General features: G+C 59.6%; 42 protein-coding genes and 6 pseudogenes. 29 read left to right on the plus strand and 19 right to left on the minus strand.

The genetic code is table 11. The features are described from left to right. Positions 1-53: 53 nt before the first annotated feature. Positions 54-590 (minus strand): annotated as a pseudogene (locus AWB75_RS30900) (diguanylate cyclase). Between the two features lie 214 nt (positions 591-804). Here AWB75_RS30900 and AWB75_RS30905 point away from each other — a divergent pair. After that, the gene (locus AWB75_RS30905) at positions 805-1,389 is read left to right on the plus strand and encodes a hypothetical protein (protein ID WP_143746543.1); all 585 of its coding nucleotides are present in this window, start codon (positions 805-807) and stop codon (positions 1,387-1,389) included. 100 nt (positions 1,390-1,489) lie between these two features. On the opposite strand, the gene AWB75_RS38255 is transcribed toward AWB75_RS30905, so the two are convergent. Both AWB75_RS38255 and AWB75_RS30915 read right to left on the minus strand, forming a co-directional pair. Then, on the minus strand, positions 1,490-1,873 hold the full coding sequence (locus tag AWB75_RS38255; RefSeq protein WP_200823058.1) for a hypothetical protein: 384 nt from the start codon (positions 1,871-1,873) through the stop codon (positions 1,490-1,492). A 353-nt stretch (positions 1,874-2,226) separates the two neighbouring features. Next, entirely contained in the window at positions 2,227-3,084 is an 858-nt protein-coding gene (locus AWB75_RS30915) for a sugar phosphate isomerase/epimerase family protein (RefSeq protein ID WP_061127820.1), read from the minus strand. Between the two features lie 308 nt (positions 3,085-3,392). Between AWB75_RS30915 and AWB75_RS30920 the strand changes: the two genes are divergently transcribed. The 6 genes from AWB75_RS30920 (at position 3,393) to AWB75_RS30945 (ending at position 10,554) form a co-directional block, all read left to right on the plus strand. Beyond that, positions 3,393-4,358, plus strand: a complete 966-nt coding sequence (locus tag AWB75_RS30920; RefSeq protein WP_061127821.1) for a sugar ABC transporter substrate-binding protein — start codon at positions 3,393-3,395, stop codon at positions 4,356-4,358. A gap of 104 nt (positions 4,359-4,462) precedes the next feature. Further along, on the plus strand, positions 4,463-5,584 hold the full coding sequence (locus tag AWB75_RS30925; protein ID WP_061127822.1) for a Gfo/Idh/MocA family protein: 1,122 nt from the start codon (positions 4,463-4,465) through the stop codon (positions 5,582-5,584). 471 nt (positions 5,585-6,055) lie between these two features. Next, positions 6,056-7,639: a sugar ABC transporter ATP-binding protein gene (locus AWB75_RS30930; protein WP_061127823.1), complete on the plus strand. Its 1,584-nt coding sequence runs from the start codon at positions 6,056-6,058 to the stop codon at positions 7,637-7,639. Then, complete coding sequence (locus tag AWB75_RS30935) at positions 7,632-8,642, plus strand: ABC transporter permease (RefSeq protein ID WP_061127824.1); 1,011 nt, start codon at positions 7,632-7,634, stop codon at positions 8,640-8,642. Before AWB75_RS30930 ends, AWB75_RS30935 begins: the two co-directional genes overlap by 8 nt. Positions 8,643-8,656: 14 nt before the next feature. Next, complete coding sequence (locus AWB75_RS30940) at positions 8,657-9,634, plus strand: ABC transporter permease (RefSeq protein WP_061127852.1); 978 nt, start codon at positions 8,657-8,659, stop codon at positions 9,632-9,634. A gap of 89 nt (positions 9,635-9,723) precedes the next feature. Then, positions 9,724-10,554 (plus strand): BKACE family enzyme, encoded by an 831-nt coding sequence (locus AWB75_RS30945; RefSeq protein ID WP_061127825.1) that lies wholly within the window; start codon positions 9,724-9,726, stop codon positions 10,552-10,554. 154 nt (positions 10,555-10,708) lie between these two features. Here the strand turns inward: AWB75_RS30945 and AWB75_RS30950 are convergent, their stop codons facing one another. After that, the gene (locus tag AWB75_RS30950) at positions 10,709-11,632 is read right to left on the minus strand and encodes a LysR family transcriptional regulator (RefSeq protein WP_061127826.1); all 924 of its coding nucleotides are present in this window, start codon (positions 11,630-11,632) and stop codon (positions 10,709-10,711) included. Positions 11,633-11,924: 292 nt separating this feature from the next. On the opposite strand from AWB75_RS30950, the gene AWB75_RS30955 reads away from it, so the two are divergent. From AWB75_RS30955 to AWB75_RS31000, 10 genes are all read left to right on the plus strand, one after another. Continuing rightward, positions 11,925-12,806: an intradiol ring-cleavage dioxygenase gene (locus AWB75_RS30955; RefSeq protein ID WP_061127827.1), complete on the plus strand. Its 882-nt coding sequence runs from the start codon at positions 11,925-11,927 to the stop codon at positions 12,804-12,806. Continuing rightward, positions 12,803-13,153, plus strand: a complete 351-nt coding sequence (locus tag AWB75_RS30960; RefSeq protein WP_087087050.1) for a Dabb family protein — start codon at positions 12,803-12,805, stop codon at positions 13,151-13,153. The genes AWB75_RS30955 and AWB75_RS30960 overlap by 4 nt, the downstream gene beginning before the upstream one ends. Further along, positions 13,140-14,216, plus strand: a complete 1,077-nt coding sequence (locus tag AWB75_RS30965) for a maleylacetate reductase (RefSeq protein ID WP_061127853.1) — start codon at positions 13,140-13,142, stop codon at positions 14,214-14,216. The genes AWB75_RS30960 and AWB75_RS30965 overlap by 14 nt, the downstream gene beginning before the upstream one ends. 54 nt (positions 14,217-14,270) lie before the next feature. Next, on the plus strand, positions 14,271-14,555 hold the full coding sequence (locus AWB75_RS30970; RefSeq protein ID WP_061127828.1) for a YciI family protein: 285 nt from the start codon (positions 14,271-14,273) through the stop codon (positions 14,553-14,555). Between the two features lie 115 nt (positions 14,556-14,670). Next, on the plus strand, positions 14,671-15,474 hold the full coding sequence (locus tag AWB75_RS30975) for an SDR family NAD(P)-dependent oxidoreductase (protein ID WP_061127829.1): 804 nt from the start codon (positions 14,671-14,673) through the stop codon (positions 15,472-15,474). 43 nt (positions 15,475-15,517) lie between these two features. Continuing rightward, positions 15,518-15,823 (plus strand): hypothetical protein, encoded by a 306-nt coding sequence (locus AWB75_RS30980; protein ID WP_200823059.1) that lies wholly within the window; start codon positions 15,518-15,520, stop codon positions 15,821-15,823. Between the two features lie 56 nt (positions 15,824-15,879). Further along, on the plus strand, positions 15,880-16,872 hold the full coding sequence (gene iolG, locus AWB75_RS30985) for an inositol 2-dehydrogenase (RefSeq protein WP_061127830.1): 993 nt from the start codon (positions 15,880-15,882) through the stop codon (positions 16,870-16,872). An 89-nt stretch (positions 16,873-16,961) separates the two neighbouring features. Further along, positions 16,962-17,870, plus strand: coding sequence for a LysR family transcriptional regulator (locus AWB75_RS30990; protein ID WP_061127831.1), 909 nt, complete (start codon positions 16,962-16,964; stop codon positions 17,868-17,870). 93 nt (positions 17,871-17,963) lie between these two features. Then, positions 17,964-18,236 (plus strand): AbrB/MazE/SpoVT family DNA-binding domain-containing protein, encoded by a 273-nt coding sequence (locus AWB75_RS30995; RefSeq protein WP_061127832.1) that lies wholly within the window; start codon positions 17,964-17,966, stop codon positions 18,234-18,236. After that, the gene (locus tag AWB75_RS31000) at positions 18,233-18,637 is read left to right on the plus strand and encodes a type II toxin-antitoxin system VapC family toxin (RefSeq protein WP_061127833.1); all 405 of its coding nucleotides are present in this window, start codon (positions 18,233-18,235) and stop codon (positions 18,635-18,637) included. Before AWB75_RS30995 ends, AWB75_RS31000 begins: the two co-directional genes overlap by 4 nt. 102 nt (positions 18,638-18,739) lie before the next feature. Here AWB75_RS31000 and AWB75_RS31005 read toward each other — a convergent pair whose 3' ends face one another. Continuing rightward, positions 18,740-19,219, minus strand: a complete 480-nt coding sequence (locus AWB75_RS31005; RefSeq protein WP_061127834.1) for a hypothetical protein — start codon at positions 19,217-19,219, stop codon at positions 18,740-18,742. Positions 19,220-19,477: 258 nt separating this feature from the next. Here AWB75_RS31005 and AWB75_RS31010 point away from each other — a divergent pair. Beyond that, positions 19,478-19,690 (plus strand): annotated as a pseudogene (locus AWB75_RS31010) (methyl-accepting chemotaxis protein); the annotation flags it as partial. Positions 19,691-21,084: 1,394 nt separating this feature from the next. Here the strand turns inward: AWB75_RS31010 and AWB75_RS31020 are convergent. Together AWB75_RS31020 and AWB75_RS36760 are read right to left on the minus strand one after the other, a co-directional pair. Next, a pseudogene (locus AWB75_RS31020) lies at positions 21,085-21,180 on the minus strand (NAD(P)-binding domain-containing protein); the annotation flags it as partial. Between the two features lie 42 nt (positions 21,181-21,222). Continuing rightward, positions 21,223-21,366 (minus strand): annotated as a pseudogene (locus AWB75_RS36760) (2-dehydro-3-deoxyglucarate aldolase); the annotation flags it as partial. A 604-nt stretch (positions 21,367-21,970) separates the two neighbouring features. Between AWB75_RS36760 and AWB75_RS31025 the strand changes: the two are divergent. Then, positions 21,971-22,165 (plus strand): CsbD family protein, encoded by a 195-nt coding sequence (locus AWB75_RS31025; RefSeq protein ID WP_061127838.1) that lies wholly within the window; start codon positions 21,971-21,973, stop codon positions 22,163-22,165. A 157-nt stretch (positions 22,166-22,322) separates the two neighbouring features. Here the strand turns inward: AWB75_RS31025 and AWB75_RS31030 are convergent, their stop codons facing one another. Continuing rightward, a complete protein-coding gene (locus tag AWB75_RS31030; RefSeq protein WP_061127839.1) occupies positions 22,323-22,580 on the minus strand; it encodes a DUF4148 domain-containing protein in 258 nt (85 codons plus the stop codon). Positions 22,581-22,721: 141 nt separating this feature from the next. Continuing rightward, entirely contained in the window at positions 22,722-23,615 is an 894-nt protein-coding gene (locus AWB75_RS31035) for a LysR family transcriptional regulator (protein WP_235012309.1), read from the minus strand. 231 nt (positions 23,616-23,846) lie between these two features. On the opposite strand from AWB75_RS31035, the gene AWB75_RS31040 reads away from it, so the two are divergent. From AWB75_RS31040 to AWB75_RS31050, 3 genes are all read left to right on the plus strand, one after another. Continuing rightward, on the plus strand, positions 23,847-24,770 hold the full coding sequence (locus tag AWB75_RS31040; protein WP_061127840.1) for a dihydrodipicolinate synthase family protein: 924 nt from the start codon (positions 23,847-23,849) through the stop codon (positions 24,768-24,770). A gap of 238 nt (positions 24,771-25,008) precedes the next feature. Then, positions 25,009-26,451 (plus strand): MFS transporter, encoded by a 1,443-nt coding sequence (locus AWB75_RS31045; protein ID WP_061127841.1) that lies wholly within the window; start codon positions 25,009-25,011, stop codon positions 26,449-26,451. 185 nt (positions 26,452-26,636) lie between these two features. Then, positions 26,637-27,710, plus strand: coding sequence for a porin (locus AWB75_RS31050; protein ID WP_061127842.1), 1,074 nt, complete (start codon positions 26,637-26,639; stop codon positions 27,708-27,710). A 257-nt stretch (positions 27,711-27,967) separates the two neighbouring features. On the opposite strand, the gene AWB75_RS31055 is transcribed toward AWB75_RS31050, so the two are convergent. The 9 genes from AWB75_RS31055 to AWB75_RS39540 all read right to left on the minus strand — a co-directional run bounded on the left by AWB75_RS31055 (position 27,968) and on the right by AWB75_RS39540 (position 33,103). Further along, entirely contained in the window at positions 27,968-28,450 is a 483-nt protein-coding gene (locus AWB75_RS31055; protein ID WP_061127843.1) for a hypothetical protein, read from the minus strand. Between the two features lie 96 nt (positions 28,451-28,546). Continuing rightward, positions 28,547-28,957, minus strand: coding sequence for a type II toxin-antitoxin system VapC family toxin (locus AWB75_RS31060; protein WP_061127844.1), 411 nt, complete (start codon positions 28,955-28,957; stop codon positions 28,547-28,549). Next, positions 28,957-29,211 carry a type II toxin-antitoxin system Phd/YefM family antitoxin gene (locus AWB75_RS31065; protein WP_061127845.1) on the minus strand — a complete coding sequence of 85 codons (255 nt, stop codon included), beginning with the start codon at positions 29,209-29,211 and terminating at the stop codon, positions 28,957-28,959. Before AWB75_RS31065 ends, AWB75_RS31060 begins: the two co-directional genes overlap by 1 nt. Before the next feature lie 339 nt (positions 29,212-29,550). Next, positions 29,551-29,748 (minus strand): hypothetical protein, encoded by a 198-nt coding sequence (locus tag AWB75_RS31070; protein WP_087087054.1) that lies wholly within the window; start codon positions 29,746-29,748, stop codon positions 29,551-29,553. A gap of 363 nt (positions 29,749-30,111) precedes the next feature. Continuing rightward, on the minus strand, positions 30,112-30,612 hold the full coding sequence (locus AWB75_RS31075; RefSeq protein ID WP_235012310.1) for a DUF7713 domain-containing protein: 501 nt from the start codon (positions 30,610-30,612) through the stop codon (positions 30,112-30,114). Beyond that, positions 30,563-30,805, minus strand: coding sequence for a DUF7685 domain-containing protein (locus AWB75_RS39665; protein ID WP_456061789.1), 243 nt, complete (start codon positions 30,803-30,805; stop codon positions 30,563-30,565). The genes AWB75_RS31075 and AWB75_RS39665 overlap by 50 nt, the downstream gene beginning before the upstream one ends. A 334-nt stretch (positions 30,806-31,139) precedes the next feature. Then, positions 31,140-31,970, minus strand: a complete 831-nt coding sequence (locus tag AWB75_RS31080; protein WP_087087056.1) for an AI-2E family transporter — start codon at positions 31,968-31,970, stop codon at positions 31,140-31,142. Positions 31,971-32,030: 60 nt separating this feature from the next. Further along, a complete protein-coding gene (locus AWB75_RS31085) occupies positions 32,031-32,897 on the minus strand; it encodes a hypothetical protein (protein WP_200823060.1) in 867 nt (288 codons plus the stop codon). Further along, positions 32,861-33,103, minus strand: coding sequence for a hypothetical protein (locus AWB75_RS39540; RefSeq protein WP_200823061.1), 243 nt, complete (start codon positions 33,101-33,103; stop codon positions 32,861-32,863). Before AWB75_RS39540 ends, AWB75_RS31085 begins: the two co-directional genes overlap by 37 nt. 798 nt (positions 33,104-33,901) lie before the next feature. Between AWB75_RS39540 and ftsH the strand changes: the two genes are divergently transcribed. The 7 genes and pseudogenes from ftsH to AWB75_RS31120 all read left to right on the plus strand — a co-directional run bounded on the left by ftsH (position 33,902) and on the right by AWB75_RS31120 (position 42,096). Continuing rightward, positions 33,902-35,803, plus strand: coding sequence for an ATP-dependent zinc metalloprotease FtsH (gene ftsH, locus AWB75_RS31090; protein ID WP_061127847.1), 1,902 nt, complete (start codon positions 33,902-33,904; stop codon positions 35,801-35,803). Between the two features lie 209 nt (positions 35,804-36,012). Then, positions 36,013-36,312: a hypothetical protein gene (locus AWB75_RS31095; protein ID WP_061127848.1), complete on the plus strand. Its 300-nt coding sequence runs from the start codon at positions 36,013-36,015 to the stop codon at positions 36,310-36,312. A 526-nt stretch (positions 36,313-36,838) separates the two neighbouring features. After that, positions 36,839-37,018 (plus strand): hypothetical protein, encoded by a 180-nt coding sequence (locus AWB75_RS31100; RefSeq protein ID WP_087087059.1) that lies wholly within the window; start codon positions 36,839-36,841, stop codon positions 37,016-37,018. 393 nt (positions 37,019-37,411) lie between these two features. Then, positions 37,412-37,740 (plus strand): annotated as a pseudogene (locus tag AWB75_RS38895) (hypothetical protein). A 475-nt stretch (positions 37,741-38,215) separates the two neighbouring features. Next, positions 38,216-39,013: a hypothetical protein gene (locus tag AWB75_RS31110; RefSeq protein WP_235012312.1), complete on the plus strand. Its 798-nt coding sequence runs from the start codon at positions 38,216-38,218 to the stop codon at positions 39,011-39,013. 604 nt (positions 39,014-39,617) lie between these two features. Next, positions 39,618-41,152: pseudogene (locus AWB75_RS31115) on the plus strand (trypsin-like peptidase domain-containing protein). Positions 41,153-41,637: 485 nt separating this feature from the next. Next, the gene (locus AWB75_RS31120; protein WP_061127850.1) at positions 41,638-42,096 is read left to right on the plus strand and encodes a hypothetical protein; all 459 of its coding nucleotides are present in this window, start codon (positions 41,638-41,640) and stop codon (positions 42,094-42,096) included. Between the two features lie 613 nt (positions 42,097-42,709). On the opposite strand, the gene AWB75_RS31130 is transcribed toward AWB75_RS31120, so the two are convergent. Then, on the minus strand, positions 42,710-43,066 hold the full coding sequence (locus tag AWB75_RS31130) for a helix-turn-helix domain-containing protein (protein WP_061127851.1): 357 nt from the start codon (positions 43,064-43,066) through the stop codon (positions 42,710-42,712). Positions 43,067-43,148 lie beyond the last annotated feature (82 nt).

A 43,148-nucleotide genomic window follows, 5' to 3' on the forward strand; every position in this document is an offset into this window, starting at 1 on the left:
CGTGCGACGCGCCCTTCAAAAGGGCACGAAAAATGTGACTGTAACTAAACCCTTCAGCGTGTCAGGACGCGCCGGACGGCACCAAGTCGATAGATCGTGCGTCCCGCAGCGCCCGGCCGGCGCGGTTGCGGCGACACCGGACATGGCGGGCGACGACCCCGATCTGAGTCAAGCGTGTCGTCGGACTCGTCGAACTCGCCCCAGAGTCCGCCTTTCACCGGTCGGAACTGCCACCGCAGATAACCCTTGCTGGCGCCGAGCTGCATCAGCTCGAGCCGGTCCGGCGCATTGTCGAGCAGATGGCGGTCGGTGGGCCGCCATCCGCATACTCCCCGAATGCCTGACGGCAGACGAGCGCTTCGCCGGCCGGCGCACCGATTAGTTGCAGGCACGTCGCTCGTTACGTTCGCCCTCCCACGCCCCGAGTTGCCACGCCGCATCGACTAGCGCCGCGTCGACCGCCGAAAGCTATGCCAGTGCAGGATCGCCAGCACCGGCGTGTGGACCCGTGCGACGGCAGTCACCGTGACCGCCACCAGCGGCAGGCGCACGGTATCCACTTGTTCGCGCAGCGTACCGAAAAAATCCATGAAGCTTCCGTCCCATGTATGTTGCGCAGCCTCTTGAGATTCCGATTGCGGGCACTATTTTAGGATTCGCTCAGGCAATCGCGCGACCCATCTCACAAGCGCGCTGCGTGTTTCGATTTGTTGTGAGTGGTCTTCACGGACGGGCGAATTGGACCGCGTAGCCTTTGTTTGGGCTCCGTGCGGATCCCTCTCAAGGTCTCTCGAGGAGCCGGTCATGAGCGATCTTCTTTTCACGGTCCTGCTGGACGACTTCGACCGCTTCCACCGGAGGATCGCGAGCCTCTTCACGGGTTTCCCACCGGCCTGCGCGCCACGCGCATCGGCACCTTTTCAGCCGTCGATAATCGGCAGCACCGACGACGCGGTCAGATCTCGCATTTGCACCCGGACTCGATCCGGTAAAGATCGACGTCTCGATCGACGGCTCGATCGACAAAGGGTTGCTGACGATGAGCGGCGGGCGCACCGCTCAGGCGCTGACGTCCCCGATGACGCACGGATTTACGCCAACGAGCGTTTCCTCGCCGCGTTCCGGTGGGCTATCGAATGCCAGCGTGCGGATCCCGACAGGCGCACGGTCTCTTGCATAGTTTTGGGGAGCGCCACCATGCATGACACGCGGCAGCAAAACTCCAAGAGATTGACGATTGAAACGGAAGCGGTCCACGTGATCGATTCGGGCCGTCTAGGTCTAGGGAATCGGTTCGCTCATCAGCCTCGCGGCGTGACTGCGCAGGCCTTCTCAGCCTTGCAATTACCCACAGTTTGCGAGCTCGAAACCGAGTTGGATATCGACTAGGCGGCGCAAACCGCGCCAGATGACTGTATTGCCCCGGAGGCGGATCGCTGGCACGGGCGAGGTAACCACCGAGCTGTGCGAGCTTGGTAAGACTGCGCGATCAAGGCGGCGCTTGGGCCGTTCGGGGCGTGTCCTTGACGACCTGGTCGAGCAGTTCGACCTCAGCTCGTGTCAGCGCAACTTGAGCGGGTGCATCGGGAGCGTATCGATTGATCATGGTCAACCAGAATATCCGCCAGCTAAAGATACAAAACACAGAAATCAGGTTGGCCAGTCGGTCGACCGACCGCAGCCTAGACTCTTCGGCTTTGCATCCAGACTTGAGAATCTTGTGAAACATCTCGATTTTCCAGCGCATCGCGTACCAGTCGAGTTTTTCGATAGCGTCGCGACGGGAGCGCACTGGCAGATCCGTGATCAACTTCCATTTGATCGGCTTCCTATCGGTCGGTTCACCTCGTTCCGTCGCATGGATCACGGTCACTTGCAGCGCTGGATAGCGGTTTTCGCTTACCGATCGGCGGCAAGACCGTGACCTGACAATATTTAATCTCGAGAAGTGCGTGCGACGAATGGCCTTTCGTGTCTCGTGTCTCTACGCGGTGTAGCCCTTTGACCTGCACCGCAGACATTTCGTCACTCATGGTGTGCTCGCCGTCGCCGGCCAAACGGTCCTGGCAAGTTCTCACAAGAAAGTGAGTTCCTAACTCCCGTGCGGTACAGAATAATTCGTAGATGTTGCTCTCGCGATCGCCGACATGAATGCAACGATCTGGATCGTTGAAGCCGGCCGCTAACCTCTGGTTGCAGCCGTCAGGTTACTCGTCGCGCAACTGCTTACCCTTCGAACTGACGAATCGTCGCGTTGTATGCGCGCGTAGCCATTTCTTCCAACGGAAGCTTGCGTTCGACTTCAGAGAGGATTTCGACGCCCCACGGACCATCGAAGCCCGTTGCCTGAACCGCTTTGATGAAGCCCTTCACGTCGAGGACGCCTTCGCCCGGCAGGCGACGCTTGTGGCAGGTGTCCATCCACAGCGGCTCGATTGCGTAGCGGTCCGCATCGTCCAGTTCAATGCCTTTGATGAACTCGGGCTTGATCGTGGCGATTTCCTTGAAATCGACGTTGCCGCGGCTCAGGTGCCAGATGTCAAGCAGCAGACCTGCGTTGGCCTTGTTTGCGCCTTCGACAATCGCCTTGCCCGTTTCAATCGTGCGGACGTTGCTGAAAGGCATGACCTCCAGCATGACTTGCGTACCGCGCTTCTCAGCGTCTTCGGCCAGTTTGCCAAACTCTTCGACCATGAGCGGAACGTTCGCGGTGTCATCGCCGATACCCGGGCCGACCTTCACGATGCGCGCGCGCAGTTCTTCGGCCGCCTTGAGGTAGTAATACCGCATGCTGTCGGACGTGCGGCGACGCTCGCCGGTTTGATACCAATCGACCAAAAATTCAAACTCAACGTGCTTGATGCCGTTGGCTTCGAGGATTCGGCGCATCTCCGCAAAGCCGATCTTGTCGACTGTTGCGTAGATATCCGAGTGAATCAGGCCGATGCCATCCCAGCCAGCTTTGGCCGCAGCCTCAACGCGGTCTTTAAAGCTGAAAGGACTGATTTCGGTCGGACCGAACGGATAGACGTCACCCGACAACGTGAAGTAGGCGGCTACAAGTTCGACTTTGGATTTGGACATTTGAATCCTCTCGGAAAGGGGGGCGACGCACCGGCGTGGAAGTCGCGGTTTACGATGGCCCTCACTATCTCGCAAGATTTGCGGGAGATAAACAGACCGAAAATCGACTTACAGTAGATTAGCTTTCTACAATCGATCCGCGTCTCTGCCCAAGCGCCATTGTCCGGGCGTCTGGACCGAAGGCCGGCATTTTTCCTGTGGAAGGAAATAAGTTTTCGCTCCGCCGCATTTCTCTTTCGAACCTCTCGCCTTACTGTGCCTCCTCAGAACACCAAGCCCGCTCTCAAGGAGCCCTCAGGAGACACCTCATGAAATTCCGTAAATCTGTCATCTCTAGCCTTGCTCTCGCGACCATTGCCGGAGCCTTCGGTACTGGCGCAAACGCGGCCAACCCGCCACACGTTGCCCTGCTCATGCCCACGCAGAGCGTTGAATATTGGGCGCTCTACATCAAGGGCTTCCAAAAGCAGGCGGCAGCGGATGGTCTGAAGGTGGACGTGAAGGTCACCAACTACGATGCGAACGAACAGGCCACTCAGGTCGAGCAGACGCTCGCTCAGAAGCCTGACGTGATCGTTCTCGTGCCCGTGGACTCGAGCGCAATGGTCCCGTCGATTCGTAAGATCGACCAGGCCAAAATCCCGGTTGTCATCTCGAACTCGATGCCCGACCAGAAGTACTCGCGCTACTGGAAGGCCTTCACTGGCCCGAACGACATCAGCAATGGCGAAGCCGCAGCCAAGGCGATGATTCAGGGCTTCAAAGAGAAGGGTTACGGGGACAAGGGGAAGGTCATCGTCATCAACGGTCCGATGGGTACGCCTCCACAGGTGCAGCGCTATCAGGGCTTTGTTGATGGACTCAAGAAGAACGCACCCGGCATCGAGGTCGTTGGCTCCCAGCCTGCTGACTGGGATGCAGTGAAAGCGGAAGCAGCAGCGTCGGCGCTCTTCACCCAGTTCAAAGACGTCAAGGGCGTCTACACCGAGAACGACTCACAACTGCGCGGCGTGGTCACGGCCGCGCAACGACTCGGCCTCGACCCTTCGAAGCTGGTCATTGTGGGACACGGGTGCGACTCCGGCGGTGTCGAGGCCATCTCGGCAGGAAAGGCCTACGCGACGGTCGAGCAATCTCCGTTCGATGATGGCGCGTACGCAGCGAAGGCGGCACTCGAGCTTGCCTCCGGGAAGACGCCCCAGGCCGTTCAGTACCTGCCGAACCCTATCGCAACGAAGGCGACCCTCAACGTCTGCTATTCCCAAAAGAAGTAAGTCGCGCGCTGACGGTGCGCGTCTGACTCTGCGCACCTGACCGCGCGGGCGTGACGTATTCGCGACCTTTCGGGGTCGCTTCTGTATTTACAGGGAGATCAGGAATGAGACGAGAAATCGGTGTAGCCGTCATCGGCACCGGGTTCATGGGCAAAGCGCACGCGCTCGCCTACAAGGCTGTGCCGAATGCGTTCCCCGATTCTTGGAAGCCGCGACTTGTGGCGGTTGCAGACGTTAGCGAAGTAGGTGCGCGCCAAGCCGCCGAGCAGTTTGGCTTCGAACGCGCAACTACCGACTGGAGAACGCTCCTCGACGATCCCGAGGTGCAGGTCGTCTCGATTACCACGCCTTGCAGCTTGCATCGGGACATGGCGCTGGCTGCGATCGCAGCCGGCAAGCATGTGCATTGCGAGAAGCCGATCGCAGCGTCATCTTCCGACGCTTACGACATGATGAAAGCGGCAGAGGCGGCGCGGGTCGTCACTCAGGTCGGATACAACTACATCAAAAACCCCATCCTTAAGCTGGCGCGGGGCATGATTCAGTCGGGCGAGCTTGGTGACATCACCAGCTTCCGTGGCGTCCATGCAGAAGACTACATGGCCGATCCCGACATTCCCTATAGCTGGCGCACGGATCCTCAGAACGGTGCGGGTGCGCTGGCTGAAATTGGCAACCATATCGTTAGCCTGTCACGCTTCCTTCTCGGCCCGATCACGCAGATCAATGCTCAGCTCGAAACAGTCAACAAGACTCGCCCTGTCGCACAGGGTTCTTCGGAGCGTCGAGAGGTGAAAGTCGATGACATCGCGCGGCTAATGGTCACGTTCGAGCGCGGTTGTTCGGGGTCAATGGAGGCGAACTGGGCTGCCACCGGACGGAAGATGCAGCTTGAATTTGAAGTGTTCGGAACGAAGGGCTCGCTGTTCTTCTCGCAAGAGCGCTTCAACGAACTGCAGTACTTCAAGGCGAGCAATGATCCGCGGACTTCAGGGTTTGCTCGAATCGAAGCGGGACCGGCACACCCTCCCTACGAGAATTTCACGGTCGCCGGGGGACACCAGCTTGGTTTCAACGATTTGAAGACCATCGAAATGGCGGAGTTCCTTTCCGCCATCGAACACGGCACGCCCGCCTTCCCGGACTTCCGCGAGGCATGGGAAATTCAACGGATTGTTGATGCAGCAATCCAGTCGTCGGCAGAAGAGCGTCGTATCGCCCTGTAACAACGACCGGTGGTCTCCAAGGTTGCGCGCGGTTTGTCAGGTGTCACCTCCTGTGGCCCGCGCGCTTTTTTACGAGCACGCCGGCTGTTCCGATATTTCCAGTCACCGGAAATATCATTTCGCTGCAGCGCATTTTTCTTTTTCGACCGAACGAATAATCTGTGACTCAACAATAACGAAGCCGCTAAAGCGAGTTTCTGCTGGAGACGACACGCATTTCTATGCTCGCAGCGATCTTTGCGAATTCCTCTCTTGTAGATCCAACCGCAGCGGCGCTGATGCGGCAGCACCCACGATTTTGTGTGTTAGCCATGAGGAGCTATGCCGCCTCAGCGCCGTTGCAAGGCTTCGTTGTTCCAAAAGTATGCCGTCACCCAAGCGCGAGCATTCACGCGTAGTAGCTCATTGAGCGTGATAGGCATCAGCCCGTGACAGCGGACGAAGGACCGTGTCCGCCTATGGAGGAAGACAATGCTGCAAGACGCAAAACCCGACGGCGATACGCTCGCCGCTCAAAGTCTGCTGTGCGCTCGCAACTTGACCAAACATTATGGTGGCGTGAAGGCGCTCACTGGCGTCAGCCTTGAGCTGGTACCCGGTGAAATTCACGCGTTGTGTGGTGAGAACGGGGCAGGCAAAAGCACCTTTATCAAGATTCTGGGTGGCCTGGTTCAGCCGGACGACGGTGAGATCACGGTCGACGGCCATCAGCTCAAACTGGGTCAGCGCACCGACCCAAAACTCATCTCCATAGTTCACCAGGAGCTGGCTATCGTCCCGACCCTGTCGGTGCTCGATAACATCCTGCTCGGTGGCGCTGATCAGAAAGAAATCTATCGCCGCAGCCACTATCGCGATGCTGTGCGCGAGCATCTGGATTCGGTCGGGTTGTCACATGTCAAGCTCGATGCGCCCGCGTCGAGACTCAGCCTGGCCGAATGCCAGCTGATCGAAATCGCTCGTGGCATGTCGCGTCATGCAAAGGTGCTGCTGCTCGACGAGCCCACGGCCACCCTATCGGATGCGGAGATCGTTCGCGTCTTTGAGGTCGCGCGCAAATTGCGCGATCAAGGGACTGCGATGATCTTCGTGAGCCATCGACTCGACGAAGTGTTCGCGCTCACCGACCGCGTGACGGTTTTCCGAAACGGTCAGCACGTTCTGACGCAACGCACCGCTGATATGACCACCGCGGAGGTCGTCAAGGCGATGATCGGGCGCGAGCTGGTACATAACCAGGTCAAGCCGCCGGAAAGTCGCGCTCATGTCACGCCTCGTCTCGAGATCGACAATCTGAGCGTCGACGGAAAGATCAAGGACCTGTCGCTCAAAGTGGCGCCAGGAGAGATTGTCGCTGTGGTTGGCCAGTTGGGCTCCGGCGCGGAAGTTCTTGTTGAAGCGCTTGCCGGCCTTCGCGGCGATATCTCGCACGCTGTGAAGCTGGACGGTCAGGCGGTCAAACTCGATAGCATTCGCGGTTCCCTGCGTGCGGGCATTGCATACGTCGCCGAGGACCGCGCCGACAAAGGCGTCTTTCTGGACGCACCGATCGCGATCAATATCACGGCCTCGGTCATGGGAAAGTTCACCCGGGCGGGCGTCATGCGACGAGCGGCCGAGCAGGAAGAGGCGCGCCGTCTCGCGTCGATGTTCACCATCGATCCGAAGCGCCTTCCGCACGAGGTATCGACGCTTAGCGGTGGAAATCAACAAAAGGTTTCGCTCGCCAAGGCCGTCGCCCTGTCGCCGCGCCTCTTGCTGCTCAATGAGCCGACGCGCGGCGTGGATATCGGAGCGCGAAGCGAAATTTACGCGACGCTGCGCAAGATGGCGGACGAAGGCCTTGCGATCGTCTTCTACTCGACCGATCTCGAAGAAATTCTCGAGCTTGCAGATACGGTAATGACCGTTTTCCGGGGCCGAATGGTCCGTCACAAACCCCGATTCGAGATCGACGGCGACACGCTCCTGCATGACATCGTCGCTGGCGACAGTGACGCATCTCATGCGCATGTCTCGTTCCGAAACCCTTCTGTTGAGGTGGGTAATGCATAAGACCGCTTTGGAACCCGCAACGCAGGTGTCTTCAACCACGCTGCGACGTTGGGCAGCCGCGCTGTTCGGCACGACCAGTATTCATGCGGCGTCAATTCGAATCGCAACCGTTCTTCTGATCGCGATCGCGGCAGGCGTCGTTCCACACTTTACGGAGTTCGGCAACGTTCAATCTCTGATGTACTCCGTGGCTGCCGTGGGCATCGGTGCGATTGGCATGGCGCTTGTCACGCTCAGCGGCAACCTGTTCATGCTGTCGATGGGCGCAACCGCGGCAGTGTCGACCGTGATGTTCGCCGCATTGATCCATTTAGGTCTCGGCGCGACGTTGTTGCTCGTGGTGTTGAGTGGACTTCTTATGGGCGCGGTGCAGGGCGGCATCATCGCCCTAGGAAAAGCCAATCCCATCATCACGACCATCGCGACCTCATCGATCATCATCGGGACGGGCGTGATCTACACCGGAGGGCTGACGATCATCGGGCAGGGCGACGCGACGTGGCTCGGCCAAGGAAAGCTGTTTGGCTGGTTGCCGAATCAGATCATCGTGTTAGCCATTTTCGCGGCGATAGCGAGCTTTATTCTGCAGAAGTCGCGCATCGGCCGCGAGATTCGACTCATTGGTATGCGCGCTGAAGTCGCACGCATCGCGGGTCTTCGCCTGTTGCTGGCGACGCTCGTTTGTTATGGCTTTGCCGGGGCTGCCGCTGCGCTTGCGGGATCGTTGATCGCCTCTTCTTCGGCGCAGGGCAATCTGACCTACGGCATCGACCTCGATTTCAACGCGATTGCCGCAGTGCTCGTCGGAGGCATCTCGATTCGCGGCGGACGCGGGCAGATTTCGGATGCGGTGACCGGCGCCATTTTCCTGGCCGTCATCAGTAACGTTCTGCTGGTCAGCGGAGTCAGTTACGAGTATCAGCTGGTCGCCAAGGGCATCGTGGTTCTTGCGGCAGTGGTGTTCGGTGCATTGCTCGCCCGGATTGGTCCGGGTCGGAAGTAACAGGAGATATGAAAATGGAACAGCCTCAACGACTTCTTAATCTCGCCATTCGCCTCGTATTGCTGGTGGGCATGCCGGTGATATTCGGGCTCAGTGTCGACCACTACTTTTCGCAGGCGAACCTCTACGCCATCTTTCAGGCGTTCGCGTACCTCGGGATCATCGCACTTGGCCTCTCGGTGACGATGGTGGCAGGCGAGTTCGATCTGAGCGTTGCGGCGATCTCAACCGTCGCCGGGCTGATTACCGTAAAGTTTGGTGGCGATAGTGCGTTGCTGGGCATGCTGTACGCCGTGATTTTCGGCGTGGTCATCGGCGTGGCCAATGCAGCGTTGTTGCCCTGGCTGGGCGTCTCCTCCCTGGTCACGACCGTGGGTTCGATGATGCTCCTGACCGGGGTGGGCTTCTGGCTAGCGGGCGGGCGCGTCTTGAGCTGGGGCAACCTGGATGTTAGCGACTTTCTCGACCAGAATGTTGCCGCGATCTTTTCGCCGCGTAGCCTCATTACGATCTTCTGCTTCATTGCGGTATCGCTTTTCCTGCGCTACACCACGCTCGGTCGCGATCTCTACGCATCCGGTGGTCATCGAAAGGCGGCGACGCAAAGCGGCGCGCGCGTGGGCAAGGCATTGACCGTCGCCTTCATCATTTCCGGAGGTCTCTCGGCACTCGGCGGCGGCTTGCTCTCGCTGAGCCTCGCGACGGCCTCAGCGACGATGGGAAGCAACATCCTGTTGCAGGCGGCTTCGGCTGCGATCGTCGGGGGCGTGGCGTTGGGCGGAGGCATCGGCTCACCGCTCGGCGTGGCGATGGGCGTGCTGATTCTCACGGTGCTCAACAACGGGCTGGGTCTGTTGAACGCAACGTCAACGCAAATTCTGCTGGTCAATGGCCTGTTGCTTTTGATTGTTGTGTTGCTTGACGGACGTCTTGGCGCAGTCCTGGCCGCGCCGCTCGACCGCCTCGCGCGTCGGAAAACCACGGCGGCTTAACGCGTGACAGATCCGGAAGGGGCGGTGTCACGCCGTCTTCCAGCCGCCCGCGAATGTAAAACCAAACTGCGCATTACGAGGTCATCAAAGTGAATGCCCCCTGCATTATTACGGTCGCCATCACCGGTTCGGTGCCGCGCAAGAAAGATAACCCGGCAGTGCCCATCTCGATCGTCGAGCAGATCGAAAGCACCCATGAAGCGTTCGAGGCTGGCGCGACGCTGGTCCACCTGCACGTGCGTGACGAGAATGAGAATTCGAGCTCCGATCACACAGCCTTCGCTCGGCTTCAGGAAGGGATCCGCAAGCACTGCGCGGGCATGATCATCCAGTTCTCAACGGGCGGTCGCGGCCGGTCGTTCGAGCAACGCGGCTCGATGCTCGACCTGCGTCCGGACATGGCGTCGCTCGCGACGGGCTCGGTCAATTTTCCGACAACCGTTTACGAAAACCCGCCCGACTTCGTCCGCTCGCTTGCGTCGGCGATGCTCCAGCACGACGTCAAGCCCGAGATCGAGATTTTCGATCTGGCGATGCTGTACAGCACCGTTGATCTCGTGCAGCAGGGGCTGTTGAAGCCGCCGGCGCACGTGCAGTTCGTGCTAGGCGTGAAGAACGCGCTGCCCGCGCGCCGCGAAATTCTCGAGTTCGAGGTCAAGCAGCTCAAGGCATTGCTACCGGATGCGACGTGGACCGCTGCCGGCATTGGCCGACACCAGCTCGAAGTCAACCACTGGACGCTGGAAATGGGCGGCCATGCCCGCACCGGCCTCGAGGATAACGTGCGCTGGGACAAGGACACACTCGCGGCAAGCAATGCACAACTGGTACAACGCGTCGTGTCGCTGTGCGGCGAATATGGGCGCCCAGTCGCGACGGCCGCGCAGGCCCGGACGTTGTTGGGCCTGCCTCAGGTCTGAACCCACGACGCCCGGCATGGCAATCCATCGTATGACCACAACGGAGCGTCCTGGGTCACGTTGGCCGGAGGCCAACGCGTCACTAACATGTCAGTCGTTTCTGTTGGACGAGCGTTGAGCTGTTTCCCCTTCGGACGTTCGAAGCGTGGCGCAATTAGATTGCGAACGTCATCCAACGCTCCTCAAGGTTGAGGCTCTTGACGCGTTCGACGAGGAAGTCAGTGAACACGCGGATCTTGGCGGGCTGAAAGCGTCTACTTTGATACGCGAGATTGATGGTCAGACGCGGCAGCTGCCAGTCTTCGAGAACCGGAATGAGACGTCCAGACACGATGTCGTCGTGAATGATGTACAGCGGCTGAACGACGATGCCGAGTCCTGCGCGTCCGGCTGCGACGATGACTTGCCCTTCGTTCGAGTCCAGCGCACTCGCAATCGTGATGTTGCGCTCCTCCGTCCCGCGACGCAGATGGAGCAGGTAAGGGTCGACTGCGAGGTTGTAGACCAGCATCTTATGCTCCTGCAAGTCCTCGGGATTCTGCGGGCGTCCGTGCGCGGCAAGGTACGCCGGCGATGCTGCAAGCACTCGACGAGTCTCCGCAAGGCGCCGAACGGTAATGCTGGAGTCGCTTTCGTATTCCTTTGTGCGAATGGCGACGTCGATGCCGGCTTCGATGAAGTTTTGGTACTGGTTTGCCGCGACAATCTGAACCGACAGGCTGGGATACCGCCTCAGGAACTCGGGAAGCGCAGGCGCAATATGCATCCGTGCAAACGAGACGGAGCTGGTTACCCGCAGGACGCCTCTTGGGCTGACGACTTCTTCTGAGGCGATCGCATCGGCTTCCGCCATTTCGGACATGACTGCCGAGCAGCGGCGATGATATTCGCGGCCAGCGTCCGTGAGCCACATACGCCGGGTTGTCCGCTCGATCAAGCGCGCGCCAAGGCGTTCTTCCAGCGAACTCAAGGTGCGGCTGGCGGCCGCGTTTGACATATCGAGCTGCTCAGCGGCCTTCGACAAGCTACCTAGATCGGCGGTAAGCACAAACAACTGCAGTTGCGTCCAGCGGTCCATCGCGTTTCCCTCGGAACAATCGACGTCGATTCTTCCACGTCGTTGAGGCCAATATGCTGCGCGGCAGAGCAGAGATAAACACATTAAAACTCGCTTCTATGTAGAGCAGATTTCGACAATTGAAATGCAGCGGATCGACGGCGGATTAGTCGTCAAAAAGGCCCACGGCAGTGCGACGCAACGGATTCTTCCGGCACGAGGAAATGTCATTTCGCGTGGCGGCATTTTTTTAAACCGTCGGACGCTTTAACTTTCGTTCTCATACGCCCGGCGCACAACGGAGACACGCACGATGCGCAACATCAACGAAGACACCATTACCCAAGCTGTTATCGCCTCAGTTGCAGACTGCAAGGATGCGCGACTGAGAACCGTGATGACGAGCCTCGTTCAACACCTTCATGCATTCGCCCGCGATATTCAACTTACCGAGGACGAGTGGTTCAAAGCGATTAAGTTTTTGACGGAAGTTGGACACATCACGGATAACAAGCGCCAGGAGTTCATCCTGTTGTTTGACACGCTCGGCCTTTCGATGCTGGTCATGTCGCAGAACAACCGGAAACCCTCCAACTGCACGGAGGCCACAGTGTTTGGGCCGTTCTATGTCGAAGGAGCACCGACCTACAGCAACGGCGACGACATCTCAAACGGCGCGAAAGGTGCCCCATGTTATGTGAAGGGGCAAGTGCGCGGCGCAGGCGGAGAAGGCATTCAGAACGCGCTGATCGACGTTTGGCAGTCCGACGAGGAGGGCTTCTATGACGTCCAGAATCTCGATGAAGCGGGCGAAGCCGTTCATCGCGGGCGAGGCCGATTGAGGTCCGATGCGGAAGGCTTTTTTAACTTCCGCTCAATTCTCGCCGAGGCGTATCCGATTCCGCACGATGGTCCTGTTGGCCGCATGTTGGCGGCCCTCGGTCGCCATCCGTGGCGACCCGCTCATCTGCACTTCATGATCGAGGCGCCGGGATACGAAACGCTGATTACGCATGTGTTTCGCGACGGGGACCAGTATCTCGACTCGGACGTGGTGTTCGGCGTGCGATCGTCATTGATCGCCGAATGGAAACGTCACGAGCCGGGCGTCGCTCCGGATGGCCGAGAAATCGCAGTTCCGTGGTACTCGCTTGAGTACGACTTTGTGCTTAACCCTTCGGAGGTTCACGCATGATCCGACATATCGTGATGTGGCGAGTTCGTGGCGATACGCCTGCCGAACGTCTAGCGGCTTCCAACGTCGTTAAAAAGAGCTTCGAAGGCTTGCGCGGTCGCATTCCCGGAATGCGCCACCTTGAAGTTGGACTTGATCACAGCCGAATCGACTACGCCTGCGACGCAGTGCTCGTCACTGAATTTGACTCGCAGGACGCACTGGACGCCTATGCGTCTCATCCGGAGCACTTACGCGTGCGCAACGAACTGGGTGACCTGCGCACAGCAAGATTTCAAGTCGACTACCAAGCCGACGCGAACGCCAGTTCAGACCATCCAGCGGAGCACCTTCATGCAAAAGCGTGAGTTTGTCTATCAGGCACGAGCGGGCAGGGTCGTGTTTGGTCCGGGCAGTATGCAGCACCTCGAACGGGAAGTGCTTGAGCTGAATTCTGAAAGAGCCCTCATTCTGTGTAGCCCGGAGCAGAAGGAAACGGGCGAGGCCGTCGCCGCGCGTCTGGGTAAGCGCGCAGCCGCGGTTTTCGACCGCGCGATCATGCATGTACCGCTCGAACTCGCCAAGGAGGCGCGGGAGCTTGCGCGGGAACTGCGCGCCGACTGCGCGATTGCAGTCGGGGGCGGCTCGACGATCGGACTCGGCAAGGCGATCGCACTGGAATCCGACCTTCCAATTCTGGCTGTACCGACGACCTACGCGGGCAGCGAAATGACGCCCATTTACGGAATCACCGATGCGGGCTTGAAGAAGACCGGCACGGATCTGCGCGTATTGCCGAAGACCGTCATCTACGATCCCGACCTGACGATGGCGCTTCCCGTTGGGCTTTCTGTGACGAGCGGGATCAACGCCATTGCGCACGCGGCGGAAGCACTCTACTCGCGTGACGCCAATCCCATCACAAGCCTGCTGGCGGAGGACGGGATCGCGGCGCTCGCTCGCGCGCTGCCGGCGATCGTTGAAGATGCTAACAATGTGGAGGCGCGTTCCGATGCCCTTTACGGGGCGTGGGTATGTGGAACGGTGCTAGGCAGCGTCGGTATGGCGCTTCACCACAAGCTTTGTCACACGCTCGGCGGAAGTTTCAATCTCCCGCATGCACAGACGCACACGATCGTCTTGTCCCACGCGCTCGCCTATAACCGGCAGGCTGCGCCCGAGGCGATGCATCGGATCGCCCGCGCCCTCTGCTCGGAGGACGCCGCCTTGGGGATCTACGAACTGGCTAAGCGCTGCGGCGCACCCGTTGCGCTCAAAGACATCGGGATGTCGGCCGCCGACGTATCTAAAGCCGCTGATATTGCAAGCTCGAACCCCTACTGGAACCCGCGTCCGATCGAACGCGAAGCCCTTCTTGTGCTACTCCAGGATGCTTTTGAAGGCGCTGCGCCGCGCACGACAGCCAATTGAGCCGCGCATGCTTAAGCGCGACCTGACGGTCCTCATTTAAGCAAGGAGACAATCATGCATTTCACCGTCTACTGCCTTGATCATCCGAGCATGGTCGAGCGTCGCCTTGAAAACTATGACGCACACAAGGCGTATCTGCAGACTGCACCTGTCAAGACACTGATCTCTGGGCCGCTAACGATGCCGGATGGTCAGACGATGATCGGCAGCTTCTTCCTCTATGAAGCCGACAGCATTGCAGACATCGAGACATTCGTCCAGGCGGACCCATTCAACAAAGCAGGGATCTGGGACACGGTCGATATCAGACCGTTCATCAAGCGAGTCGATAACCGTTAAGTCCTTCGAAGTCCCGCGGGTTCGTGTCGTCCTCACCAGCGGGACGAACGACCCACGCTTGTCCTCAATAGAGCGACGAAAAGCGCAAACATTTCACAATACAAACGGAGACGTGATGGAAACTGGCCTGGACGGGAAGATCGTTCCTATCACCGGTGCGGCACAAGGCATTGGACGCGCGGCGGCCCTTGGCTTCGCGCGTGAAGGGGCGCGTCTTTGCCTCATCGACATTGACGCCAACGGACTCGAAGAAGCGCAGTCGGAGCTTCGCGCGCTCGGAGCGAACGTCACCATCGCCCGAGCTGATCTGTCCACCTCGGACGGCGTTGCAGGCGGCATCGATTCGGCTTTGAAGTCATACAACGGCCAAGTCGACATCCTCGTCAACAACGTTGGAGCCGGGAAAGTCCGCACATTCGAGGAACTTTCGGATGAAGAGTGGGAGTTCACGATGAATCTCAACTTCATGAGCTACGTGCGCACGTGCCGGCAACTCCTGCCGGTGCTGCGGACGCGTGAAAAGGCGGTGATCATCAACAACGCGTCTGACCTCGCCCGCCAGCCTGAGCCGGTGCCGATCGACTATTCCGCATCCAAAGCTGCGGTGCTCGCGCTCACGAAGGGCCTCGCACGGGCTGAAGCGCCGAAGATTCGTGTGAATGCGGTTGCGCCGGGTCCGGTTTGGACGCCTTTCTGGACCAAGGAAGGGGGCTTCGCGGACACGATGGGCAAGTTTCATGGCATGGGGCCGAAAGACGCCGTCGAGCACGTGCTGTCTTTACGTCAGTTGCCGTTGAATCGTCTTGGTCAACCTGACGAAGTGGCCAATGTGATCGTATTCCTCGCCTCCGATCTTGCGTCTTTCGTTACATCCGCGGTTTGGGGCGTCGACGGCGGCAGCATCCGAAGTCTTATTTGAGAGGCAGGAGGCCGGCTTGCCTTGACTGCCCAGAGGATGAGATATGCCTGCACGTGATCAGTTAAATGACGTAATGGTGTCGCAGAGCGAACGCGCCTATTTGGTGGAAGCACTTGACCTGCTGATGCGCGAGCGGTCGAACGCGCTACGCATTGCCACGGCGGTCGCAAGAGCGCGTGGCGATCGCGTTCCGGACGTGCATGACTTCGGTCTGGATGACATTTTGCGGCTTAGCCGAGAGATAGCCGGCGTGTCCTCGGCCGAGCCACCCAGCGCAGCGCGGCAGTGTCCTGACTCAAGCAATCAGCGCGAGTGTGTTGACCGTCGAAAAGCGATCAGCACGTCATAAACGAAGCTAAAGGTCGGCTTGCCATGCGATGAGCTGACTCGATCAAGGAGATAAAAATGTTGCGTATTGCTGTCCTCGGTGCCGGGCGCATCGGTAGAATTCATGCGGCCAATGTTGCCACCGACCGTCGAGTGAAACTCGTTGCTGTTGCCGACCCAAACAAAGAAGCGGTCGAGTCCCTCGCGGCCGAACTGGGATGCGATTCGTCGCTCGATTGCAAGGCGGTGGTCGACCGCGAAGATGTGGATGCGATCATTGTCGGCACCCCGACTGACACGCACGTGGATTTGACGTTGCAGGCGGTCCGGTTGGGCAAGCCGGTTTTATGCGAGAAGCCGATCGACCTCGATATCGAGCGTGCGCAAGCCGCGGTGGACGAAATCGAGCGCCTGAACGGGCGCGTGATGCTGGCCTTCAACCGACGGTTCGATCCGGATGCGATGCGACTTAAACAAGCGATCGAAGGAGGGGAGGTCGGCGAGGTTCGACAAGTCGTGATTACGAGCCGCGATCCGGGACTCGCGCCGCGCGAATATCTTCGTCACTCAGGCGGCATCTTCCGCGACATGACCATTCACGATTTCGATACCGCGCATTGGTTGCTCGGCGAGGATCCTGTGGAAGTGATGGCGATGGGTAGTCGGCTGGTCGATCCGGGTTTGGAGGAGCTCCCTGACTACGACAGCGTGATGGTGCTGCTCCGTACGGCGTCCGGCAAGCAGTGTCACATCAATGGTTCGCGGCAAGCCGTGTACGGATTCGATCAGCGTGTCGAGGTCTTTGGATCAAAAGGGATGGTGCTGAACGAGAACCATCGGCCTTCCAGCTTGCGTCGGTGGACCAGCGATCGGACCGAAGCGCGGGAACCGCTCTTAAACTTCTTCCTCGAGCGACATGCCGACTCCTACAAGGTCGAGTTGGATCGCTTCCTGACCGCGCTGGCAGCAGACGCGCCGATGCCTGCTACGCCCCGAGACGGAATTCGCGCGCTGCACATCGCGAATTGCGCTTTGGAGGCAGCGACCCAAGGCTGCGCCGTCAAGATCTGACGATCAGGCTCCGCGCCGATGACCCGAGAGTTGACGGTGACGGGAAAATCGCCCTTAATGGAGAACAAAACTCTTCATTGAGGGCGGTGATGGCACAGGTTGAGACGTTTAGTGGGATCGTGATTTTCGTCACCGCCGCAAAATCACGGAGCTTCACCGACGCGGCCGAGCAGCTTGGACTTACAAAATCTGCGGTAGGCAAGGCGGTCGCAAAGCTGGAGGAGCGGCTTGGCGCGCAGCTGTTTCATCGCACAACCAGAAGCATTTCGCTCACGGCTGACGGCGAAGCTTACTTCGCCGCGTGCGCCTCTGCGCTCGATGAAATCTCGACGGCGGAGACGGCGATTGGCCCTGGCCACCAACGGCCGGTAGGTCGGTTGCGAATCGATATGCCCGCAGCATTTGGTCGACGGATATTGGTGCCGATCTTGCTGGACATCGGCCGGAAACATCCCGATCTTCAATTCACGATGACGTTCTCGGACCATCTGATTGATCCGATCGAAGAAGGCGTCGACCTCGTCATCCGCTTCGGCGAACTCGAGAGTTCGAGTGGACTGGTCGCACGGCGTTTAACCAGCCAGCGCATGGTAATTGCAGCCTCGCCTGAGTATCTTGCACGCTGCGGCACGCCGCGCCATCTGGAGGACTTGAGACGCCACGCGTGCATCGTCGGCTATCGCCGTGGCTTGCCGCTTTCATGGCGAGTTCATATCGACGGCGAATCTAGCCGGATTTCTCCGCCTGCTACTCATCAGATCAGCGACGGCGACTCGATCGTGGCGGCGGCGATTGCGAGCATGGGACTTTGCCAGATGCCCATGTCACTGCTACGACCGCATCTTGAATCGGGAGAACTGCGCTCGGTCCTGGACGACATCTCTAGCGATCTGATTGATGTCCATGCGGTCTGGCCGAAGGTGGCTCATTTACGACCAAAAGTGCGGCATGTCGTCGACGCCTTGGTTGAATTCGCGGAACGAGGGAAACTGAACTGATCGGCAGCCCCCCGAGCGGCGAGCGCGCCGTTGCGACCTTGACCTTTTAGTCGGTGGCATATACACTTTGTATATACATAAAGAGGTGCGACTGTGCCGATTTCTACGCCATCGACGCGGCCCAAAGAGGCCAAGCTGTTCCGCAATAATCGCAGCCAAGCGGTGCGTATTCCCGTCGAGTTCGAGTTGCCGGGTGATCGTGTTTTGATTCATCGTGAGGGCGACAAGCTCATCATCGAACCGGTGAAAACGCCCGCGAACATTCTTGAATTATTGGCCGAGTGGAGACAGGAGCCACTGCTTGGGCCCGAAGATCAGTTTCCGGAAATCGGCGACATGCCTGCTCGCCCAGAGGATATATTTTGAGCGGCTATCTGCTGGACACGAACATTATCAGCGACATGATCCGAAATCCTTTCGGGCAAGTTGCAAGTCGTATCGAACAGATTGATCCAAAGACGATATGCACGAGCATCATCGTTGCGGCGGAATTGCACTATGGATGCGCTAAAAAAGGCTCCGCGAAGTTGCTTGCCAAGGTAGAGGCCGTCCTCGCAACGATTCCTGTATTGCCGCTAGACGCCCCCGCTGACGCAGAATATGGCGGCATCCGGGCCGAGTTGGAGTCGGCAGGCCAACCTATAGGCGGTAACGATCTCTTGATTGGCGCTCACGCCTATGCGTTGCGGCTCATACTCGTGACCGACAACACCAAAGAGTTCAGCCGTATCCGCGGACTCACGATTGAGAACTGGCTGGAACGATAGCTGACTGCCAGGGTCTCCGTAGCACAACCACCCGCCGCAGGAGCGAGTCAGTGCTTGACATAACGCCGTCGTAGCATCCTCTAGCGTAATTTATTAGGAATGCTAAGATCGTTCCGCCTCCTCAGTCGCCGTCGGCTCTGCCTCACTTGGCCACTCGGCTGCGAGTTTTCGTGCCTCGACGCGAAGTTCGTTGGGCAGCGGGGACGCCCTTTGGCTGCGAATGAAGCGTTCGAGCCGCTCAGTCGCCGCTGACAGGTCTTTCAGTCTGATTGCGCCTAACTGGTAGTCGTGCAGCGCCAGGATTTGTTCCAGCAGCGATGCCGTCCGCGCGTCGACGAACCAGGCTTGGTCTTCCTTTCGCTTCGACAACGCGGCGTTCATTCCGAGTTCTGCGCACGCGAACACCTGCAGTGGTAGGGAGCCAAAACCCATCTCCTGTAGGTGGTACGTAATGTACAAGGCGCGCAACAGTTCGTTGAACTGGTATGAATTTCCATTACCTTCTTTACGGCAGGCGGCCAGCGCGAGATGGAACTGCAGCGACATCTTCTCTGTGGTTGCTGCAGGCAGGGGCAACAACATCGAGCGAGTCATCGGACGACGGGAGCCGGCCGGCTTGCCCGGTGTGCGTGTTGTTCGGTTGGCGCTGCGAGGCATGAAAGAGCTGATAGAGCTGATAGAGAAGCGGAGAATTACCGGCACTGGAATTTTAACGCAGCGACGCCCGCGAGGGCTGTGTCTGCGGAGTTCTGCCGAGCGAATAGCCTGCGTTATTGGGCGAGCGGTGGGCTGGCGGCTAGCGGACGTTTTGGACAATCGTTGGGGCGTTTAGCCCCACGCGGCATCGAACAATTCAATCTGGCCGTAAGTCAGATGGACGAAGTCACGCAGCAAAACGCCGCGATTGTCGAACGGGCCTCGGCGGCGGCGCACGCACTGGAGGAACAGGCCGGTTCGCTGCGGGACCTGGTGGCGCAGTCGTTCCGAAAGTCAGCGGCTATTTCTGCGCCTTTAGGTTTCGTTTCTGTACGCGAGTACGCGGGAAGGGGCTAAAAAAAGTGCTGGATCGATGCTTCGGTTCATTCGTCCGTCGAGGATAGTTTTGCCGCGCGCCTACGATACGAATGATTTTTGATGGATGGCTTTTCGCTTCAAGATCCGATAGACCCGTACGTAATTCCGCGCCAATACCATTTCTCGCGTGCCGCGTACGCGACCGATAGAGCTCCGGATGCTTCGTGTCCCGGCGAACTGTCGAAAGTGACGTGATTTTGGCGTAGGCCTGGTGTCGTCGGGAAATCAGCCCATCGAGAAACAGCATCCGTGATTACCCGTGATCCAACGGTGCGGCTTCTGTAGAGGCGCAAAGCGGGGCGATTTTGACTGGTGAAATGACTGCGCCGAAATGGAATCGGAAAGGGCGAGCGGTCGCCGCCGCGATGAGGCATCCTCCTTGCGCTGTCTCTGTTATGCCAGCATGCTGCGGGGCAGATCCGGGCGAGCGATCGTAAATGAAGGTCCGGCAAAGGGGTATTGGGCGGCAGGTCAAAGGCAAGATCAACGCGAAGTCTTGGCGCTTTCAAGGGCAAACCTTGACGGATCGATTAGCACGGACGATGACCACATCACAGGGATGTTACCGAGACGCGTCTCAGTAACGATGATCCGCCCGAGCAGGTCCAAATTGACTACCACCGGCCGGAGGAATGATGGAACACGACAAGCACGAGCCCATTACGCTACGCATTTACCGCGCGCCCTCAGGCCGATGGGCGGGCTGTCTCCTTGTCGGCGGGGAGGATATTGGCTCTTTCGACGGATACGACAGCCCTGAGGCTCTTGAGGAAGCCGCGCGGGAAACGGGCGTGTACCCGGACCGTGTGGAGGTGGATTAGGCCGTCCAGGTCGAGCACGAGGAGGAACGATGGAACAAGAAAAAAGACCAGCCGGTGATCCTGCGCATATACCGCCTCCCGAGCGGCCTATGGGGCGGACGGCTCTCGGCGGGGGAAGATGACATTGGCGAGCTAGGGGCCTTTAAGTCCACAAAGGAGGTCGAGCAGGCCGCCGCGGATACCGGCCTGTACCCCGATCGTGTAGAGATAGAAGAGAGCTAATACACCTGCCCCGCACCGCAGCAAACACGCTCGCCTCCGGGCTCGTTTAGCGCTTGCCATAACGCCGTCGTAGCATCGTTAGGATTGCGGAATGGTTAGCGAACATGTGCAGATCGAGAGAAGGCAGACGCTGCGCGGCAAGATTCACTGATTCGCGGCGGCTCATAGGTGGATCGAATTGTCAGCCTGTGGGCGCGACGAGACCGAATTCGGCCATCAGGCGACGTTCGCCAGCGCCGTCAAAGGACGTTTGAATGGCAGTTCACCTCGAAAGGAGCCCTTCGCGCGTCTGGAGTAGGCGCTTCTCCCGCAGACCTGCTGCCGAAAGCCTTGAGTGAACGCGACGAGTTCGACGCCACCTTTTCGCAGATTAGCCGCCATCGGCGTGCCCATGATCCCTAGTCCGATAAAACCCGCCTTTTGCATTCGATTCTCCAAACGTTGTGATATCACGTTGACCATGCGTGCTTACTCCTGCACGAAATGCTTCTGTACGGCCTGTGCGGCGTTCCGAAGGAGGCCCATATCGGCGCAGACCGCCACGAGCGTGCTTCCCATCGCGAGGTAGCGCTCGGCATCCGCCTGCACCGGCGCGAGAATGCCGCTGTTGAGGTTCGCTACTTCTGCTAATGGGTGCATTAATTCGGCTAATGTGGGTCACTTCGGCGATTTATTCCGGCTCTGCGAGTCGACGGTCCAGAGCTCAGCCAAGATGTGCTGCTGCTAACAGGCCAGAAGCCTTATGTGGCAAGGGTTTCATAGCACATGGTCTTCGTCCCGCTAACATCGCCACATTAGCGGAATTAGCGCACAGGCCAACCGCATTAGCACGATCGACCCGCGGTGTTCGAAGGACGCGGTTGCGCCAGCGCAACATGTTGTGCCGCATCAAAAATATAATTTTCGCGAAAAATCAAAGACATGTGCAAAAAAGCCATTAGCAAAATAGATGGGCGTCATTAGCAGAAATAGCGAACCTCAACACCAGGAGCTATGAGGCAGGCCGTTGGAACGGCGCCCGGTTCGACGCCCGGCCGAGCCGCAGAACAGCACCCGTAATGCTCCCGTTGAAAGGGGCGGTTTTTGGGAAGGCGGTTTGAGACGTTCTCACTGGTGAAAATGCGGGTGAGGTGAGACCCGGCGGCCACAGTTATAGGCATCCTCCGTGCGCTAGTACGGATGTCCTGCATGCCGCAGGGACAACCGGAGAGCGATCATGAATGAAGATCAAGTGAAGGGCGTCGGGGAAAAGGTCAAAGGCAAGATCAATGAAGGCGTCGGGAAGATAACGAACGATCCCGCGCAGGAAGCAAAAGGCGACGCTCAGCAGATTGAAGGTGAAGTGCGCAAGGATGTGGGCGACGCCAAGGAAGACCTAAAAGACGCAGCCGATGATGCATCGAAGCCGTAACAGGAAGGCGTCAGCCCGTCGGTAGCGACCCGCGATCATGCTGTGAGACGCCCGCCCTTGCGCGGGCGTTTTATCACCCAACCACACAGCGAGTGGGTATAGCCGTCGGTCGGCGCAACGACGCAGGCTGGCTTTTGGCGCCCGTCAACGGCAAAAATTAGTGTTGCTGCGTGCCGGATTGAATCGCCGCCTGGCGCTGCGATGTCGTTTTTTCAGCTTGCAGGCGGGCTTCAGCTTTTTGCAGCCTGACCGGATACTCCACGTCGTCAGGGATAGGTTTGTAGCCGGCTCGTTCGAGGTCGGCGAGTTCAGCGCGTACTTGTGCGCGCGTGACCGGCGCGTCAGTTTGGGCGAACGAAGCAATCGGAGAAGAGGCGAGCACGGCGAGTGCAGCCGTCAAGAAAATCTGTTTCATCACATACCTACTTTTTGGCGTCGGTTCATCTGAAGTACCGCTAGAAGCTTCAAAGTATAGGCGCCGGAATCTAGGTATTTTCCCTTATTCGAACAAAAGTACATTGCCAAACGCACAATTCTGCACGCCTCATACGGCCCTTTAAATGGACCGCAGGAACGCTGCGGACACGCCCAACTGAAGGTCCGAGGAGAGGGTGCGCGAACGCGCGATCTCCTTGGTGAGCTGCATCACCGTGCGGCACGCCAGCGTCAGTTCGCCGTGGGGCGACATGGCCAGCGCAATGAAGCGCGGCACAGGCGGATCGACCACCATGGACGCCTGCAGCCGACAGTCCTTTTCAAGATTGGCAATCGCGTAAGGGCCGAGCAACGCGTAGATGCCGCCATCTGCCACGATGTGCCCCTGCAGACTCAAGGAATCAGCTTCTGCTGTGAAATTCAGGGAGACCCGGTGTTCGCCCGCAATTTGTTCGAGCCGGTCGCGCCAGCTATTGGGCCGGCAGAAAAACACCAGGGGAATCCCGTCGAGCTTGGAAAAGGCAATCGTGGGCGGCTGGATCAACGGCTCGCCTTTTGCGCCGACCAGATAGGTCGCCACCTCAACGAGATACTCGTCACCGTCTTTGGGCGTCGGACTATTTCGAAAAAGGATGGCGAGATCGACGCTGCCGTTTTCCAACCACGTTTCCAGCAACGCGCCTTGACCCTCGCGCACCTGTAACTGCACCAGGGGATAACGCTCTCGTAGGCGATGGTAAAGGGTGCTGACAAGCGGATGAGCGGTGGAGGGCAAGATCCCGAGCCTGACCACCCCGATGGGCTCGCCCGCCGTACTGCGGATGTCGTTGGACAACTGTTCCGTGCTGGCAAGCCAGGCTCTGACGCGCGGGGCAATCCGCGCCCCCAACTCGGTCAACACCACGCCGCGCCCCGTCCGTTGAAACAAACGGCCGCCGCAGTATTGCTCAAGCTCAACAATCTGGCGGCTGATGTGCGGCTGACTGGTTCCGTAAGCCACGGCCGCCTTGCTCAAGCTCCCGAGCTCCGCCGCGTCAATGAATAGCTTCCAAGCCGCGTAGTCCACCGTCACGTCCCAATAGATATGTCAAATCAGTATAGCTGAAATGTGCAGCTAGGCAGTTCCCGCATGGATCGACCATCCCTACACTGCAACGCATGCACCACTGTTCCCGCTTGATGCGAAGCGAGCAGCGGGCTCTCCTCTCGGAAAGAGGAGCCGAAAAGTTCATATTTTGGAGACGTCATGAAAGCAATCGATCTGCGCGGTTTGGTCCCGGCACCCGTTACCCCCTTTACCCGCGATGGCGCGGTGGACCACGCAGCAATTCAACGACTGGGTTCCTGGCTCGGCAGCATTGAGGGTGTTAAAGGCCTGACGGTGCTCGGCCACGCTGGCGAAGGCACGTTCATGACGCAGAAAGAACAGGCTCAAGTCATCGAAAGCTTCGTGAAGTCCGTCGACGGCAAGATCCCGGTCATCGCCGGTATCACGCTCGAAGGCACCGAAGTGGCAGTGGAAGAGGCCAAGCGCGCGGTCGAGGCCGGCGCGTCGGCCGGTCTGGTGTATCCGTCGCACGGCTGGCTGCGCTTTGGCTACCAGAAGGGCGCACCGCAAGACCGTTACCGCGCCATCCACGAAGGCAGCGGCTTGCCGCTCATCCTGTTCCAGTACCCGGACGCGACCAAGGCGACTTATAACCTCGAAACGCAGCTGGAAATCGCCGCACAACCGGGCGTCTTTGCGATGAAAAACGGCGTGCGCAATATGCGTCGCTGGGATGTTGAGATTCCCATCATTCGTCGCGAGCGTCCGGAACTGCAAATCCTGACCTGCCACGACGAGTATCTGCTGCACACGATGTTTGACGTCGACGGTGCGCTCGTCGGCTACGGCGGTCTCGCTCCCGAGCCGCTCATCGAACTGATCAAAGCAGGCAAGGCGAAAGACTACCAGGCCGCGCGCGCGATCCATGATCGCCTGCTGCCGGTGACGCGCAACGTGTACCACCGTGGCTCGCACATGGAAGGCACCGTGGCCCTCAAGCACGGTCTCGTGGCCCGCGGCATCCTTGAGCACGCCACGGTGCGCTCGCCGTTGCTGCCGCTCGCAGAAGGCGCGGACGCCGAAATTGCAGACGCGCTTCGTTCGGCGGGCCTCGTCGACTGAGTCGGGAGTGGCACACCCATCGCAGGATGACGATAGCGAAGCGATGCCCCCGCTTCGCTATCAGCGCTGAGCAGCAACGGTGACGCGCGCGACCTCGTTCCGCGCATCGCCCATAACAGGATCGGGAAACGACCAAAAAAGCGCCGGCGTCGCGACATACAAGAGAACAACGCGATCGGTGCTTCACAACAAGAAGAAAAACCAAGGGCCCATAAAATGCAGCTTATCAGGAGACAGCATGAACACCCCTTCGACCGCCTACGGCGTCGGCCTTGGACAATCTCCGAGCGAAGCACGCCCCGTGAGCGAGCAGATGCGTGCTGCGAACCTGTTGTTTCGCATCGAGAACGTACCATTCTGCAAGTGGCACACCAAGGCGCGCATCATCATGGGCAGCGCGACCCTGTTTGATGCATTCGACGCCCTCTCGCTTGCTTTCGTCCTTCCTGTATTGGTAGGCCTTTGGCATCTTTCTCCCGGCCAGATCGGCGTGCTGATCGCCGCCGGTTATTTGGGGCAAGTCGTCGGCGCGTTGGTCTTCGGTTGGCTTGCCGAGCGCCTGGGGCGGGTGCCGAGCGCCACCATAACGGTCGGTGTCATGTCGGCGATGAGTGTCGTATGTGCCTTCACCGGCAGCTTCCATATGCTGTTTTTGATGCGCTTTCTGCAAGGCATCGGCGTGGGCGGAGAGGTGCCCGTAGCGGCCACGTACATCAACGAGCTGTCTCAAGCGCATGGCCGAGGACGCTTCTTTATTCTGTACGAACTCATTTTCCCGCTGGGTCTCCTCGCGGCCGCGCAGCTCGGTGCGTTCATCGTCCCTCGCTTCGGTTGGGAATATATGTTTCTGATCGGCGGCATTCCCGGCATCGCCGTCGCGATCCTGATCGCCCGCCTTCCCGAATCGCCGCGCTGGCTTATTTCGAAGGGGCGTTTCGATAAAGCTGAACGGATCATCGAGCGGCTCGAGGCAAGCACGGCGAAGCGCAACCTCGATACGCAGACGCAGAAGGCCGAGGTCGACGAGCGGGTGGTGAGCCTTCTGAACGGCGTCCAGTCAAAGCAGAAGGGAAGCTGGAAGGAACTGTTCTCCCCGTTTTACCGAGGACGCACCGTTGTCGTATGGTTGCTCTGGGCGAGCTCATATTTCGTGGCCAATGGCATCAACAACTGGCTGCCGAGCCTCTACAAGACGGTCTACCATCTGCCTTTGCAAGAGTCGCTTCACATGGCGTCCATCTCGAACGTCCTGAGTACGTGCGGGGTGCTTGCGTGCGCGTTGCTAATCGATCGAGTGGGGCGCAGGCGCTGGGCGATGGCGTGCTTCGTCATCAGCGCAATTTTGCTTGCTGCACTCGGCATTCATGGTGCAGGCAGCGCCTGGTCCGTCATGTTCCTCGGATCGTCGGCCTACGCTGTGATGGCAACTGCAACGGTTCTGTTGTACCTGTACACGCCTGAAATCTACCCCACCCGGATGCGCGCCATTGGCACGGGTCTCGCGACTTCCTGGTTGCGAGCGGCGTCCGCCGCTGCGCCAGCAATCGTCGGTGTCGTCTTGACAGGGAAGGGAATTGCTGCGGTATTCATTATGTTTGCCGTGGTCAGTGCAGTAGGCTTCTTCGTCGCCGCGCGAATGGTGGAGACGACTAATCGCGCGCTCGAAGAGATTTCCCCGTAGCCCTCGCGTCCTTACGGCTCCTTCCTGAGATGACTCAAGGGAAGGAGCCTTCTTGCGCGTCACGCCGTTAGCTTCAGCGACATGCTTGCAATAAGCGCCCCCGCTCCAAGGCTGCCCGTCAGTACTACTGAGTGGATGGCCCACAGAAATGGTCGCTCACAAAAATATGAATGGAGACACCGTAAATGAAAAAGGCACAACGGGTCATGGCCCGCCTTCCTGCGCGAAGAGTTGTTGGTACGCTTGGAGTGATGGCGATTTTCTGCGCGGGTCTGGCAATGACTTCTGTCGACGCATGCGGAGATAGCGGCTCGCAGGTCCAACTTTATGGGCTCGTCGGCACCTATGTCGGGAGTGTCAAACGTAGCGATACGCCGCAATCTACGGTACTGATGGGCAGCGGCGGACTGACCACTTCCTTTTGGGGCATCCGCGGCAACGAAGACCTTGGCGGCGGCGTCAGCGCCATCTTCGCCCTCGAGAGCTTCTTCCAACCCCAAAACGGTGCGCAAGGTCGCAATGCGACGGATCCATTCTGGTCACGCAATGCGTACGTGGGCTTTATGGGCGACTTTGGCCAGTTGACCTTCGGACGGCAAAGAAATCCGACGTACACGGCAGAATCCCTCGTCAATCCGTTCGGATCATCGACCGTCTTTTCTCCGCTCGTCCTCCAGACGTTCGTGACCACCTATGGCGGTACCATCATCGGAGATACGGTGTGGAATAACACCGCCAAGTACACCACCCCGAACTTCAAGGGCTTCGGCGCAACGGTAATCTACGGCCTTGGCGGCGTCGCGGGTTCGCCTGGCATCGGTAACCTCGGCTTTCACTTGAGCTACCAGAATCACGGCCTCACGGCCGTGCTGTCGGGCCAGCGCGTGCGGTACACCGCAGCCGGACCGGTGGGCGCGCAGTACGCCTATCTCGCGGGCGCAGCGTACGACTTCAAGGTCGTGACGCTCTACGGAGCGTGGGCGATGACAAGTGACGTGAGCACGCCGACAGGCAGTCACACCTACGAGGCGGGTTTGTCGATCCCCTTCTCACCTGCGGACTTCCTGCTTGCGGAGTGGGCGCGTACCCAACGTTCCGGGCCGACGCCGACGACCAACAGCCTTCGCAACACAGCCTCTCTCGGCTACGACCACCTTCTGTCCAAACGGACAGACATTTACGCGATCTACTCTTACGACAAGCTGAGCGCCCATCCCACCGGCAACACGTTTGCGGTCGGCGTTCGGCATACGTTCTAGGAAGCGCTTATCCCTTCCCTCTGGTGGAATCAGAGATATTCAGCCCGCCGATGTGCGGGCTTTTCTGAAAAGCTCGGTAGGGCTAGCCCGTTGAGTGTTGACATAACGTCATTTACCGCAATTGCATAGTGATCCTAAATACGATCGACGATTGGCAACCATGGCCCGGGGCGTGCACGTGAGCAACCGCGGCGCGCGACGATGAAACGATGAAACAGGTTCTTCGAGCGGCGTTCAGTGTGGCGAGAAGGGGGGTATTACTGGAGGTGCGCCGCGCCTGCCAGCGGCGACTGCCGACCGCTGACCGCGAACCGCTCCAAGCGCTCGCGCGCATCCACGTGCATGTAGCGCAGCGCCCGTTCAAGCTGGCTGTCTGCCTGGCACAAGATGGCTTCGAACAGCGGCGCGTCGTCGGGTCCGAGCCGCCAAATGCGTTCGCGCTCGGCCCGTTTCAGGCAGCGTTCGAGCGCGTCTTCGGCGCGGGCATACACGACGGGATCGGTGTCGCCGTAGCCCCCATCCTGAACGTAATACGTTAGGTGCACGAGCCGCACGAGCTCGTTAATCGGATAAGCGCTACCGGATTTTCTCTTGCAAGCCACCCACGTCAGATGTTGAGCCAACGAGACTTCGCATGCCGCGCTCTCTTGCAGCGGCAGGAGCATCGCTTTGCTGAGGGGGCCGCGGGCTTTCCGCACAGACGTGCGGACGGATTTCCGGTTCGCGTAGCGCGTGGACATTTGAAGGAACGATCAGAGGGGTAGAGCAGGTAGCCCGATTAGTTTAGCAAAGCCCTCGTCGGTGACTGCGCGGGCCTAACTGCACGGCGCCTGCGTTCAATGAGCCTTCTTGGGCGTTTCGATGATGTCGATCACGTCGAGCGCGCGGAAGTCGTCCGGGTTGCTTGTGAGCAGCGCCAGACGATGTTGATGCGCCTGTGCAGCAATCCAGAGATCGTTATAGCGCGGACGAGGACTGCGCCCGGCGTGCTTCATCATGATGGCGAGCAAGCCAAACGATTGAGCCGTTCCGCGCGTCACTTCCAGCACCGGCATCCGTTCGACCGCGCGAAGCAACATCGTGCGTTCTGCACGCTCGCGCGGGTCATTTGGGATCTGGGCGCCAAATTCCAATTCACCAAGCGTGATCGCGGAGACATAGATCTGTTCCGACCCGGCGATGTTGCAGATCGAGTCCAGATCGATGGCGCCATGCGCGGCATCGATCCAGACGCAGGTATCGACCATTATCGCTGCCACGGATCACGCACCTCATCGTCGAAGTCGGCGTCGCGAATGTCGGCCTTGTAACGCTCAGCCGCTTCACGCGAGATCCTCGGAAGCCGCTCAAAGGCATCACGAAGCATGACCGCGCGCACCGGCGGACTAATCGTACCCAGCACGGTGTTATTGCGCGTGATCGTGACCGATTCGCCGCGAGCCAAGGCGTCGAGCACCTGATTCGTGCGCCGGGCGAGATCGGTGGCGGTGACAGTAGCCATGAATGCCTCCGGTCGAGATAGTACGCATTATACGTAATTTATGTACTTTGACCAATGCTGACCGAGTACCCCCTGCAGCGGGTCCCATGGGTCAACGCTCCACCCGCGCAGTTCACGTGGATCACGACCAGAAAGGGCACTGAGCTGAGCGGGAATCACAGCGACAAGAGGTGGCAGGCGGCACCGGAACCGTGTCACCGCAGGCGCGAAGGCGATCCGCAGGGCGACTCAGCCGCAGCGATTTCGCCCCCACGGTAATCGTCTCGAAGCGACGCGCTTGTGGTCCCGCAGGCGCGAGGAAGCGGTGGACTGGAGGCGCGGCTTCAGCCGCCGGATGTTTCAGCGTTGGCGCGTCACGGCCTGCAGTACGGCACGGCCATCACCTGTCAGGCGAGGGCGCGAGCGCCCAAGGGCGATCTGCTCGAGCTCGACCAACTGACGTTCCAGCAGCGTATCGAGCTCTTCGCGGGCAAGGTCAATTTGGTCGGGCGCGGCGCTGACCAACATTAGCGTGGCAAATTCGTGGGGACTTAGCATGTCTGTCTCTCCCTCAGTTTGCGCTGATGTTAATGTTTTTGTTATTGCGTAACGTCCGGTAATCCCGTTAGCGAAGAAAGTTCCGTTTCGAATGACTTAAGGAAGCCGCATGAGCTGTTGGCGTATGCCGCAGCGCCGAAACGTGCCTCGACTAACATTTGTCCAAAGTCGGCTGCGATTAAAACATGCGAGGCGCGAGCAGGTTAATGCTGGAAAACACCAAGCGATTCAAATAATGGTCCGTTCGTTTTAGGTTTTGATTTAAGAATGATGCGATCATTTACATAGAAACGTTCTTTTCAGGGCGGGCCGCCAGCCAGTGGAGTCTAGCTTCGGCGCGCGAACGCGCGCCCGCTCCCGGCGTCAAGCTTCGTCGCTCGGGTCAAGCATCTCGAGCCGGAACTGCCATCCTTCGAACGCCAAAAGCATCGCGCCAAGGTCGTTCCATTCGATGCGACGTCCATCGATCATCACGCACGGCTGAGGGGCGTGTTCCTCGCCGTTCCACTCGATGCGGCCTCGAACGGTCGTGTTTGCAATCAGCAAACGGCCGGCATCGGGTTCAAGGTGCTTCATGCTTAATGCCCGCTTCATCTTCTGAACCAGTCGACCCAAGAGGGCGAATGGCTCCGATTCAGCTTCGCCCAGTATCTGAAAGCGGTAGCCAGCGGTTTCATCGTCGCCCACAAGCTCGAATGCCTCCAAAGAAAGCTGATCGCCGAGCAACAAGCTGCGGAAGTGAAATTCGTGATCGTTGTCGTCCACGTCACGCAGACGAAGCGGTCTAAAGCTCGGATGCTCGAATCCGTGCAAGTCAGCGAACTGCGCCCATTTCGGTGTTGAAGCATCGGCTACAGAGGACACGCCAAGTGCCGTCCGACGCGGCACTGACGAAGTCGTGCGCAGGTCCGGTCGCACTGCAGCGATCACATCGGGATTGCGTCATGAGAGAACCGGCGAGCGGTCGACGTTGCGAGGATACCGAGATTGTTACATGTGAGTCGGTGCTGGGTGCGGCCAAGAAGTGCCGCAAATTGGTGGTTGCAAAACGCGACATTGCTAGAACACGACATTCTCATGCTGCTCTTACACACGCTGTCACGGCTTTTTTGAAATGTCACGTTTAGCAGATACTGCACGCCATGGACAATGAGGCGTTCTCCCCTTGCGCTGGGAAACAGCACTTCACCCGCACGGGGATTGACGGCATCGACCATTGTCAAAGCAAAAATTGAAAATGTCGCACCCCCAAACAAGCATCGCGAAATGGCGTCCGGAGCTTGCCCGTCGCTAAAGCAGAAACGGGCTGGCCAAACTCAACTACGGCCCGGGCGGGGTGACGCGCGTTGATAGACGTCCATTTTTTGAAAGCAACACGGCGATCGGACGCGTCATCGGAAATTGCGAGCAGATGATGCTGTGCTGACCATGATTGGAACCGCAAGGAAAGCTCCCGCGACACCCCATATCGCCGACCAAATCGCCATTCCGGCGAGTATTGCGAAGGGACTCAGGTTGAGCGAGTTACCCATCAGATACGGATCCAGCACGTTGCCGACGACGAAATGAATCAGCGTCAACGATATCAGCAGTGCAACTGTCTCGCCTGACAGTCCGAACTGCACAAGAGACATCAGGAAAGGTAGGAGAATGCCGAGCACCGACCCGATATACGGGATGTAATTGAGCAACGCGATCAATACAGCCCACAGACCGGCGAGCTCCAGTCCCATGAGCTTCATTACGCCCCAGCAAAGCAGGCCTTGGGCGAGTCCGAGGAGCGTTTTCAAAGCGAGATAAGCGCCGATTCGATCGTTGATGTCGTCAATCACGCTGCTGATTCTTGCCGCGCTTTGCCCATTGGGTGCCATGGCCGCCAATTTGCCAGCAAACAACCTCCTTTCGATCAGCAGGAAGCACGCATAAAGGGCAACCACGAATATCTTCACCATAAATCCGGAAAGCGACGTGACCATGGCGCCGATGAGCGACTGAATGTTTAGTTCTGCGACAACGCTTCGCCGAAGGGAATCCCAAGTAGGCTCCGTATCAATCCGCAGAAGCAAAGCGCCCTTATGCAACTGGGTCAGTACGGACTCCTGGTAGCGGGGGGCGAGCGTCAGAATGGCGTCCTTGTTGGCAGCCACCATATCCACGGCGAGGAAAATGGCACCGGCAAGCGGCAAGATTGAAAGCGCATAACAGACCGGTTCCGGCAGCACCGGCCCAACGACCTGTGGCCGGTTGGATAGTAGGTGATCTGAACGTTTCTGCGCAGCGACTTATCGAGGCCGAGATGCGACAACGCAAATTCGGTTGCAAAGAACGGTGTCGCCAGATCGAAATAGCCGTTTAGCGACAACACCCGCATCGCCGGATTCTGCCGCGTGGTCGCTGCGAGATCGCCGGCCGCGTATGGCAACTGACGCACCTCCCCCAGGTTCCCGGTGCTTCCAGTCCCACCGTTTCAACGCATTATTATTGAAGACAAGATAACGATCCTCGATCTTGTACTTCAGGTCCTGCGTGAGATGCCGATGGAGTGCGGCGGCGAACGCGCCGGAAATCCCGCTCGCCGACGGATCATATTCCGGCCGCTCGCCTGAATCGTCATAATGAACGCCTGCGAAACGGGCATCGAAGCGGCCCACACAGCGCGATTCGCTTCTTAGCAACTGCTTACGGAAGCGCGTCGGCCACACACGGAGATGCGTCTCCTTCACATATTGCGGAACGAGTCCGGTGTGGGCCGCGATCCGCGCGGCCATCGCGTCGCGCGTGGAGTCTGGGAGCGCGTCGCCGAGCGCGAGCGCCTGCGCATAGGGACCGCGTGCGAAAGCGCGCACCTCGGCCAGGAAGGCGGCCAAATCGGGCCGCTTTGGCGCAATCCTGTCGTGATACCACGTGATCGCGGCGAACGTCGGCAGGTAGCTTATGTTCTCGAAATCTGATCCGGACGAAAACGCCGCGGAGTCGAGCACGGACGACATCAGGATGACGCCGTTCAGGGCAATGTTGTCCTGATTGAGCCGGTACGCAAGCATCGCAGCTCGCGCGGTGCCGTACGACTCGCCGAACAGGTACTTCGGAGAATTCCAGCGCCCTGTAACAGTCAGATTGCGCTCGATGAAACGGTCGAATGCGTCCAAATCCTTATCGACGCCCAGAAGTCCTTGTCGGTGGCGCGGCCTACAGGCCGGGACAAGCCCGTTTCCACGGCATCGATGAAGACGAGATCGGAACGGTCGAGCAGAGTGTCGGGATTGTCCGCCAGGACGTAAGGGGCGGGTGGCGTGGCCGCCGGGCTTGCTGTTCTTACGCGCTTCGGCCCGATCGGGCCCATGAGCAGGAACATGCTGCCCGTTCTTGGGCCGCCGTTGAACAGGAACGTGACAGGACGTTTTGCGCTGTCTCGCGCGTTAGCCTTATCCGCGACGTAAAAGACGCTTGCGGTTGCGCGTCCGGCCTTGTCGCGCAGAAGCAGATTTCCGGCCGTCGCGTTGTAGTCGATGGTCTTGCCATCGACGCGGATCGTGACCTATCCGGCTGCCGTCCACGAGCTAGGCCTTGCACCTCACTATGAAAAGCATCGTGCCCCGACGCAATTGCCGGAAGGAACTTCCGATCGCCGACACTGCGGCCAGCAGGACGAGCGAGCAACCAGTCGAATGAAGCCTGACTAATCGGCGGCCGCTTTTTGTGCGGCGCTCTTTGGTCCTGGAGAAAAAAACGCGCCCAACCAGAGATTTGATCCACCCCTCGGTTTTGAGATGTCCGACGCAGCCTCAAATGGTCATTTGAATGGCTGATACCGGGAATTCCTAAAGTCTCTTCCGGATCGATTTCGCACTTTCAGGGGAGGACGTCGGGGTCTTTCGTGATCTTGTCCCCCACGCCGTCTAGCCTGACGCGGGCCGCGCCGGGCCTTAGCGTTCCCGGGTCGGTTAGGGGGTCCACTGTCTGCAACGACGACTTTTCGTCCGCGAGACGCGGTTCCTGCTCTCGAGGCCCGATGTTGCAGAATCAACTGCGCAGTGCTCGACGCCCGAGACGAACCATACTATGAACACGGGCCGGCTACGCGAACGGATGGATTAAAATGCATGTAAGACGCAGCCTCATTAGGCGCCCGTCTATGAGTGAGGGGTGTGCTTTGAACAACGATATGTTCTCTAAAGCGGCAGTGTGGTTCGTGATCGCATTGGTGTTGATTACGGTGTTCAAGCAGTTCGATAAGCCTCGCGTCCAGGAAGGTGTGTCCTATTCGCAGTTCATGGACGACGCGAAGAACGGCAAAGTCAAGAACGTCACCGTTCAGGGCCGCAATCTCACGGTCACTCCGACAGCCGGCCAGACGTACCAGATCGTGTCGCCCGGCGACATCTGGATGGTCGGCGATCTGATGAAATACGGCGTTCAAGTCAGCGGCAAGGCTGACGATGAACCGAGCGCGCTCGTCTCCGCGCTGTACTATCTCGGGCCGACCATTCTGATCATCGGCTTCTGGATCTACATGATGAGGCAGATGCAGGGGGGCGGCAAAGGCGGGGCGTTTTCGTTCGGGAAGTCGCGAGCGCGGCTGATCGACGAGAACAACAACGCAATCAATTTCACCGACGTCGCGGGCTGCGACGAAGCGAAGGAAGAAGTCGCGGAGCTCGTCGACTTCCTGCGCGACCCCCAGAAATTTCAGAAGCTGGGCGGCCGCATTCCGCGCGGCGTGCTGCTGGTCGGCCCTCCGGGTACCGGTAAGACGCTGCTGGCGCGCGCCATCGCCGGTGAGTCGAAGGTGCCGTTCTTCAGCATCTCAGGTTCGGACTTCGTGGAAATGTTCGTCGGCGTGGGCGCGGCCCGCGTGCGCGACATGTTCGAGCAGGCGAAGAAGCGTGCGCCGTGTATCGTGTTCATCGACGAACTCGACGCGGTCGGCCGTCATCGTGGCGCTGGCCTGGGCGGCGGCAACGACGAGCGCGAGCAGACGCTGAACCAGATGCTCGTCGAGATGGACGGCTTCGAGGCGAATTCGGGCGTGATCGTGATCGCAGCGACCAACCGTTCCGACGTTCTCGATAAAGCGCTGCTGCGTCCGGGCCGTTTCGACCGCCAGGTGTATGTCGGTCTGCCGGATATCCGGGGCCGTGAGCACATCATGAAGGTGCATCTGCGCAAGGTGCCGATCGCGAACGACGTGGACGCATCGGTCATCGCGCGCGGCACGCCGGGCTTCTCCGGCGCGGATCTCGCGAACCTCGTCAACGAAGCCGCGCTGTTCGCGGCGCGTCGCGGCAAGCGTATCGTAGAAATGCAGGACTTCGAGGACGCGAAGGACAAGATCTTCATGGGGCCGGAGCGCAAGTCCGCTGTGATGCGCGAGGAAGAACGCCGCAATACGGCATACCACGAGTCGGGCCACGCGGTGGTCGCGAAGCTGCTCCCGCATGCCGATCCGGTGCACAAGGTCACGATCATGCCGCGCGGCTGGGCGCTGGGCGTGACGTGGCAGTTACCGGAGCATGACCGCGTGAACCTCTATCGCGACAAGATGCTCGAGGAAATCGCGATCCTGTTCGGCGGCCGGGCAGCGGAGGAAGTGTTCCTGAGCTCGATGTCGACCGGCGCTTCGAACGACTTCGAGCGCGCGACCAAGATGGCGCGCGACATGGTGACGCGTTACGGCATGTCGGATGTGCTCGGCACGATGGTCTATGTCGATACGGAGCCGGACGGCATGTTCGGCAAGCTGGGCGGGAAGACGGTGTCGGAAGCGACGCAGCAGAAGGTCGACGCGGAAATCCGCCGCATCCTGGACGAGCAATACGCGCTTGCGCGGAAGCTACTCGAGGACAATCGCGACAAGGTCGAAGCGATGACCAAGGCGCTGCTCGAATGGGAAACCATCGATGCGGACCAGATCAGCGACATCATGTCGGATCGTCCGCCGCGTCCGCCGAAGAACATGCCGCCTCCGTCCGGCGACACGCCGCCGGGTGGCAGCAGCGGCACGGAGGTGAAGCCGGGCAACGCGCCGGCACGGCCTGATGTGCACCGCGCCTAGCTTAAAGTGCTCGCAGGCGGCACCTCCGGTCTCTTTCATCGAAATGAGATATATGCTTCCGAGCCTCATCGGTCGTTCGCGATCTTTGATCTGGGGCAACAGATCCGTTTGCGACTCCTTGCATCGCAACTGACGGATTCCATAGGCCTCCGTGCCGCGCAGGACACCACACTCAGTCTAAAGCGCACTGCACTTGACTGGCCGTGAGTATGACAACCGCCGCCCGCGGCATCCGGCTTGTCGTGATGGACATGTGGAAATCGTTTCGCAACGTCGCACAGGAACGCGTGCCGCATGAGGCTACCCGAAAAAAGATGTTTGACGAGATCAAGACACACTTGTGCGATGGCGAGAAGGTGCCGCACAGGCGCCTGATCCAGTACGTCAGGAATACTCGCCTTTATGCTTACCCACGCGGCGATCCGTCGAATGATGTACGAGGCGGCCGAGGCGCGGTCCAGGACAGCAACCCAAAGACGTTTCGTTTGTTCATGCCGTCTGCGTGCTGAACCGACGCCTGTCTGAGGCGGCGGCTATTCCCCCTGATCAGTGGCAAAGTTGGAGGCTCAAGCTGCTGCGGGAGATCGCCGGGGCGCGCGGTGCAAAGCCGCGGCAAGTGCCAATCCCCGCGGCGTGAAACGAAAGATGTCGAATTTTCCCGATCCGGCGACGATCGGAACCGCTGAATCAGCCGATCGCGCCCAAAGTGGTTGTAAGTGAATAGTGTTGGGCCTAACCGTGAGCTCTTGCGCCGGGTCGTTAGCGCGCCCGCTCTACAGCCAGTCATTGTGCGCGACCGCTCTACTGACTGTTCTCCATCGCAAGCCCGAGGCCAGTGGCGCCGTTCATGGACCTCGCTGCGCCGTGCGCCGCTACCGTAGCCCCGACATTTGTTCCGCTGCAAATCAATCACCTGCCCACAGGACGTCTGTGACGCGTAGGGACGACGTCGCTTCAGGGTCGTTCCCCCGGAACCCAAGCGGATCGGGGACGCAGTATGCGGGGCTGTTGGAAACTACCAACCTAGGAGATGTCATGCCTCTCAAACGAGGAACATCAAAGGAAACGGTGTCGCACAACATCAAGACCGAGAAAAAGCATGGAAAGTCTCAAAAACAATCCGCGGCGATAGCGTTGGACCAGGCCCGGAAATCCGGAGAAAAAATCCCGAAAAAAGCCAGAGGTAAGCGCTTTGCCGTCGCCGGCAATCATTAGGTGGACGCCTGCACGCTATCAACCGGGCTTCGGTTTGACGCGGCCAAGGATAGCGGTGAGCCGGCTGCTGGATGCGATTCAGATAACGCGACCGTTGGATTTTGAGGCGCCGATTTTTGTCTGCGCGAAAGGCAAATCGCGAGGCAGGGTGCTAGCTGAACCCAGCCACGGGCGCTTGAAATTGATCGCCGATAGCCGGCACCTCTGCCTCAGGGACGCACCAAAGCGGTTGAGCGATTATAGGCCTTCGCTAGAAACGCGCCGTTCGCGTGCCCGCAGGCCGCCTTGACGCGATGCGACGTCGGTGGCACCCGGCCGAAACGGGCGAGCGGCACGGGCAACACACGTTGTCGCCCGAATTCAACTAGAACTGATGTTCAAGAAGGGGGCATTATGCTGCAAACCAGCGAAATTCAGAAGCGCTTCAATCATCTTCAGCAAAACGATCAGCGACACGTCACGGACCTGTCATGCCGACAAGTCGATTCCAGCAGACCTGATGGACTCGAGGGATAAGCTTGATAAGGAATGCCAATCGGCAAAGAAAGTTATGTCGTCCAACAACGAGGACCGGATCCCGCGGTGCGTTGATGATCTCGAGCGGATGGGTGATCGCGCAGATCGCGCTTGCCAACAGGCAGCGCGTCTGGACGCCAGGATCTAGGATGCTCGTCACTTCGATGCATTCGGAACTTTCTGACCTGAAGCGTCAACTCCACTGACCTGAATGATCGAGAGCCCCGATTGGTCCCACCGGGATTTGGTCTTGATCTTCTGTGCTACCATGGCGGCGAGCTGCTTCAGTTCAATGTTATGGTTGCGTCCCGGATAACCAGTGTCCCTCGCATGTCCGCAGGCCAGTTGCAACGGCTTTACGCTCACTCAGCTGGCCGAGAGGAGTTGGTCCATCCGGGTCCCCCGATGCGCGATGAACTCATTTCATCCGCTCGCTCACACTTTCCTGCCAACGGGGCGGCAAGAAATCTGAAGGCGTTCATGAATGTCAGCACGACTGCCGTGGTGCCCTTGCGGCCGTCTGCGCTCGAGATAGAGGTGCCCGCGCCGTGACGCTCAGACAGATACCCGACGGGGCCGGATTCCCGAACCCGAATCTGCTGCGTCCGTCCCCGTCAAAAACGTGACGCGCCTTTGCTCCGGTCAATTGACAGTAAAGTCAGCTCAATGCCCGAATTCGACATGAACGCGCCCGCTACCGATCAGTGCGGACGTTTCCGAAATGCACGTCGATCTGTGCGTGAAGTGATGCGCCGGGCGGGCGCAGCCGACATCGCGGAGCGCAGCAATGTATTGCGGAATGGTTCCGTCGACACGGGCATGTCGCAGCGCCTGCCACTTGGCGGTAATCCGACGGCCCGCGATTCCTCCAGCCAGCATGAGCCGGGGATGGGTCAGCAGGACGACACGACGCTACGCAGCGGACGGGTTGTGGGCACGGCGCCGGCATTGGAGATAACGGAAGAGCCAGCCATTCCGCGCGCCACCTTGCAGGCTTCGGCATTGACGCCGGAACCCACCGGCGATGCTGCCGCAGGAACCGGAACGCAGCGCACTGCCTTCCCGTCGGGCAGGCCGGACATGGTCGGCGGGATGCAGCAGGTCACAACACGCGCGGAGGGGCGCAGCTCGGCTCCGTCGGTGGTACGGAAGCCGCAGTTATCGGCTGAACCCGACGTGGGGCTCGCGCGCACATCAGCAAGTGTGGACGGGGATCTCAGCTCCCGAGCAGCGTCCCGACCCGATGCCAGCAGCAGCGCCGAAAAGGCGCAGCAGACCTCGGAGACCGGTCTCGTGGGCGATCCTCTCATAGGCACCCCGCTTGACGACGATCCCTACGATGATGCATTTCGCAGCGACTATGACGCTCGTTACGCAAATACTGGCGCACCATACGATGAATATCGGCGGGCCTACACACACGGAGCCGCGCTCGGGCAGGACGAGCGATATCGCGGGCAGGAGGTGGGAACGGATTGAACCGAGCGCTCGCGAGGATTGGGGGTCACGTTATCCGGAAAGCAGGTGAGAACGATTCAAGGCTGCCGTGCGGCAAGGCTGGGAACGCGTGACGGGCCACTGACGCTGTCTGCCGTCATGCTGCAGTGATCGCTGATCGCGCGGTGGCTGACAGCGTGCAATCCAGGCACGGCGAGCGGAGGCCCGTCAGGGCGGAGTCTCGGGGTCTCGGCCTTTAGGCGGGGCGGTCGTGTCGGCGTCCAGTTTGTCGCGGCATTCCTTTTCACTTTTGCGCTGGAATCAACATTCCGATACACGTGGATCACGCCGCCATCCGAGGACGCTTCTTCGTTCGCGGCTGGGCTGCAGTCGATTGCAGGGAGTCGCGATCAGGTATACAAGGCACGATCCGCGAAGAAGCTTTTATTGGAGCGCGCGATAGCTAACCGTGTTCGAGGCTGATCGAGTTCACTCTAAGTCTGATTGGCGAGCGGCATAGGCGCGCCGTCGAGCCCACAACAAAGACACTTCGCGCATTACCGGCAGTCCATCGGGGAAAGAGATGATCCGCTTCCTAGAAGCATCTGTCGCCGCCGTCTGTACCTGTTGCTGCGACCGGTGTGTCGTGTGGCACCAGTGGCTTGCCCATTTTCTTTTGGGCGTCGCGGTGCCCGTCGCGATACTCGCGAGCATTGCGTGCCCTGCGTTTGCGACGACTCCGGCAGGCACGCCGCCGCCAAGCGTTGAGCAATCCGCGCCGGCACCGAAAGCGGCGCGGGCACCCGAAATCGCGGCAAGCGCCACACCCAAAGCACAACCAGCGCCTGCGGTGAGCGCCGCCGGAGGGCCGGATTTTCCCGCCATCGCCGAGCGATACGGGCCGGCCGTCGTGAATGTCAGGGCGGCCACGCCCGACGTTCAGCCGCAAACGGCCACCCCCGACACCCTCGATGCCGACGATCCGCTCCTCGCCTTCTTCAAGAGTGTTGCGCCGCAATTCAAGGAACCGGCCAATCCTCCGGGCGTCCTCTTCGCCACGGGCTCCGGGTTCATCGTGAGTGCCGACGGTCTCATCCTCACCACCGCCATATCGTGAACCAGGCCGACGAAGTCAGGGTGACCCTGACCGACCGGCGCGAGTTCAAGGCGAAGGTCCTGTCCATCGATGCCGCAAGCGACGTCGCGCTGCTGCGCATCGACGCGACCGGGCTTCCCGCCGTCAGGCTCGGCGACTCCACCAAGGTGCGGCCCGGCGAACAGGTGCTGACGCTCGGCTCGCCCGCGCGCTATCAGACGACGGTCACGGCGGGCATCGTCAGCGCGACGCCGCGCGATGCATCGGACGGCAAGCGCCCTGCCTTCTTTGAGACCGAGGTGGCAAGCAATCCGGACAATTCCGGCGGCCCGGTCTTGAATCGCGCCGGCGAGGTCATCGGCATCGACGTGGAAGTGTATGGCGGCTCGGAGCACGTCCCGAACCTGACCTTCGCCATTCCGATTGACGCGGCCAGAGCGCGCATCCAGCCCGAAGGACCGCGCGAGGTAGCGAAAGGCAAGCTCGGCATCCAGGTGCAGGACGTGGACCAGGGACTCGCGGGCGCCTTCGGCTTGCCGCGGGCGGCGGGCGCGCTCGTGATTTCGGTCGCGCCCGCTTCGCCGGCGCTCGACGCGGACCTGAAGCCGGGCGACGTCGTCGAGCAGGTCGGCGACAAGCCGATCGACCATGCCGCGGACTTCGTCGCGCAGGATGCGGCGCTCGCGCCCGGCGCAACGGTTGCGCTGCGGATCGTGCGCGACGCCAGGCCGATGACCGTGACGATCAACCCGCACGAGACCGTGAAGGCCGTGAAAGCCGCGAAGGCCACGCAAGCGCCGAAGACCGAAGCGAGCGCAGCGGACCGGCTCGGTCTCACCGTGCATCCGCTGACCGATGCCGAGCGCCGCACGAACGATCTGCCGCAAGGCCTGATGGTCGAGGCCGCGTCCGGGGCGGCGGCGAAGGCGGGCATACGGGCCGGCGACATCGTCCTCGGCGTGAACGACGCGCTCGTCGAATCACAACAGGAACTCGCCGCGTTGACGTCCAAGTCCGGCAAGAAGGCCGCCTTGCTAATTCGGCGTGGCGGTACGCGCAACTTTGTGTCCGTCGATTTGAAATGAGAGTCAAGCCATGATTCGGTGACGACTGGCCGCCAGTCACGAACTGTATCGTCCGTCGCACGCCTGTTTCTGCTGGCAGCGACGACAGTTTAGTTGTAGTTGTTGGCAACGCGGTCCGGCATGGGGCCCCGCGGCGGCCTGGACGACGGTCGTTTGCCGCAAAATCGCTTTCTAGTCGAGCTCGAGTTTCCCAATGAAGTATGGAATTTGCGAGAAGAACTCGATGTGCCTCGTTTGCCGCCGGCATGGTCGGCAATTCCCGCCGGCCAGGCAAGCGTTAAGATCGGTTGTGAAGGGTTGGACTCGATGCGTTCGCTAATATTGCTTGTACCGTCGGCAATCGTCCCTGAGGAACGAGTTGCCTCACTAACCCGAAGCATTCGCTATCGCAGAAGATTACGCCACGAGCAGTCCGCCTGTTTGAGTACAACCGTCTTTTCCGTAGCTAGCCGGCCCGCGTTATTCGCCACATTTCGAGGGGCAGCATGAAAGAGGCAACAGCAGCGGCGTTTCTGATTTCAAGTGCGTATCTGCCTCAGGCCTTCGCGCAGCAGGCTCCGTCCGATGTAGACCTTCGAGCGGCATACTGCCTACCGATCGTCAATCAACAGGTGGCTGTCTACCAGAATGCACTCTCCAGCCCCGGACACCCATTGCCTGCGCAGCTAGAACAGATGATCAAGAACATGGCTGCAGACGCCCAGGGGAGGGCCGACCACCTGAAGCGCTATCTGCAGCGGAGGATCGCAGACCTCGACGCAACCGCATTGCTAGCAGCCGCGGAGCAAGGGAAGCAGGACTTGCAACGCGGGGCACAGGATGTAATTCAATGCATGAGCTCCTGCCAGAATGACACCAATCCGGCCGCGTGCACGTCTTCATGCAGCACCGACACGTTGGCTAGGGTGAGAAGGTGCACGAACCTGGACTGGCTGCCCCCATAAACGGGGTCTGGGTGTCGATTTAACCGGACTTGCACGCAGACCGGGGCAATCCTGTCGTCCTCAAGCCGCCATCCTCTTAGATGCTCACCAGACGGGCTCGGTCGAATGCCAGTAGGCCGCGTGGCCTTCGCCGAGCGGCGTGAAATGGAAACCCCCGATCTCCCACCAGGTGAGGTCCGGGTCCAGGCGACCCCGAGGTCGGCTTTCTTGATGTCGTGGTTGGCAATTCCACCTCCCAGTTGTGCCCCGAACCGGTCAGCGTGCGCCGCCGCCGACGTGAAACCGAACGCGGCGAAAACCAAAAGACGGGCCAGCGAACGAGGCCAACGACTCTTGTGGATATGCACGAGCACCCCATTTACTCGAAACACGGGCGTTTTAATTAATCACGTCTGGCGGATTTTAGTTTGCAGCGCATCGCGTGCGCGATCGTGCTAAGTAACCGTCTCTCATGGGGCGGCATAATGGCGCCAGCAGACACCGGGGGTAAAACGCGAAATCGGAACGGATTCCGGATTGCGGTTTTTTGCCAACCGCCCCAAAACACATTCGTCCGTCCCGCACAAGTCAGACTGCTTCCAACCCGCGAACCAATCCATACGGATAACTAAGCTTAGGCAGACCGGTCGTCCCGCCAGGCGGTGCTCTGGTGCGGCGCGACGATTTCCAGGCAAATTCTCAGAAAGCGGTTTTTCAAAGCTGTCATTGCGGGCGCATTTTCCGCGTTGCGGATGCGCATAATTGTCTGTGTCGAGGTATTCAGCGCGCGAGCGACTTGCGTAACCGTACTTCCGGAAGACAAAGCCTTGAGGGCTTCGGCCCGCGCCGCACCACTTAGGCTGCATGGGCGCCCGACAGATTGGCCGGCGTTGATGGAGACGATTGCCGCTTCCTTTGTACGAGCACGACGCAGCTCGTGGTCCAGCGCCGCTGCCAGCTCCAGCGTTCTTATCAGGATGTGGTCTCGCAAAACACGGCGGCCTCAAAAGCGAGGTGCAACACTTGTCTCGTATAAGGTGTTGCAATGCCCGACAAAACTACTTCGTACCAGC

The organism is Caballeronia catudaia, assembly GCF_001544755.2.
Lineage (GTDB): Bacteria > Pseudomonadota > Gammaproteobacteria > Burkholderiales > Burkholderiaceae > Caballeronia > Caballeronia catudaia.

Excerpts from the sequence above, each read along its gene's own strand:
- iolG (WP_061127830.1), top strand. The coding sequence starts at position 15,880 with ATGTTGCGTATTGCTGTCCTCGGTGCCGGGCGCATCGGTAGAATTCAT.
- AWB75_RS30920 (WP_061127821.1), top strand. The coding sequence starts at position 3,393 with ATGAAATTCCGTAAATCTGTCATCTCTAGCCTTGCTCTCGCGACCATT.
- AWB75_RS31065 (WP_061127845.1), bottom strand. The coding sequence starts at position 29,211 with ATGGCTACTGTCACCGCCACCGATCTCGCCCGGCGCACGAATCAGGTG.
- AWB75_RS31060 (WP_061127844.1), bottom strand. The coding sequence starts at position 28,957 with ATGGTCGATACCTGCGTCTGGATCGATGCCGCGCATGGCGCCATCGAT.
- AWB75_RS31070 (WP_087087054.1), bottom strand. The coding sequence starts at position 29,748 with ATGCTAAGTCCCCACGAATTTGCCACGCTAATGTTGGTCAGCGCCGCG.
- AWB75_RS31050 (WP_061127842.1), top strand. The coding sequence starts at position 26,637 with ATGAAAAAGGCACAACGGGTCATGGCCCGCCTTCCTGCGCGAAGAGTT.
- AWB75_RS30905 (WP_143746543.1), top strand. The coding sequence starts at position 805 with ATGAGCGATCTTCTTTTCACGGTCCTGCTGGACGACTTCGACCGCTTC.
- AWB75_RS31110 (WP_235012312.1), top strand. The coding sequence starts at position 38,216 with ATGAACGCGCCCGCTACCGATCAGTGCGGACGTTTCCGAAATGCACGT.
- AWB75_RS30950 (WP_061127826.1), bottom strand. The coding sequence starts at position 11,632 with ATGGACCGCTGGACGCAACTGCAGTTGTTTGTGCTTACCGCCGATCTA.
- AWB75_RS31055 (WP_061127843.1), bottom strand. The coding sequence starts at position 28,450 with ATGTCCACGCGCTACGCGAACCGGAAATCCGTCCGCACGTCTGTGCGG.
- AWB75_RS30980 (WP_200823059.1), top strand. The coding sequence starts at position 15,518 with ATGCCTGCACGTGATCAGTTAAATGACGTAATGGTGTCGCAGAGCGAA.
- AWB75_RS31120 (WP_061127850.1), top strand. The coding sequence starts at position 41,638 with ATGAAAGAGGCAACAGCAGCGGCGTTTCTGATTTCAAGTGCGTATCTG.
- AWB75_RS30990 (WP_061127831.1), top strand. The coding sequence starts at position 16,962 with ATGGCACAGGTTGAGACGTTTAGTGGGATCGTGATTTTCGTCACCGCC.
- AWB75_RS39665 (WP_456061789.1), bottom strand. The coding sequence starts at position 30,805 with ATGTCGCGTTTTGCAACCACCAATTTGCGGCACTTCTTGGCCGCACCC.
- AWB75_RS31045 (WP_061127841.1), top strand. The coding sequence starts at position 25,009 with ATGAACACCCCTTCGACCGCCTACGGCGTCGGCCTTGGACAATCTCCG.
- AWB75_RS30935 (WP_061127824.1), top strand. The coding sequence starts at position 7,632 with ATGCATAAGACCGCTTTGGAACCCGCAACGCAGGTGTCTTCAACCACG.
- AWB75_RS30965 (WP_061127853.1), top strand. The coding sequence starts at position 13,140 with ATGCAAAAGCGTGAGTTTGTCTATCAGGCACGAGCGGGCAGGGTCGTG.
- AWB75_RS31100 (WP_087087059.1), top strand. The coding sequence starts at position 36,839 with ATGCCTCTCAAACGAGGAACATCAAAGGAAACGGTGTCGCACAACATC.
- AWB75_RS30915 (WP_061127820.1), bottom strand. The coding sequence starts at position 3,084 with ATGTCCAAATCCAAAGTCGAACTTGTAGCCGCCTACTTCACGTTGTCG.
- AWB75_RS30930 (WP_061127823.1), top strand. The coding sequence starts at position 6,056 with ATGCTGCAAGACGCAAAACCCGACGGCGATACGCTCGCCGCTCAAAGT.
- AWB75_RS31005 (WP_061127834.1), bottom strand. The coding sequence starts at position 19,219 with ATGTTGTTGCCCCTGCCTGCAGCAACCACAGAGAAGATGTCGCTGCAG.
- AWB75_RS31095 (WP_061127848.1), top strand. The coding sequence starts at position 36,013 with ATGACAACCGCCGCCCGCGGCATCCGGCTTGTCGTGATGGACATGTGG.
- AWB75_RS30975 (WP_061127829.1), top strand. The coding sequence starts at position 14,671 with ATGGAAACTGGCCTGGACGGGAAGATCGTTCCTATCACCGGTGCGGCA.
- AWB75_RS31025 (WP_061127838.1), top strand. The coding sequence starts at position 21,971 with ATGAATGAAGATCAAGTGAAGGGCGTCGGGGAAAAGGTCAAAGGCAAG.
- AWB75_RS30970 (WP_061127828.1), top strand. The coding sequence starts at position 14,271 with ATGCATTTCACCGTCTACTGCCTTGATCATCCGAGCATGGTCGAGCGT.
- AWB75_RS30925 (WP_061127822.1), top strand. The coding sequence starts at position 4,463 with ATGAGACGAGAAATCGGTGTAGCCGTCATCGGCACCGGGTTCATGGGC.
- AWB75_RS30955 (WP_061127827.1), top strand. The coding sequence starts at position 11,925 with ATGCGCAACATCAACGAAGACACCATTACCCAAGCTGTTATCGCCTCA.
- AWB75_RS31040 (WP_061127840.1), top strand. The coding sequence starts at position 23,847 with ATGAAAGCAATCGATCTGCGCGGTTTGGTCCCGGCACCCGTTACCCCC.
- AWB75_RS30940 (WP_061127852.1), top strand. The coding sequence starts at position 8,657 with ATGGAACAGCCTCAACGACTTCTTAATCTCGCCATTCGCCTCGTATTG.
- AWB75_RS31030 (WP_061127839.1), bottom strand. The coding sequence starts at position 22,580 with ATGAAACAGATTTTCTTGACGGCTGCACTCGCCGTGCTCGCCTCTTCT.
- AWB75_RS30960 (WP_087087050.1), top strand. The coding sequence starts at position 12,803 with ATGATCCGACATATCGTGATGTGGCGAGTTCGTGGCGATACGCCTGCC.
- AWB75_RS39540 (WP_200823061.1), bottom strand. The coding sequence starts at position 33,103 with ATGTTCCTGCTCATGGGCCCGATCGGGCCGAAGCGCGTAAGAACAGCA.